The sequence below is a fragment of the Aquabacter sediminis genome (genome assembly GCF_028863665.1).
Classification (GTDB): Bacteria; Pseudomonadota; Alphaproteobacteria; order Rhizobiales; family Xanthobacteraceae; genus L1I39.
Window position 1 is genome coordinate 333,649 of the sequence record NZ_JARBFX010000005.1, and the last position, 55,785, is coordinate 389,433.

Sequence of the window (55,785 nt, forward strand, 5' to 3'; positions counted from 1 at the left end):
CCTTTCCGAGGCGCAGGCCCAGCCCCGCGGCCCCGCGCCCGGCGGCTTCTACCGCCAGGCCAACATGGCCGCCGTGATGTATCAATACGCCCCGGACCGCTACTGCCAGGTGCAGAACGAGGCGCAGATGGCCGCCTATGGCGGCTTCGGCCGGGTGCGCGTCGTGCCCTATCTGCAGATGTGGGGCCGTCCCACCGGCGCCTGCGGCTGGCCGAACGGCTTCTATCGCCGGGCCAACGAGACCGCCGTCTGGCAATTGGGCGGCGGGCCGGGCCAGGTGGGCAACATGATCTGCCATGTGCGAGACGAGCGGCAGATGATGCGCTTCGGCGGCTTCGGCCAGGTGTGGGTGGTGCCGCCCGGCTCCGATCTCATGCGCGGCCGCAGCATGATCGGCGGCTGCCCGGGCTGATCCGGGCAGCTCCATCCCGCGCCTGGGTTCACGCCGCGCCCACGGCGAGCGCTACGGCGGGTCGTGTTCAGGGCCGGGTGGCGGCGGGGTCCGGCCTCGCCGCGCCCTCGCGCGTGACCGGCGCCATCTGGGCCTCGGCCTCCGCCTGGAGCAGGGCCACAAGGTCCGGAAAGCGTTGGCGCAGATCCTCCCAGCGCAGACGGTTGGTGCGGGCATTGCCGCAATCCACCTGCCGGATGAGCCCGGATTCCCGCAGCACGCGGAAATGATGGGTGCGGGTGGCCTTGGTCACCGGCAGGTCAAAGGCACTGCAATGGCGCACCGTCTCTTCCGACGCCGCCAGCATCAGCACCACCTGCCGACGCAGCGGGTCGGCCAAGGCGGCGAAGATGGCCCCCAGCTCCATCTCGTCGAGATCCGGATGGCCCGTGGCGTCCGGCATGTCACTCCCGCCTTTCACGTCCGCGTGTCTGACTTTAGGGCGCGATCCCATGGGATGGAACCGCTTGCCGCTCCATCCCGTCGGCCAGTCGCCCTCTAACCTATTGAATAAAGGTCAGAGTCTCCTCGGATTGAACCGCCGCTGAGAGTCAATGCCGGGGGTCCGGATCTAAGGTACGACTTGCGTCGTACCTTACCCCATGCATGATGGCCTCACAACGCGGGAGGCAAGCGTCATGACTGAAAGCCGGATGGTCGAATTGGAGGCCTTCGGAGGGCCGGAGGTGCTCACCGTGGTCACGCGCGCGGTGCCCGCGCCCGGCCCCGGCGCGGCGCAGGTGCGCCACACCGCCATCGGCTTCAACTTCATCGACATCTATCAGCGCCAGGGCATCTATCCCCTGCCGCTGCCCACTGGCCTCGGCTTCGAGGCGGCGGGCGTGGTGGAGGCGGTGGGGCCGGGCGTGGACGGCATCGCCGTGGGCGACCGGGTCGCCTATATGAATGCGGGGGTCGGCGCCTACTCCGAACGGCGCAACGTGCCCGTCGACAAGCTGGTGAAGCTGCCGGACACGGTCTCCGACGAAGCCGCCGCCACCTTGCTGTTCAAGGGCATGACTGCCCAATACCTGGTGCGCCACACCCACAAGGTGATGCCGGGCGACGTGCTGCTGGTGCATTCGGCGGCGGGGGGCGTGGGGCAGATCCTCGCCCGCTGGGCGACCGCCCTCGGGGCGCGGGTCTATGGCACCACCAGCTCGCCGAAGAAGCGCGATGCGGCGCTGGCGGCCGGCTGCCTGGAGGTGGTGGACCTCAATGATCCCGACTGGCCGGACGCCTTCGTGGCGGCGGCCGGCACCAAGGCCCGCGTGGTCTATGACGCGGTGGGCAAGGACACGCTGCTGCGCTCGCTGGATTGCGCCGCCCCGTTCGGACTGGTGGTGAGCTATGGGGCCGCTTCTGGCAAGGCGCCCGCCATCGCGCCGGACCTGCTGGGGGCCAAGGGGGGGCTGTTCCTGACCCGTCCCTCGGTCTTCCCCCACAATGCAGACCCCAAGATGTTCCGGGCCAATGCCGCCGATCTGTTCGACGCCATCGCCAAGGGCCATGTGAAGGTGGATATCGGCGCCCGCTTCACGCTGGACGCCATCGCCGAGGTGCACCGGGCGGCCGAGGCGCGCGCGGTGACCGGGGCCATCCTCGTCACGCCGTGACGGGCGGGGCCTGACCGGGCAGGCCGCTCCGGGCTGCCACGCGGAGCCGGCATCCGGCTCCGCGCCGCGCCCGAGGACCGGCAGGGCGGTGCCGGCCTTCAGCTGATATTGCGGTCCTCGGCGAGGTAGCGGTGATAGGTCGCCCGGTCGAGCGGGCGCCGCACGGCCATGACGAGGATCACCAGCGAAAAGACGATGAGCAGGAGCGTATCCACGCCGCGCGGGATGACGCCGATGCCGCCATAGGTGCCCAGGTACGAGGCAAGCCCGAGCCCGAGGCAGTAAGGCACCAGCCACCAGGCCTGCGGCACGTCGAGGTCGGCAAAGCCGGTGCGCGCGGCCTTGACCACGAACAGGACGACGCCCAGCAGCAGGCACAGGCCCAGCTGCCACACGCTCTCCCACCCGCCCCAGAAGATCACCAGGGTGGCGATCACGAAGCCCGCCCCGGCCACGAAGCCCGCGAAGGGCACCCGGAAGGGGCGCTTCCGGTCGGGATCGAGCTTGCGCATGGTCAGCAGCACCACCGGCCCCACGGCGAAGGAGAGCGTGATGGCCGAGCCGCACAATTGCAGGATCTCCTCGAACGAGAAGAACACGAACATGATGATGGCAACGCCCAGATTGAGCAGCAGCGCCATGTCGGGCACGCCGCGATCGGAAATGGTGGCCACCTTGCTCGGGAAGAAGCCGTTCTCGCCCAGCGCGAAGGCCAGGCGCGCGGTGGAGCCCACCGACACCAGGGCGCTACCCATGGGCCCCACCAGCGCGCCGAAATTGAGCACCCGCGCCAGCCAGGCCAGGCCCACCGCCGAGGCCACCGCGCCGATGGGGCCATAGGCGCCGGTGATGTTCAGCTTGTCCCAGCCATTGGCGAGGTCGGAGGGCTGGAGGGCACCGATGAAGGCGATCTGCAGGCCGCTATAGATCAGGAAGCAGATGATGACCGAGCAGAGCAGCGCCGCCGGCACCGTGAAGCCCGGATTGCGCGTCTCGCCGGCGAGGTCGATCACATGGCGGAAGCCGATATAGGAAACGATGACGCCGCCCGCCGACACCGCGCTCAGCACGCCCTGCGCACCCATGGGGGCAAAGCCGCCCATGGCGGTGAAGTTGGAGAGGTTGAAGCTGGTGCCCAGCAGCACCAGGATGACCAGCACCGGAATGGTCAGCTTCACCCAGGTGATGGCGGTGTTGACGCGGGTGAAGAATTTCACGCCGTAGAAATTGATGGCCGTGAAGGCCACGATGAGCGCGCTCGCCAGCGTCAGGCCGATCCAAGACAGATTGGTGGTGCCCGGCTGGTGCAAGGCGGGAAAGTGTGGGCCGAGATAGCGCAGCGCCGCTTCCACCTCCACCGGCGCGGTGGCGCTGTAGCCCACCCAGGCGCTCCAGCCCATCACCATGGCCACCGTCTTGCCGTGGCTGAACTGGGGCAGGCGCCCGAGGCCGCCAGCCACCGGCAGCATGCCCGACACCTCCGCGAAGGACAGGGCGAGGAGGAACATCGCCACCGCGCCGATCACCCAGGAGATGACCGCCGCGGGTCCCGCGATCTGCGCCGATTGGAGGGGAGCGAACAGCCACCCCGAGCCGACGACGCCACTCACCCCGATGAAGGTCAGGCCGATGAGCCCGATCTCGCGCCGCATTTCTTGCATGGTTCACGCCCGCATTCTCGGGCACGGGGGTCCGTGACGGACCGCCCCGCTGCCCAACCCCCGCAACGGTCCCGTCCGTGCCGGAGGCTGGCCGGGCGGCGACCGATCTCGACGGCCGGCGCCGTCAGGCACCCGCCGTTTGGGGAAAGCTAATGCGTGACAGGGCGCTCGTCCCTGGCGTTTTTTGTTTTCTTCGCACTGCAGCGCAGGTGCGGCGGCGGAAAGAGGGCGTCAGGCACCCGCGAAGGGGAAGTCCTTCAGCTGGCGGGCGGCGGCCCCGGCGAGCAGGCCCACATCGGTGCCGATGGCGATGAAGGTGGCCCCCGCCGCATGGTAGCGCTGGGCCAAAGCGGGGTCGGAGGTCAGCACCCCCGCCGGCTTGCCATTGGCCCGAATGCGGGCGATGGCGCCTTCCACCGCCGCCACCACCTCCGGCGCGCCAGGACGCCCGAGGAAGCCGAGGTCGGCGGCCAGATCCGCCGGCCCCACGAACACGCCATCCACCCCGTCCACGGCGCAGATGTCATCGATGGCCGCCACTCCCGCCCGGCTCTCCACCTGGAGCAGCAGGCAGATTTCGGCATCGGCGGTGACGAGATAGTCGGTGACCCGGTTGAAGTCGGACGCCCGCGCCAGCGCCGCGCCGATGCCGCGCACGCCGTGCGGGGGATAGCGCACCGCCTTCACCAGCGTCTGCGCCTGCGCGCCACTCTCCACCATGGGGATGAGGAGCGTCTGGGCGCCGATATCCAACAATTGCTTGATCATCCAGGTCTCGCCCACCGGCGGGCGGACGATGGCGGCGGAGGGGCCGCCTTCAAGCACCTGGAGCTGGGCGACGAGGCTCTGGATGTGGTTGGGCGCGTGCTCGCCATCCACCAGCAGCCAGTCATAGCCGGCGCCGGCGCAGATCTCCGCCGTATAGGCATTGGCGAGGGCGAGCCACAGGCCGGTGAGGGTGCGGCCCTCCGCAAGGGCGGCCTTGAAGCGGTTGGTGGGGGCGGGCATAGGATTGCGGTCTCCGAACGCGCGGCGCTCAGGCAAAATGGCAGGACAGGGTGCCGGCGGCGCCGAAATCGGCGGTGATTGTGTCGCCGTGCCGGGCCTCGATGGGGCGGATGAAGGAGCCGGCCAGCACCACCTGCCCGGCCTCGATCCGCTGGCCATATTGGGCGAGGCGATTGGCGAGCCAGGCGATGCCGCGGGCGGGATGGTTCAGCACGCCCGCGCCGAGGCCGGTCTCCTCCACCTCCGCATTGCGCGAGACGATGGCGCCCATCCAGCGCATGTCGGTGGCATCAGGCGCAAGCGCCTTGCCGCCCAGCAGAATGCCCGCATTGGCCGCATTGTCCGACACGGTGTCCACAATCGTGCGGGCCTTCTTGGTCTGCGGGTCCACCCGCAGGATGCGGGTGTCGAGGATTTCCAGCGCCGGGGTGACGAACTCGGTCGCCCGCAGCACGTCGAACACGCCGATGCCCGGCCCCTCCAACGGCGCCTTCATGATGAACGCCACTTCCGCCTCGATGCGCGGCTGGATGAAGCGGTCGGGTGCGATGACGGCGCCGTCATCAAAGGCCATGTCGTCCAGCAGCACGCCGGAATCGGGCACGTTGATGTTCAGCGCCGCCTGCATGGCCTTGGAGGTGAGGCCGATCTTCCAGCCGATAATGTGCCGCCCGGCGGCCAGCTTGCGCTTCACCCAGGCGTCCTGGATGGCATAGGCCTCGTCCAGGGTGATGCCGGGATGCTTCAGGGAGATGAGCCCGGTCTGCACCCGCGTGCGCTCGGCGGCATCCAGCAGGTCCGCCTCGGCGGCGATCTGATCAGCGCTCAGCATGGACGTCCTCCCGCGTGACCTTATTCACCAGCGTGCCGATGCCCTCCGCTTCCACCTCGATCACGTCGCCCGGCTTCAGCCAGACGGGCGGGTCGAGCCGGGCGCCGGCGCCCGTGGGGGTGCCGGTGAGGATGATGTCGCCGGGCACGAGGGTGGTGAAGGTGGAGATGTAGGAGATGATCCGCCGGAACGGGAACATCATGCGCCCCGTCCGGTCGTGCTGGCGCACCTCGCCATTGACGCGGGTGGTCAGCGCGATGTCGGCGATCTGCGCTTCGTCCTCGAACGGGATGAGGGCCGGCCCGATGCTGCCCGTGCCGTCGAAATTCTTGCCCTGGGTCACGTTGAATTTGGCGTGCCGCACCCAGTCGCGGATGGTGCCCTCATTGGCAAGGGTAATCCCCGCCACATGCTTGAGGGCATCCGCCTCGCGGATGCGCCGCCCGGCCTTGCCGATGACGAGCACCACCTCGCCCTCATAGTCCAATTGCTCGGATTCGGGCGGCAGGATGAGGGGTTCGTTCTGCCCCACGAAGGAGCGCGGGAAGCGCACGAACAAGGACGGATAGGTGGGCAGGGCTTGCCCGTCCTTATATTCGGCATTGCGGTCGGGATAGTTCACGCCCACGCACAGGATCTTCTCCGGCGCCGGCACGGGGATTTCATAGCGCACGGACGCCGGATCGAGATCCGCCTTCAACCCCGCCGCCTCCGCCGCGAGGGACAGGAGGGCGCCGTCCGCGATCACTTCGCGCAGGCTGGGCCAGCGGGCGCCGGAGCGGGCGGAGAGGTCGATGATGCCCTCTGGGGTGAGCAGGCCATAGCCGGCGCGCCCCTGGTGCGTGAAGCTGACGAAATGCGGCCGCATGGCCCATCCTTCCGGAAACCGGCGCCGCCGCGCGGCGCCGCAAGATGAGGTCAGGGGGCGATGATGGGCTGGGCCTTCAGGATCGCCTCGGTGGTGGGCGTGCCGGCAAACAGGCTGCCATGCTCGAACCAGGACCGCGGCGCGGGCGCGCCCCAGAGCGTCTGGCGCTGCGGGTCCTTCAGGTCCCACTTGATGGGCTCGAGGTCGGGATCCACCGTGAGGTAGTCCGAGCAATAGATCTCGATGCGGTGGCCGTCGGGGTCGAGAATATAGAGGAAGAAGGCATTGGAAATGCCGTGCCGGCCGGGGCCGCGCTCGATATTGGCGAGATACCCCGTGGTCGACATGAGGTCCAAGAGGTCGATGATGTTGAGCGGGGTCGGCACCCAGAAGGCGGTGTGGTGCAGACGCGGGCCGCGGCCATTGGTGAAGGCGATGTCGTGCACGCCGCCCTTGCGGTGCATCCAGGCCGCCCACAGGCGCTTGCTCTCCTCGTCTTCCGTATATTCGGTGACGCGGAACCCCATCTCATTATAGAAGTCGACCGAGGCGTCCACGTCCTGCGTGAAGCAGTTGAAATGGTCGATGCGCAGCGGCTTCACGCCGCGATAGAGCGCGTATTTCTGGTGGATGGGCTCCAGGCGCTTCATCTCGAAATAGAATTCGAGCGGCGTGCCGAAGATGTCGCGGGTGGCGAGCGTGCGGCCCTGATAGGGGCGCTCCACGAAGTCCGCCGGCAGGCCCTTATTGGCAAACCAGGTCCGCGCCTTGTCGAGGTCCTCTTCCGCATAGACCTTCATGCTGAGAGCGGCGACTTCCGCCGCGGGGGCCTTGCGCAGCACCATGCAATGGTGGCCGCGCTCCTCCATGGCCCGCAGATAGATGGTCTCGTCATCCTCGTCGGTGACCTGGAGGCCCAGCGTATCCACATAGAAGGCACGGCTGCGGGCAAGGTCCGTGACGGCGAATTCAACATGGCTCAGGCGCACGATGTTGAAGGCCGGATAAAGGTTCGGCTTGGGAATGGGCACTTTGATCCTCCCCCGTATGCCCGCCCGCCTCCGGCGGCGCGGACAGATGGCGCGGGCGCCCTGGCGCCCGCTGGCGTTTTCGTTTGTTGAGGCCCGCGCTATTTGGCGAGTTTGGGCACCTTGTGGCCGGCGGTGGCGAAGGCGACGTTGCGGGTTTCCATATAGAAATCGAACGACCAGTCGCCGCCGTCTCGGCCGATGCCGGAATTCTTCACCCCGCCGAACGGGGTGGGCAGATGGCGCACATTTTCCGAATTCACCCAGGTCATGCCCGCTTCCAGGCCGTCCGTGAGGCGCAGCGCACGGTTGAGATCATTGGTCCACACATAGGCGGTGAGCCCATAGGGCACGTCATTGGCGAGCGCGAGCGCCTCGGTCTCGTCTGCGAAGGGAATGGCGGTGAGGACCGGTCCGAAGATCTCTTCCTGGGCGATGCGCATGCCATTGTGGGCGCCGGTAAACAGGGTGGGGGCCACATAGCAGCCGCCGCCCGGCCCCTCCACCTTCTCGCCGCCCGCCGCAACCGTCGCGCCTTCGGAGCGGCCGATCTCGAAATAGGACAGCACTTTCTTTTCGTGCACCGGGTGGATCAGCGGGCCGACCACCGTGTCGGGATCGAGCGGATGGCCAACCTTGATCGACTTGGCGCGCTCGGCCACCGCCGCGGTGAAGCGGTCATAGATGGAATGCTCCACCAGCAGGCGGGAGGAAGAGGTGCAGCGCTCGCCGTTCAGCGAATAGATCATGAAGGCGGCGGCGTCCGCCGCCTGGTCCAGGTCCGCATCGGCAAAGACAATGACCGGGTTCTTGCCGCCCAGCTCGAAATGCACGCGCTTCAGCGTGTCGGCGCCCTGGCGCATGATGTGGGAGCCGGTGCGGCTCTCGCCCACGAAGCCGATGGCCTTGATGTCGCGATGCTCGGTCAGCGCCTTGCCGGCATCCTCGCCGAAGCCGTTGACGAGGTTCCACACCCCCTTGGGCAAGCCGGCGCTTTCGGCGATCTCCACCAGGAGGCGGGCGGTGAGCGGCGAGAATTCCGCCGGCTTGTGCACCACCGTGCAGCCGGCGGCGAGCGCTGGCGCGATCTTCCAGGTGGAGAGCATGAAGGGGGTGTTCCAGGGCGTGATGATGCCCACCGGGCCGATGGGGACCCGGTTGGTGAGGTTCATCTGCCCCTCTGCCCGCATCACCCGGCCGTCTCGCGCCTCAGGCGCGCGATCGGCGAAGAAGCGGAAATTCTCTGCGCCCCGCAGGGCCGCCTTGGCCATGAATTTCAGCGACTGGCCGGTGTCCATGCACTCGATGAGGGCGATTTCCTCGGCGCGCGCCACAATGGCATCTGCGATCTTGTGCAGCAGCGCCTTGCGCTTCTCGCCCGAAAGTGCCGCCCAGGCCGGAAAGGCGGCTTTCGCGGCCTTGGCGGCGCGGTCAATGTCCGCGGCCTTGCCATGGGCGACCTTGGCCAGCGGCTGGAGGTCGATGGGGGAGATTGAGGCGAAGGTCTCCCCGTCCGCCGCTGGCACCGCCTGGCCATTGATGTGGTTCAGCACGCCTTCGCGCCGGAAGCGGGCGAGATAGGCCTCGGCCTTCGCGAGATTTTCTTCAAAGGTGGGCATCAGGCTCTCCCTGCCGGCCGTGCGCGCTCGCGCGCCGGCCGGTGGTGGCGGCGCGTGGGCGCCGTCGGCATTAGGATTGGGCGGCCGCCCGCAGGCGGGGATGGATGGCGTTGCGCTTCCAGCTCAAGGCGGAATGGATCTCCCGCACCTCCAGAGACAGCGCGAAATGGGGCTCCGCCAGAAGCGGGGCGAGGTGCCGGCTGGCAGCCGCGAAGATCAGCTCGCCCGCCCGCTGCCGCTCCTCTTCCGAGCGCCCCTCGCCGATGCGGAAGGACATGTCCAGAAAGGCGTTCTGGGGCAAAAGGTCGGCAATGGCATAGTGCCGCGCCGAGAAAGCGCGCACGCGCACGGCGCCCTCCTCGAACAGGCCGCTCGACAGGATCGCGGCGTGCAGATCCCGGCACAGGGTGCCCATGTCCGTCCGACCTTCGAGGTTGGCGGAATATTCCAAGGTCAAGTGCGGCATGCATCCTCCCGGCCGCGGCTTCTTATAATTAACACGTTAAGTATTTTGCGGCGGGTGTCAACTGCGGCATGTGGGACGGGGGCGTTTGGGCCGCCTTCCGTCCCGGCATTTGCGCCGGGTCAGGCTGTCCGCTGGCGCTGCAGACGAAGTCTCGCGCCCGGCCGGACCCCGTGGATGACCGGGACAAGTCCGGTCATGACGCATGGAGGCTGGTTCGCTCGGAGTTCCGAGGGCGTTCAGCCCCCGAAGCTGCCCACCGGCGAGGGCAGGTTGACGAAGGTGCGGTCGAAATAGAGGAGCGCCTCGCCATCCGCCCGCTGGCGCAGGCCCTCCACCCGGCCGATCAGCACATGATGGGTGCCCACCGTGTGCTGGGCGGTGAGCGTGCAGTCGAAGGCGACGATGGCCCCCTCCAGCATGGCATTGCCCGAGGGCTGCTCGTGCCAGCCCGCCGCCGCATAGCGGGCCGCCATGTCCGGCTCGCGGCCGGCGAAATGGTGGGCCAATTCCTGGTGCTCGCGCCCCAGCACGTTCACGCAGAACCGGCCATTCTCCAGGAAGGTGCCGCACTGGGCCGAGCCGGCATTCATGCACACCAAGAGGCTCGGCGGATCGTCCGTCACCGAGCACATGGCGGTGGCGGTGAAGCCACCGCGCCCCGCCGGCCCGTTGGTGGTGACGATGGTCACCGGCGCGCAGACCCGCGCCATGGCGTTGCGGAAGTCGGTCCGCGAGATGGGAGGCACGGGGGCTTCCGTGGCCGTGTCCATGGCCTCAGGCCTCATAAGGCGGGAACCAGGTGTCCCCGGTCCACCCCGCCTCGTCATAATCGTCCATGCAGGTGTCCACGAGGGCTTCCATCTGCTTCAGCAGCCCGCCGCGCTCGGCACCCTTGAGCACCTGGAGGCGCACTTCCTCGGGGGCGCCGGCATAATTGAGCTCATAGAGCGCATGGCGGCCGCCGAACTCGGTGCCGGTGGCATCCCACAGGAGTTTCAGGATCTTGATCCGCTCCTTGTGCCCCATGCCGTTGGAGCCGCGCACATATTGGCTGAGATACTTGTCGATCTCGGGATTGGCGAAGTCCTTGGCGGAGGAGGGCAAGTAGATGAGGCCCGAGGCCACCGTCCGCCGCACCAGGTCGATCACCTTCGGATAGGCCTCCGACATGAAGGTGCGATAGGAGAGCGCGGCCTCCATGTTGGGCAGCACCGCCCCGTTCGCCCATTGCACGGGATTGCGGGCCATGGCGTGAGAGAAGGACCAGAACATGTGGCGCAGCGCGATCACCTCGCCGAGCGCCGCCTGGTTTCCTCGGAAGGCATCGCCGCCGGTGCAGCGCAGGGCCTTCGCCAGGAGGCCCGCCAGGAAGTCGAGCTTCACCGCAAAGCGCGTGCAGCCTTGGAAGCAATAGCCGTGCATGAAGCCGGAGGCGGGGTGGAAGGACAGGATCTTCTGCGCATCCCGCAGCACGAGAACGTCTTCCCAGGGCACGAAGACATTGTCGAGAATGAGGATCGCGTCATTCTCGTCGAAGCGTGAGGAGAGTGGATAGTCGAAGGGCTGGGCCGTGCGGTTGGCGGTCTCCTCATAGGAGACGCGGCAGATCATCTTCAGGCCCGGCGCGTTCATGGGCACGATGAACATGACCGACATGGACGGGTCCTCGGTGATGGTCACCGAGCTCTGCGCCAGGAAATTATAGTGGGTGAGGGCAGAGGAGGTGGCCACCACCTTGGCGCCGGACACATAGATGCCGGCATCCGTCTCCTTGGTGATGTGCACGAACACGTCCTTCACCGCTTCCGCCGGCTTGTGCCGGTCGATGGGCGGGTTGACGATGGCGTGGTTCATGAACAGCACGGATTCCTGCGCCCGCTTGTGCCAGGCCAGCGCATTGTCGCGGAAAGGGCCATACCAGTCCGCATTGGCGCCCAGCGTGTTCATGAGCGCCGCCTTATAGTCGGCGGTGCGGCCCATCCAGCCATAGGACAGGCGCGCCCATTCGGCGATGGCGCCCTGCTGGGCGACGAGATCGTCGCTGGAGCGGGCGATGCGGAAATATTTGTGGGTGTAGCCGCCCGAGCCGGTATCGGTGGGGGAGGTGAGAAGGTCGTGCCGCTTGGGATCGTGGAGCGCATCATAGAGCCGCGCCAGGGAGCGGGCGGAATTGCGCATGGAGGGGTGCGCGGTAACGTCCGAAATCCGCTCGCCATTGATATAGACCTCCCGGCCATCCCGCAGCGAGGCGAGATATTCGGCGCCGGTGAAGGGGCGCTTGGCGTCTGCCCGCAGGGCCTCGGGGCGGGGCGTCTCGCTGGACGCGGGGCTTTTGGGCGCGGCGGTGGCGGCGCTGGGGCTCATGGTTTTCCTCCCGTGATCTTTGACGAAAGACTAAGCCTTGCCCCCGTGCCGCGCCATGGACAGAATGGCCATATGACTTGGACTTTTGCGAAAATCCTTGAGAGGGGAGCGCTGCGCCATGGCTGACCTCGTGCCGCGTTTCGCGCTCTATGGCGAGCCCGACCGGGGCGTTGCCGTGGGGTTTCTGCATGTGGAGCGGGTCATGACGCGGGGCCATCTTCACCAGGGGCAGGTGGAGGCCCACACCCACGACCAGATCGGCCAGATCACCTATTGGGTGAGCGGCGGCGGGCGCTATTTCATCGAGGATGAAAGCTTGGACTTTTGCGCGCCAGCCATCAGCTTCGTGCCAAGCCGGGTCGTGCACGGTTTCAAGGTGGCGCCGGGCTCCGACGCCATCGTCCTGTCCATCGCCGACGGCGCCCTCTCGGCGGTCGGGGCGCTCACGCCCTTCAGCCTCGCCGCGCCGGTCTTTCTCAACCAGCAGGCGGAGGATCCCGCCTGGGCGCGCCTCGCCCGCCTGATGGCGGCGGTGGAGGAGAGCCATGCCCTCTCCGCCGGTGGCGCGCAGGATGTGACCGCGGGCCTTGCGGTGGCGGTGCTGGGCGAGATGCGCCAGCTGGCCGCCGGCGCCGATGCCGCCCGCCCGGTGCCCCCGCTCGCCGCCGCCCTGCGGCAGATGGTGGAGCGGCAGTTCCGCTCCGACTGGGGCGTCCAGCACTATGCGCAGGCGCTGGCCACCACGCCCTATCGGTTGGGGGCCGCCAGCAAGGCCGCTTTCGGCCTCACCGTGAAGGACATGATCAGCGCCCGCCGGCTGCTGGAGGCCAAGCGCCTCCTCCTCTTCACCATCCGCCCCCTGGAGGACATCGCCGCCGAGGTGGGCCTGCCGGACCCGGCCTATTTCTCCCGTTTCTTCCGCGCCCGCACCGGCGAGTCGCCCACCACCTGGCGCCGCCGCCACAGAGCGGAGGAATGAGGCGCGGACGGCGCGCGAGAGGCGGCGGCCTCAAATGCCAGCCGAGGGAAAACCCACCCGCCCACCGCGTTGCCGCGTTAGACGTCGGGCGCCGTTTCTCTTCGACGAGGCACAGGGCGGCACACCGATCCGTTGAAACCGCGCCGCGGGCTCCCCCGCGCGCATTGCATGCTCAAAGTGTCATCGATCGAACCAAAATATTACGTAAAGTTCATCCTTAACAACAGCGTGATGATTTGTTTCCGAATACATGACGTCGCTCGACAGCAAAAGCAGGCGGGTGTAAACGAGCCACGCTCAAGGCTGAGCTGTTTTCCGAGCGCGGCTTTGGGTGTTCAGCACGTAGGGGGTGTTCAGATGTCCGATCAGATTCAGGCGGCTGGTGAACCCGGAACCGCCGCCAGCATTGCCCTGCTTCAGCGGATTGCGACCGACGCAGCCGAGATGAAACACTTCATTCCGGCGGCACAGAGCCCGGACGCACTGGCCGCCTACTTGGCGGGCAAAGGCATCGAAGTGTCCCTTCAGGATGCAGAAGCCCTGCGCGAGCTCCTCGCCGCCGAGCTGGTGCGCCAGGATGAAACGGGCGGCGCCACGCGGCTCGAGGATGCGGAATTGGATGCCGTTGCGGGCGGTATCGGCATGGGCGGCGGAGCGATTCAAAATTCGAGCGCCGAGAAGTGGGGCAAGGCGCTCCTCTCCTTGGCGGGCTTCCTGGTGAGCACCGTTCAGTCCGGCGGTCCTCTCGGAGCGATCCTCACTTCGGCCCTGTCGGATGACATCACGAGGATCGCCAAGTCCTGATTTTGGTCGGTCCGGGATAGTGCAGCGGCCTCGCGCATTTTCGAGCGAAGGGCGTTGTCTTCGCGGGAGAAGATGCGCGAGCCAAAATGTTGCGCCGGTGCGGTGAAGCCGTCTCGCCGACAGCGCTTGAGAGGCATAGGTGGCAAGTATGTCTAATGAGAGCCATGGATTCGAGGCCTCGCGCCTGGCGGATCTTCAGTCGCTTTTCACCAAGGTCGCCTCCGATCCCATGGAGGTCCAGCGTTTCGCTGGCTCGGTAAACGGAGCCCCGTCGCTGGCCGCCTTCACTGCGGAACGGGGCGTCGTCCTGACCGCGTCCGAGGCCGAGGCGGCTTATGAGGCGCTGGCGAATATCGCGGCGGCAAAGGCCGGTGCAGCGGGCGCCCCGGGCCTGATCGAGGACGCTGAACTGGCCGGGGTGGTCGGCGGGGTGAATTGGGGATCGGCGCTTCTGACCTTCGTGGAGATTGCCATCCCCGTCGCCGGCAGGGCCCGCATGCTCGGCGAATTCATCTACAACACGGTCAAGTCGTGACGTCTTTCCGTCATGGTCCCAACACCGGGGGCCATGACGGGGAAAATCAGGTGGGCGATCTCCAGGGCGCAGGCCTCGTCCGGCTCCGCAGGCGCCGGTTCGGTGCGAAAATCCCTGGATTGCTTCAGGGGTTCATGGAAACACCGAAGCACTCCAAGTGTTTGAAAGAGAATTCGTGTTCAGATCAGCCGGCAGTGCAGGCTGATCGGAGCCTGCTCTAGGCCCGCAGCCGCTGCGGCCCGCCGCCCAGCGCCGCGTCCTGCGGGGGTGCGTCCGTGTGGGGCGCCGCCGGCTTATGGCCGAGGCCGATATAGGTCTCCGTCACCTTGGGGTCGGCAGCCACCGCCTTCGCCGGCCCTTCCAGCGCCACGGCGCCCATTTCCAGCACATAGGCGTAGTCCGCGACATTGAGGGCCGCGCGGGCATTCTGCTCCACCAGCAGCACCGACATGCCCCGGTCCCGCAGGGCCGCCACCGCGTCCAGCACCTCGCGCACGATGCGGGGGGCAAGACCGAGGCTGGGCTCGTCCAGCATCAGCAGCTTGGGGCGGGCCATCAGCGCGCGGGCGAGCGCCAGCATCTGCCGCTCGCCGCCGGAAAGTGTGCCAGCCGCCTGGGCGCGCCGTTCTTTCAGGCGGGGGAAGAGGCCGTAGAGGGTTTCAAGATCCTGCGCGCGGCTATCGTCGCGCACATGGCGCCGGCTATAGCCGCCGAGCAGGAGATTGTCGGAAACGCTCATCTGGGCGAACAGCTCGCGCCGCTCCGGCACGAGGCAGAGCCCCGCGCACACCCGCGCCTCCACTCCTTCCGCGCTCACCTCTGTGCCGCCATAGCGGATGGTCCCCCGGCTCGGCAGAAGACCCATCAAGGCGTTGAGAAGGGTCGACTTTCCCGCGCCATTGGGGCCGATGACGGTGACGATCTGGCCGCGCGGCACCTTCAGGTCGATGCCGCACACCGCCTCCACCTTGCCATAGGCGACGGAGAGGCCCTTCACATCCAAGAGCAGGTCCGGGGCGCTCATGCGGTGCCTCCCAGATAGGCTTCCAGAACCGCCGGATCCGTCTGCACCTGCGCGGGGGCACCCGCCGCGATGGGGCGGCCGAAATCCATCACCACCAGCCGATCCACCAGGTTCATGACGAAGTCCATGTCGTGCTCGACGATGAGGATGCTCATGCCTTCCGCCCGCAGGCGGTCCAGCAAGTGCGCGAGCGCCTGCTTCTCGTGATAGCGCAGGCCCGCCGCCGGCTCATCCAGCAGCAGCACCAGGGGATCGGAGGCGAGCGCCCGCGCGATCTCCACGATGCGCTGCTGGCCGAGCGCCAGGGACCCCGCCGGCTGGTCGCGATATTCGGCGAGGCCGACGCGCTCCAGCTGCTTCAGGGCCTCGGCGCGCAAGGCGCCTTCCTCGCGCCGGTCCAAGCCGAAAATGGCGGAGAGCACGCCCTTGGAGCTGCGCCAATGGGCGCCGATGGCCACGTTCTCCAGCACGCTCATGTCGCCGCGCAATTGCACATGCTGGAAGGTGCGGGACAGGCCGAGCGCGGCGATGGCGCGGGCGGACAGGCCCGAGGCCGGCTTGCCCATCACCGTCAGCGCGCCGTCTGAGGGCGCGAGCACGCCCGACAGAAGGTTGAACAGCGTGCTCTTGCCCGCGCCATTGGGGCCGATGACGCCCAAAATCTCGCCCGCCTGGAGGCGGAAGGAGACGCCGTTCACCGCCACGAGGCCGCCGAACCGGCGCACCAGCTTTTCCGCCACCAGCACCGTCTCGCCGCGCGGCGGACGGGGACGGGCGGGAAGGGCGGGGGCATTGGCGGGGACGTTCAGGGGAGGCTTGGCCGGCAGGCGGCGGGTCACGAAGGGCACGAGGCCGGTGCGGGCATTCTGCAGCAGGAGAATGATCAGCAGGCCATAGGCCACCGTCTCCACCGCCCCGGACACCCCGAGGAAGCGGGAGGCCACGTCCTGGAGGCCGTCGCGCAGCACCACCATGACGCCGGCGCCCACCACCGCGCCCCACAGCTGGCCGATGCCACCCACCACCGCCATGAACAGATATTCGATGCCCACGTTCAGGCCGAAGGGGGTGGGGTTCACGAACCGCACCAGATGGGCATAGAGCCAGCCCGACACCGCCGCCAGCAGCGCCGCATGGATGAAGATGGCCACCTTCAGCCGCGTGGTGTCGACGCCGAAAGCTTCCGCCATGGTGGAGCGGCCACGCAGGCATCGGATGGCCCGGCCCGCCCGCGAGCCCAAGAGGTTGTGCACCGAGACCAGGCCCAGCAGCACGAAGGCCCAGATGAGATAGGAGAAGCGCCGGGCATCGTCGAACACGAAGCCGAACAGCGAGACCGCCGGCAGGCCGGAAATGCCGTCATGGGCGCCCAGCACCGCGATATTGCCCACCAGGAAATAGAGCGCCAGGCTCCAGGCGATGGTGCTCAGCGGCAGATAATGGCCGGACAGGCGCAGCGTCACCGCGCCGATGGCAAAGGCGCACAGGCCCGCCACCAGCAAGCCGAGCGGCAAGGTGAGCCAGGGGGAAAGGCCGAGCGCGGTGGTGGCATAGGCCGTCGTATAGGCGCCGATGCCCACGAAGGCCGCCTGCCCGAAGGAGGTGAGCCCGCCAATGCCGGTGAGCAGGATGAGGCCGAGGCTGGCAAGGCTGCCGAGGCCCACATAGTTCATCAGCGTCACATAATAGTCCGGCAGCAGCAGGGGGCCGGCGGCGCAGAACAGGAGGAAGGCGCCGAGCAGAGCGTGGCGGGCGGTCATTCCTCTTCCTCCTCCATATGGACGGCGGACAGGCTGCGCCACATCAGGATGGGGATGATGAGCGAGAAGACGAGCACATCCTTGAAGGCCGAGGCCCAGAAGGAGGACCCGGCTTCCAGCAGCCCCACCAGCACGGCGCCCAAAGCCGCCAGCGGATAGGAGACGAGCCCGCCCAGGATGGCGGCAACGAAGCCCTTCAGGCCGATGACGAAGCCAGTGTCGTAATAGATGGTCACCAGCGAGCCGATCAGGATGCCCGAGACCGCGCCGATGAGGGCGGCGAGCGTGAAGGCGAGCACGCCCGAGCCGGTGGCGGAGATGCCCACGAGCCGCGCGCCCACCCGGTTGAAGGCGGTGGCGCGCAGCGCCTTGCCCTGGAGCGTGTTGCCGAAGAAGGCGAACAGCGCGCAGATGAGCGCCAGGGTGATGGCGATGGCGAACAAAGACTGGGCCGAGAGCGGGAAAGCGCCCAGGAAGAAGGTGCCGTCCACCAGCGGCGTCACGCGCACCCCTTCCGCCCCGAAGGCGATGAGGCCAAGACCCGTGAGCACGAAATGCAGCGCCACGGCGACGATGAGCAGCACCAGCACCGAGCTGCCCGCCAGCGGCTGGAAGGCCGTGCGATAAAGGATGGGCCCGAGGGGGACCACGATGGCGAGCGTCAGCGCCACATTCACCAGCTGTCCGCCGCCAAGCGGCGCAGCCAGGGCGGCAAGGCCGCAGGCGAGAAGCGGCACGCCGGCATAAAGGGCGGCAGAGAGAAGCTGACCGCGATGGCGCGGGCCGCGCGCATAGGCCCATAGATCCATGCCGGCCGCGATGAGCCCGCCGGCCACCGCGATGAAGGCGGTGCCGGGCAGATGGCCGGCCTGGAGGCTCGCCAAGGTGAGCGCGCCATAGCTGACGATCTCGCCCTGGGCCACGAACATGACGCGGGTGACGGAGAAGACCATGACCAGAACGAGAGCCAGCAGCGCATAGATGGCGCCAGTGGTCAGCCCGTCCTGCAGAAGAAGCACGGCGATGACGGAATTCATGAAGGCTCCCGGCGCGAAGGGGAGGAGCTGCCGGCGGCGGATGCCGCCGGCTTGATCTTTCGGGATCAGTCGAGGGGCACGTAGACCCACTTGCCGCCGGCGATCTTCACGATCACTTCCGAACGGATGTCGGTGCCGTTGTGGTTGGTGGGGGTGAGGTTGAACACCGCCTCGGCGCCCACCACGTCCTTGGCATTCTCCATGGCATCGCGCACGGCGGTGCGGAAGGCCTCGTTGCCGGGCTTGCCGCCGGCCTTCAAGGCCGTCTCGATGCCATGGCGGGCGATCAGATAGGCATCCCAGGCGGTGGCGCCGAAGAGCGAGCGGCTGTTGGCGCCGTAAGCCTTTTCGTAGGTGGCGAGATAGTCCACGGCCACCTTCTTGATGGGATTGTCGTCGGGCAGCTGCTCGGCCACCAGCACCGGCGGGGTGGCGAGGAAGACGCCGTCCAGCGCCGCGCCGCCCACCCGCAGCACGTCCGCATTGGCCATGCCCTGGTTGATATAGATGACGCCCTTATAGCCGAGCTTGCGCAGCTCCAGGATGGGGGTCACGCCCGGCGTGCCGGCCGCGCCGATGATGACCGCGCCGGGATTGGCGGCGAGGATCTTGAGCGCCTGCGCCGTCACGGAGGTGTCGGTCTTGCTGTAGCGCTCATCGCCCAGCACCGGCACGTTGTGGGCGGCGGCGACCTTCTTGTAGGCGCCGATGAAGCTGTCGCCGAAGCTGTCATTGAAGCCGATGAAGGCCACCGACTTGATGCCGGTCTTGGCCAGATGCTGGAACACCCGCTCGCCCTGCATGCTCTCCTCGGGGGCGAGCTTGAAGGACCAGCGCTTGTTGCCCTCCACGGGGCTGGCGATGACGGAGGAGCCGGCAAGGCTGATCCCCGGCGTCTTGGAGCCGCCCAGCACTTCCAGGATGGCCAGCGACGTGGGGGTGATGGAGGGGCCGATGATGACGTCCACATTGTGCTCGTCCACCAGCTTGCGGGCGGCGCGGACCGCCGCGCTCGGGTCGCTGGCATCGTCGAGCACCACATAGCGCACGGTCTCCCCGCCGATCTGCTTCGGCATCAGGTCCACCGTGTTCTTCTCGGGGATGCCGAGCGAGGCCGCCGGCCCGGTGAGCGAGAGCACCGCGCCCACCACCACATCCGCCTGCGCCTGCGAGGCGGCGGCGAGGAACAGGGCGCAACTGGCAATCCGTGCGATGGCTTTCACGTGTCGTCCTCCCATATCGTGGCGCGCTGGCTTCTCGCGGCCGGGCCCTCATTTTTCGAGGTGCAGGAAGACCATTAACAAGTTAATTATCTCGACGCAATGGCGTTGTGGAGCACCATGGCACAACCGCGGACACAAGCAATTGTTGCCGGCGCATAATATGTTTAATACCAGATGTGCGGCCCTCTCCAGGCCGGTCTCACCCGCAGTTTGGCGCCCGCCGTTTCGAGAGGGCGCCCGTTTTCACGGGCCTTGCGACAAGGCCGTTCACATGGGTTTCACGGAGCCGCCATGACCAGCCGCGCCCGCCCCGAATTGTTGGACCCGGAAGGGGCCGTCCCGGCGACGCGGGTGCGCCTGCGCGACTTTTCCAAGTCGCTGCCCATGTCGCTGCTGCGCGCCCGGGAAGGGGTGATGCGGCACTTCCGCTCAAGCCTGCGCCATTTCGGCATCACCGAGCAGCAATGGCGCATCCTGCGTGCGCTGACCACGGTGGAAAGCCTGGAAATCACCGCGCTGGCGGAGGTCACCTTCCTCCTGCCGCCCAGCCTCTCGCGCATCCTGAAGGACCTGGACGAGCGCGACCTTATCATCCGCCGCAGCTCCGACACCGACATGCGGCGCGGCCTCGTCTCCATCTCGCCCAAGGGCCTCGCCTTGATCGAACAGGCGGGCATGTATTCGGAAATCATCTACCGGGAGATCACCGGCCGCTTCGGGGCCGAGCGCCTCGCGCTGCTGCAATCGCTGCTGCGGGAGCTGGAGGAGTGCCTGGACGGGCCGGCCATCGGCGATGCCATAGACATTGCCGACAGCGTGAACCTGCCGGCTCCCCGCCGCCGGGGCCGCCCGCCCAAGGTACGCGCGGCGGAGGGCGAGGAGGAATAAGGCGGGCCCGCCTCAGACCTGCGTTTCCGGAATGCGCACCCGCAGGCCATCCATGTCCGAGGATACGATCACCTGGCAACCCAGCCGGCTGCCGGCCTCGCGGGGGCTGGCGGCGAAGTCCAGCATGTCGCTTTCCCCCGGCTCCATGGCGGGCGCCAAGGAGAGGTCCGCCGGGTCCAGATAGACATGGCAGGTGGCGCAGGAGCACGAGCCGCCGCATTCCCCGATGATGCCCGGCACGCCGGCCGCGGTGGCCACCTGCATGAGCGACTGGCCGGTGGGGGCGGTGACCGCATGTTCGGCGCCGTCGGCTTCGATGAAAATGATCTGGGGCATGAGGTCCATCCGGCGCGTCACGCGCCACTTGGGTGGGGAGATCAGGCGCGTCACGCGCCCCTTGGGAGGGGGGGAAGGATCAGGCGGCGGGCGCCACGGCAGCCTTGGACAGGGCTTCCTTGGCATAGGCCTTCAGGTCGAAGCCTTCGCCCACATCCTGCGGGCTGAGGGGAATGCCGCGCGCCAGCATCTGCCGGGCCGCCATATGGTCCGAGGGGCGGTTGGCGCTCTCGACACCCAGGAAACGCCCGTCGCGGAAGCACAGCACGGAGCCGGTGCCCGGCGCCTCGCCCCGCTGCACGATGGCGGTGTCATGGCCCTGGGTGAGGCCGGCCATCTGCAGCTTGAGCGGGCCCTGGTCGCTCCAGAACCACGGCACGGCGTCATAGGCCGACACCGTTTCGCCCATGATGCGCTTGGCCACCAGGCGCGCCTGGTCGGTGGCGTTCTGCACCGATTCCACCCGGATCGGCCGGCTGGCAAAGGGGGTGGGATGCACGGCGCAGTCGCCGATGGCGAAGATGGCGGGGTCCGATGTGCCGAGCCGGTCATCCACCAGGATGCCGCCCTCCACCGCAAGGCCCGCCGCCTGCGCCAGTTCGCTATTGGGCTCGACGCCGATGCCGATGAGGACGAGGTCCGCCGGCAGGAGGGTGCCGTCCTGGAGGAGGACGCCGCTCACCTTTTCCTCGCCCACGATCTCCCCCACACCGGCGCCGAACCGAAGCTCAGTCCCGAGGCCGCGCTGCACCTCTTCAACGAGAGCGGACATGGCCGGCGACAAGGCGCGGGAGAGCACCCGGTCCTCGCGCTCCAGAACCGTCACCTCCAGCCCTCGGGCGCGCGCGACGGCGGCCACTTCCAGGCCGATGAAGCCGGCGCCCACCACCACGAGGCGCTGCGCGGCGGGCATCAGGGCCTGGAGCTTCAGCGCCTCTTCCGCCGTGCGCAGATAGAGCACGCCGGATTTCTCCGCGCCCGGCACGGCCAGGCGGCGGTTGCGCGCGCCGGTGGCGAGCACGAGGGCGTCATAGGGCAGGCGTTCGCCGCCCTGAAGCTCCACCTGCCGGTGCGCGCGGTCGATGGCCTCCACCCGTGCGCCCATGCGCAGGGTGATGCCTTCCTTTTCGTAATACTCCGCTGGCCGGTGCCACAGAGCTGACGCCTGCGCGCCCGCTGCCAGCGCGGCCTTGGAGAGTGGCGGGCGCTGATAAGGCAGGTCCGGCTCGTCGCCCACCAAGGTGATGGCCCCGGCATAGCGGGCCTGGCGCAAGGCGAGCGCCAGGTTGAAGCCGCCATGGCCGGCGCCGACGATCACCACCGAGGCGGGGAGGGGAGGCGTACCGTCCGTCATGCCATCGCGTTCCCAGTCTTGGCATCCCAGGCGCAGGGCAAATTGAGCGGACCCCGGAACACCCAGCCGCCGAAGCGCGTCGGCTCGGTGGCGCTGAGGCGCAGGCCCTTCAAGGAGGCGAAGAGCTTCGGCAGCGCCACTTCCCCCACCAGCGCCCGCGCCGCCCAGGCGCCCAGGCAAAAGTGCGGGCCGCCGCCAAAGGCGATGTGCGGCTTCTTGGGCCGGTTGATGTCGAAGGCGTCCGCCCGCTTGAACACGCTCTCGTCCCGGTTGCCGGAGGCCAGCACCACGCCAATGCGCGCGCCCTTGGGGATGAGCGCCCCGCCCAGCTCCGTCTCGCAAGTGGTCTGGCGCGGATACATGCCGATGGGCGAGATCCAGCGCACGGTCTCCTCGAACACGGCCTTCCACAGGGCCGGGTCCGCCTCCACCTGCGCCCGCTGGTCGGGATGGGCGAGCAGGGCATAAGCGGCCGTGCCGATGGCGTCGCGCGGCTCGTTGAGGCCGCCGCCGATGATGACCTTCACATTGGCCCCGATCTCGTCCCGGTTCAGCGGGTCGGCCGCGTGCAGCATGCAGGAGATGAGGGAGGAATCGGGCGTCGCGGTCAAGCGGCGGATGGCCGCGTCCACGGCCTCGTCGACGCCGGCCGCCGCTGCTTCCGCCCGCCGCCAGATGGCGGGATCGTCGCCGTAATTGCCGGTGCCGTCCATCATGGCCTGCGACCATTCCCGCAGATCCTCCTGCGGGGTCTCGGTGAGGCCCAGCAGGAGGCCGAGTGCGCGGGCGGCGCAGGGGGCGGCGAAACGGTCGAACAGGTCCGCCTCCCCGCTCTCCGGCAAGGCGGCGATGAGGTCGTCCACGATGGCGTGGAAGGCGGGCATCCAGTGGGTCTTGATGAGGGCCGGCTTCAGCGCCGGCTCGCAGGCCACCCGCTCGCGCTTGTGGGTGGCGCCGTCCTTGCGCAGCATGGTGTGGCCCATGACGCGGATCATCAGCGAATTCTGCTCGGAGGCGGAGAACACCTCCGGATTGCGCTCCAGCGCCACGATGTCCGCATAGCGCGTCACCAGATAGCGGTTGGCGGCGGGCACGAAGCAGGGCGGCTCGGCGCGCAGGCGCGCATAGATGGGATAGGGGTCGTCCCACAATTGGTCGAGGCGCACATGCGCGCCCGCGGACACGGTCCGGTCGTCCATTGGCGTCTCCTCCCGCCGCTTTGCGCGGCTCCGGCCCTTCGGGGCTCCATGGTGGCAGGGTGCCGGACTTTGCCTTGTTTTGCAAAATGGATAATTTGTTTATCAAATCCCGGTTTTTCCGGACAAGCCAGATAAGGCCCCAGAGGCGAGCCCATGCAGATCCCCCGCTTCTCGCTCCGCCAGCTGGCCTATTTCGTCGCCGTGGCGGAGGCGGGCTCCATCCGCGCGGCCTGTACGCGGCTCAACATTTCCCACGCGGCGCTGAGCGCGGCGGTGGAGGAATTGGAGGCGGTGCTGGGCACCTGCCTCCTCATCCGCCGGAGGGCGCGGGGCATCAGCCTGACGCCGGCGGGCACGGACCTGCTGCGCGAGGCCCGTGCGCTCCTGGAGGTGGCCGAGCAATTGCCCGGACAGGTGATGGCGGGGGAGGCGCGGCTCGCCGGGCGGCTGGGCGTGGGCTGCTACACCACGCTCGCGCCCTTCCTCATTCCCCGCTTGTTCAGTGCCTTCGGCGATCTCCACCCCGGCATCCAGCTGGACCTGACCGAGGGCTCCATCCACGACATCACCGCTCTCTTGCGCACCGGGCGGTGCGAGGTGGCCATCGTCTATGATTTCGGGCTGGGGGAGGAATTCCGGCTCGACCGGCTCTATGCGGTGGCGCCCCATGTGGTGCTCTCCGCCGGCCACCGCCTCGCGGATCGGGAGAGCGTGGACCTGCGGGACCTCATAGACGAGCCGCTCATTGTCTTCGACGTGCCCCAGTCGGGGGCGAACACGCAGGATGTCTTCGCCCAGCTCGGCCTCGTGCCCCGCATCGCCTATCGCTCGACCTCCTTTGAACTGGTGCGAGGCCTCGCGGCGCGGGGGCTCGGCTATGCGCTCATGCTGCAACGGCCCGCGGCGGCGGTGAGCTATGACGGCGCGCCCCTCGTCACCTTGCCGGTGGAGGGCTATGGCCGGCGGGTGCATGTGGCGGTGGCCACCTCCCATGCGGTGCGCCCGACGCTGCGCGCCGAAGCCTTCCGCCGCCACTGCCTTGAGGCGTTCGCGCAGGCCTGATTGATGTCAGGGCGCGGCCGGCGCCGCCGTGGACCCGCGCAGGATGGCGGCGGGCGGCAGCACCACCCGGCGCGGCGGGCAGGCGGGGGTCTGGATGGCGGCCAGAAGCTGGTCGGCGGCCTCATAGCCCATGCGGTAATGGGGAATCCGGACGGTGGTCAAAGGCGGGCGCATGCGGTCCACGAAGGGCATGTCGTTGAAGCCGGTAACCGAGACATCGGCCGGGCAAATGAGGCCCACCTCCTCCAGCGCGCGGATGGCGCCCACCGCCAGCCAGTCATTGGCGGCGAGGATGGCGGTGGGCGCCTCTCCCGTCTCCAACAGATGGCGCGTGCAGCGATAGCCTTCCGGCTCGGTGAAGGATTCGGCGATGACATCAAGGCGCGGGTCTGCGGGCAAGCCTGCCTCGGCGGCGAGAGCCAGGAAGGCGGCGCGGCGCGCCCGGCCGGTGGAGGTGTCCTGCGGCCCGCCAATATGGGCGATGCGGCGGTGGCCGAGGCCGATGAGGTGGCCGAACATCTGGCGCACGCCCTCGCCATCGTCGCTGATGACGGCGGTGACGGGGGCCTCGCTCTCCCGGTTCATGAGCACCAGCGGCACCTTGCGCCGCAGCGCGGTGAGCCGGGCCTCGTCCTCCAGATGCGCGGAGGCGAGGATGATGCCGTCCATGCGCCGGTCCAGATAGGTGTCGATGATGGCCTGTTCCTTGGCCGCGCGGAAATCGGAATTGGCCAGCATGGCGTGATAGCCCTCCAGGCCCAGCCGGTCCTCGATGCCGCGGAACATGGGGGGGAACATGGTGTTGGTGAGGTCTGGCACGATCACGCCCACCATGCGGCTCGTCTGCATGCGCAGGCTGGCGGCGATGGCGTTGCGGCTATAGCCCAGCTCGTCCGCCACCTTGCGCACCCGCTCCACCACGGAGGGGGAGAGGCGGCCGGCCAGATCCGGGTTGAGCGCGCGGGAGGCGGTGGACGGGTGCACATTGGCGGCCGCGGCCACATCGCTCAGTTTCGGCCCCCTCATCGCCTTTCCATCCGCTCCCGTCTCAGGTCCGCGCATCCTTGCCACAGATCGGGGCCACGCGAACCGCAGGATGATCCCGCAGGCCGCGCCGGCCACGGTTAGGGAAGGAGAATGCAACCGATTGCACAAACTGTCCAGACTGCCTAGGCTAGGGCAGATTGCGATCCACGCCGAGGGGGCGCCGCGCCTTCCCGCCGCCGGATCGTCCGCCGGAGCTTCGTGCCCATGGGTGCCTCTTCCCCCGCTGCTGCCATTCTGGATGACGGCGCGTCGCGCTACCGGCGGCTTTTTCTGCCCCTTTGGGTGGCCATGGTGGCGTTCCAGAGCGGGCTCCTGGTGCATGATGTCGCCGCCGGCTGGCTGCTGGCCTCGGGCGGGGCCAGCCGCAGCCTCGTCGCCTTGGCGCAGACGGCCTCCTCGCTGCCCTTCTTCCTGTGCGCCCTGCCGGCCGGTGCCCTGGCGGATCTGGTGGAGCGGCGCCGCGTGCTCCAGGCCACGGCCTTCCTCCTGTCGGTCGCCTCGCTTCTGGTGGCCCTGGCAGTGGGGCTCGATGCGGCGCCCCCCGCTCTGCTGCTGGCCGCGTCCTTCCTGAACGGCTGCGCCAATGCCGCCTTCGCGCCCACCTGGCAGGCCATCACGCCCGAACTGGTGGACCTGCCGCGCCTGCCCGGTGCGTTGGCGCTGAACAGCCTCGGCATCAATGTGGCGCGCTCCATCGGTCCGCTCCTGTCGGGGGTGATCCTGGCGGTGGCGGGTGCGCCGGCGGCCTTTCTGTTCAATGCGATGCTGTTCGCGGCGGTGGGCTGCACCTTCGTCTTCCTGGCGCCCCGCCATCCCGTGACGCCGAAGGAGAGCCTTGGCTCCGCCGTGCGGGCGGGCCTAGCCTATGCGACCCATGACGGCGGCCTGCAGCGCGTGGCACTGCGGGGCGTCGCCTTCTTCCTGTTCGCCAGCACCTTCTGGGCGCTGGCGCCGGTGGTGGTGCATGAATGGTTCGCCGGCACCGGCCTGCTTCTGGGCGTCCTGGTGGGCGCGGCGGGCTTGGGCGCCGTGCTGGCGGCGCTGCTCTTGAAGCGCCTGCGCGCCCGCTTCGATCTCGACGGCCTGATGCTGGGCGCCGGGCTGGCGGCGGCGGTGGCCCTGGCGCTGGTGCCTCTGGTGCCGGTCTTCACCGTGCTGGTGCTGCTCTATGGCGTGCTGGGCTTCTGCTGGCTGATTTCCTTTTCCTCCATCCATCTGGCGGCCCAGCTGCGTCTTGCGCCCTGGATCCGGGCGCGGGGGAGCGCGGTCTATCTGATCGCGGTGTTCGGCTCCATTGCGGTGGGCAGCTTCCTGGCGGGGCTGTGGGCCGACCGGCTGGGGGTTGGCGGAGCTTATGGGGTGGCGGCCGGCTGCCTGTGCGTGGCGACCTTGGCCGCCTATGGCCTGCGCATCACCGCCAAGGTGCCGGTGGCCCAGGAGCGCTCGCGGGTGCTGCCGGACGGTGCCGATGCGGCGGGGCCGATCGAAGTGCGGCTCCTCTATCCCCTTCCGGCGGGCGTCGACCCGGCGGCCGCGCGCGCCGCTTTGAAGGCCCTGCGGCCGGTGCGTCTGCGCTCTGGCGCGCGGAGCTGGTCGTGCGAGGCGTTGGACGGCAGCCTGGAAGAGCGCATCCGATATGCGGATGGGCCGGCCTTGGCGCGCGCCGCCGCCCGGCAGACGTCGGCGGACGGGCTCTTGGAGCAGCGCCTGCTCGATCTGGCGGCGCCGCCCTCCGTTGTCGTGGCTGCTGCCTAAGAAGGCAGGTCGGATGCCCAAGAGGGAGGCATTCGTCGTTCCCGGCCGGTGACAAGTCCAGCGGAAGCAAGTGTTCAGTTCTGGCACGGAATTTGATTGGAGGAATGGGATTGTGCAATCGATTGCAATTTCCCAGCGCCTCGATTGCGAACTGACCGGAGGTCCCATGTCACCTCGCTTTCCGCTCAACCGGCGCCGTTTTCTCCTGTCAACCGCCACTGCGGGTGCGGCTCTTGCCATGCCGTCGGTGCTGCGCGCGCAAGGCCTGACCAAGATGCGGGTGGGCGTGGTGCCCCTCATCTCCTCCGGCCCGGTCTTCATCGCCGCCGCCATGGGCTTCTTCCAGAAGGTCGGCCTGGAGGTGGAATTCCGCACCTTTGCGGACGGCGCCCTCGCCATCCCCGCATTGGTCGCCGGCGAACTGGACGTGACGGTCGCCACCATCAATGCCGGCCTCATCAATGCGGTGGCCAAGGGCGCCAATTACAAGCTCATGCTGGATCGGGGCGGCGAGAAGCCGGGCTTCGGCTCCACCACCATCCTGGTCTCCAACAAGATGTACGAGGCCGGCGTCACTGGCGTCGACAAGTTCGCGCTGCTGAAGGGCGCGCGCTTCTCCATGCAGGCGCCGGGGGGCATCGACAATTACCTGCTGGCGCGGGGGCTCCAGAAAGCGGGCCTCGATCCGCGCACGGGGGCGACCTATTCCAGCGGCCTGACCTATCCCGACATCATCAAGAGCCTCGGCACCGGCGTCACCGACGCCGCCCAATGCCCGGTGCCGCTCGCCTTCCTCGCCGAGACCAACAAGGTCGGCCACATCATCGGCACCGGTGCCGACATCGAGCCGGGCGCGCAGCTCGCCTGCTGGGCCATGCCCACCAAGTTCCTGGAGGCCAATCGCAAGGCGGCGGTCGCCTTCTCCATGGCCCATATCCATGCCGCCCGCATCTTCACCGCCGCCGAGACCAGCAAAGACCCGGAGATCATCAAGATCCTTGCCGCCGCCACCAACATTCCCGCCCCCCTCATCGAGAAGGCCGCGCCCCGCTGGACCGGCTACGACCCGGACGGCATGCCGGACGTGGCCTCCGTGATGCGCCAGGCCAGCTTCTGGGTGGACACCATGAAGCTCATCGGCGGCCCGGTGCCCAAGCAGGATGTGCTGATGGATCTCAGCGCGGCGGAAGAAGCCGCCAAGATGCTCAAGACCGGGAACCCCTTCACATGACCCTTGCCGCGCGCGCCGCCTCGGCGGTGGCCATCGCCTTCCGCCAGGTGCGGCTCGCCTGGGGCGCCAAGGGCCGCGACCCGGTGGTGGCGCTCGACAATCTGAACGGCGTCTTCGAGGCCGGGAAGGTCACCGCCATCATCGGCCCCTCCGGCTGCGGCAAGAGCACCATGCTCCAGATCGCGCGGGGCTTCGTCGCCCCCACCGAGGGCGAGGTGCGCTATGTGGACCGGCGCACCGGCCATTCCGTGCCGGCCCCGGTGATGGCCACCGTCTGGCAGAGCTTCAACCTCTTCCCCTGGCTGTCGGTGCTGGACAACGTGGCCTTCGGCCTGTCGGTGGCCGGCGTGAAACGGGCGGAGCGCCATGCCGCCGCCCGCGAGGCGCTGGCGGCGGTGGATTTGCGGGGCTTCGAGGACAAGTATCCCCGCCAACTCTCCGGCGGCATGCGCCAGCGCGTGGGCATCGCCCGCGCACTGGTGATGAAGCCGGACATCCTGCTCCTCGACGAGCCCTTCGGCGCCCTCGATGCCCAGACCCGCCTGGTGCTCCAGGAGCAGGTGGCCGGCATCGTCGCCGCCACCGGCTGCACGGTTGTGCTCGTCACCCATTCCATCGAGGAGGCGATCATGCTCGGCGACACCGTGTTCGTCATGTCGTCCCGCCCCGGCCGCATCGTGCGCGCCCTCGACGTGCCCCTCGCCAAGCCCCGGACCCTGGCCGACATGAAGGCGCCGGCTGCCGTCGCCCTGTTCGAGGACATCTACGAATTGCTGAAGGACGAAGTGGTGCGCGCCATGGCGGAATCGGGGGGCGGCCAGTGAGCGAGACCACTGCCGCCCGACCGGCCCCCGCCGTGCCCGCCCGCCCCACCTTCTCAAGCCGCCTGCGCGGCCTCTTGGACGACCAAAGGGTGGTGGGCTGGAGCTTCCTCATCGCCCTGCTGCTGGTGTGGGAAGGGGTGGTCTACAAGGCCGGCATTTCCCCGCTCTATCTGCCGCGCCCGAGCGGCATTCTCGCGGTGTTGTGGGACCAATTGGTCCATCAGGGCCTGACGGTGGATCTTGGCCTCACCCTCTACCGCATCTTCGCCGGCTTCTTCATCGCCCTCGTCACCGGCGTGCTGCTGGGCGTGTGGATGGCCATTTCCCGGCCCATTCAGGCCATGGCGGACATGCTGATCGCCGCGCTCTATCCGCTGCCCAAGGTGACGCTGATCCCGCTCCTCGTGATCTGGCTCGGCACCGGCGGTCCCTTCATGCTCACCATCAGCTTCATGGGCGCCTTCTTTCCCATCGTCATCAACACGGTGGTGGGCGTGACCCAGTGCGACCAGGGCCTGGTCCTCGCGGCGCGGGACCTGGGCGCCAGCACGCGGCAGATCGTGCTGCGGGTGCTGATCCCCAGCGCCATTCCCTCCATCTTCGCCGGCATCCGCATCGGGCTCGGCATTTCCATCATCCTGGTGGTGGCGGCGGAAATGGTGATCGCCAAGGACGGGCTGGGCGCCCGCCTCTTCATCGCCGGCCAGCTGCTGGACACCGAGCTGGTCTTCGCGGTGCTGGTGGTGCTCGCGCTGCTCGGCATCGTCATGTCCAAGGGCCAGGACGCCATCGACGCCCGCCTCGGCCTGTGGCGCGCTCAATAGGCCGACCAAGACCCCCATTCCTTCGGAGGATCGTTTCATGTCCGACACCAAGCCGCAGCTTCATGCCGTCCATCCCGAGCCGGAGAAGGCCTATATGATGCCTTATGCCCCGGCGGTGCAGATCGTGGGCGCGTGCAACCTCATGTTCATCTCCGGCGCCACCGCGTCCGACCTCTACCACCAGCATCCCCATGTGGAAGGGGAGCACGACCATTCCAACGACATTGGCGAACAGACCCGCCGCGCCATGGAATGCATCAAGTCCATCCTGGACACCGTGGGGGCAGGCTTTTCCGACGTGGTGAAGGTGACGAAATATCTCACCGATATCCGCGACGCCGACGGCATGCATGCGGTGATGCGCCCCTATTTCAATGGCTGGCGTCCGGCTTCCACGATGATCTGCATCAACCAGCTTTCCTCCCCCGGCGCGCGGGTGGAATTGGACATGATCGTCGCCCTGCCCGAAGGCAAGGTCGTGGGGACGCCCGCGTGAGCCTCCTCGTCCGCAACGGCCATGTGGTCACCGTGGACGGCGCCCGTGCCGTCCATCCCCACGGCTATGTCTGGTGCGAGGGCACCCGCATCCTGAGCGTCGGGGACATGTCCGACCTGCCCGAGGCGGCGCTGGGCGCGCGGGAGGTGATCGAGGCGGAGGGCTGCCTGGTGCTTCCCGGCCTCATCAACATGCACCAGCACCACTGGTACACACTCTTCAAGGGCCTGGCCGATGGCTATCTGCTGGAAGACTGGATCACCGATTTCGTCTTCCCTTTGGTCCGGCACCTGGATGATGAAGCCATGGGCCTTGCCGCCCGGCTCGATGCCATGGAGATGCTGGCCACCGGCACCACCACCTTCCTCAACCATTCCGTCACCACCACCAGCCCCTCCATGGTGGAGGCCATTCTGGGCGGCCCGAGCGAACTGGGCCTGCGGCAGGTGTTCGCCAAGGAATTGCGCTGCCGCACGCCGGGCAATCCCAACCATCCGTTGAGCCTCGACCAGTCGCTTGCCGCCTTTCGCGACCTGCTCTCCACCTGGCATGGGGCGCAGGACGGGCTGATCCGCATGGCCATGGTGGTGGAGGCCGCCGCCCATTGGATCTCCGCCGGCATGAGCACGGATGCCCTCGTGCGCGCAGGCCATGAGCTGGCGCGCGAGCAGGACCTGCGCATCTCCACCCACATCGCCGGTGGCACGCTCTCTTTGGACAAAGGCTTCCTGAAGCATCTGCGCGCCACGGGGCGCACGGACGTGCAATATCTGATGGAACTGGGCGTCCTCGATCATCACTGGCTGCTCATCCACGGCATCCATGTGACCGACACGGACATCGCCCAGATGGCGCATGTGGGCGCACATTTCGTCTATACGCCCAGTTCCGAGGCCATGCGCGGCGGCGGCATCGCGCCCTTCGCCAAGGCGCGGGCGGCGGGGGTGAACACGGCGCTGGGCACGGACGGGCCCATGGTGGACTATTCCGTCGACATGATCGAGCAGATGAAGGTGTGCACGCTCATGCAGCATGTGCGGCACCTGGACCCCACCCTCATGCCGGTGGAACGCACGCTGGAAATGGCCACCATCAACGGCGCCCGCGCGCTCGGCCTGGAGGCGGAACTGGGTTCGCTGGAGGCGGGCAAGCGCGCGGACATCGCCATCTTCGACATGCGCCGGCCCCATGTGGGCACGCTGAACCGTCCCCTGTCCACCTTCGTCTCCGCTGGCCATGGCTCGGATGCCAAGGCGGTAGTGGTGAACGGGCAGGTGGCGTACCGGGACGGCGCGTTCCGCGCCGGTCCCGGCTATGGCGCCGTGGTGGAGGAGGCGGAGCGCACCGCCGCCCGCATCGCCACCGCCGCCGGCCATGACACCCGCTTCACGCCGCTCTGGCGGTGAGGCTCATTCCCCCTTGAGGAAGGGCACCAGGGCGGCCAGCAATTCGGCCGGCCGCTCCTCGGGCACATAATGCCCGCATTGGGGGATGACCACGGAGGCGAGGGTCGTGGTCGCCGGTTCGAGGGCCTTCACCATGGCGCCGCCGATTCCGTAATCCCCGCCAATGGCCAGCACCGGCATGGGCAAGGGCGTGCGGCCGCTTTCCTCGTTCTGCGCCGCGCTCTCGAAGATGGCGCGGTAATAGTCGAGCCCCGCGATCCAGCGGCCGGGGGCGGAATAAGCGGCCACATAGGCCTCGATCACCTCCGGCTCGAACGTGGCCTTGAAGTTGACCGGCTTTGTCTCGAACAGCCAGGTCAGCAGATCGCGCTCGCGGCCCACCACCAGGCGTTCGGCGAGCCCCGGCACGAAGTTGAACGGAAAGTGCCAGACCTTGTGCGCGGTCACGGGATTGAACCCATAGGCCTCGTGCGGGGTGAGGCCGGGAATGGCCGCGTCCATCAAGGCGAGGCGTGTCACGCGCTGAGGATAGCGGGCGGCATAGGCATAGCCGATCCAGGCGCCGATATCGTGCCCCACCAGCAGCACCTTGTCCGCGCCGATGGCATCGAGCAGGGCATCCACATAGCCCGCCATGGCGGCGGTGTCGCCGCCCTTCCGGGAGGCCTCGCTGGTGCCGAGATTGGGCGGGTCGAAAGCCAGCACGCGGAAGTCCCGCGCCAGCGTTGGCAGCACCTTGCGCCAGGCCAGGAGGCTTTGCGGCCACCCGGCCATCAGCACCACCAGCGGCCCGGCGCCGCCTTCCACCGCGTCGAGCGTGATGCCGTCGGCGATGATCTTGCGGGCGGAAAATCCTGGCCCGAAGCCGGGGGCGGGGAGGGGAGCGGGATGAGTGGTCATGGCGTCACCGCTGGGGAAGAAGGTGGCGCCCGCGAGATGGGCGCGGCCTTGGCGATGGGACGAGAGCCGCGCACGGCGGCCCTGCGGAGGAGGGACGCCCTTTCTATCATCATCGCCGCGCCGCGCTCTTCACGCCTGCGTTCCCCAACGAAAGAAGCCCGCGGCCGGGGAAGGCCGCGGGCATCGACTCGTGCGCAGGAGTCAGGCGAACCCGACTTAAAGCCTCACTTCTTGGCGGCGACCATGGGGCAGTTGCCCTCGGCCAGCGGACGGAAGGCCTCCTTGGCGGGGATGGTCTCGATGAGATTGTAATAGTCCCACGGGCCCTTGGATTCGGCGGGGGTCTTCACCTGGAAGAGGTACATGTTGTGGATGTGCCGGCCATCGGCACGCACCTCGCCCTTGCCGAACAGCGGATCGTCGGAGGGCATCTCCTTCATCTTGGCCACCACCGTCTGGCCGTCGGTGGAATTGGCGGCGGCGGCGGCGCGCAAATAGTGGAGCGCGCCGGAATAGACGCCCGCCTGGTTGGCGGTGGGGCGGCGGCCGTTCATCTGCGCCGCGAAGCGGTCGGCGAAGGCGCGGGTGCCGTCATTCATGTTCCAGTAGAAGCCTTCGGTCAGGAACAGGCCCTTGGCCGTGGCAAGGCCAACCGAATGCACGTCGGTGAGCTGCATCAGCAAGGCGGCAAGGCTCTGCCCGCCGGAGGTGAGGCCGAACTCGGAGGCCTGCTTCACCGAATTGATGGTGTCGCCCACCGCATTGGCCAGCGCCACCACCTTGGCGCCGCTCGCCTGCGCCTGCACCAGGAAGGAGGAGAAGTCCGAGGTATTGGTGGGGTGGCGGACCTGCCCCAGCACCTTGCCGCCTTCCGCCTTCACCACCGCCATGGCGTCGGCCTCCAGCGCATGGCCGAAGGCATAGTCGGCGGTGATGAAGAACCAGGTGTCCTTCTTCTGCTTCAGCAGCGCCAAAGCGGTGCCATGGGCCAGCGCCCAGGTGTCATAGGTCCAGTGGACGGTGTTGGGCGAGCACTTCTCGCCGGTCAGCAGCGCCGTGCCGGGGCCTGAGGCGATGAACGCCACCTTCGAGCCGCGCACCGCTTCCTGCACCGCCAGCGCGACGGAGGAAAAGGGCACGTCCAGGATGGCATCCACCTGGCCCTCGGAGACCCATTTGCGGGCGGTGGCCGAGCCGATGTCCGGCTTGTTCTGGTGATCCTGCGAGATCACCTCCACGTCGAGGCCGGGCTTTTCCTTCTTGAAGTCCTCGGCGGCGAGGCGCGCCGCCACCACCGAGCCCATGCCCGTGGAATCGGAGGCAAAGCCCGACAGGTCGGTGAGCACGCCGAGGCGGATCTTGTTGTTGGGGATCTCCGCTCCCGCCGGCGCGGCGGCAGCGGCGAGGAGGGCGGCGCCCGCGGCGAGCGCGAGCGTGGTCTTCCTGAGCATGGTCTTCTCCCTTACGTGTTCTTGTTGACGGTTTCGCGCGGCTCAGGCGCCGCGCACTTCCTTGAGCACTTTCTCGGCCACGTCCATGCGCACGCTCGCGCGCTCCACCAGTATGCGGGCGACGGTGTCGATCTCCTCGCCCACGGCCCCCGCCATCATGGCGATGTTCTGGGCGTGGAGCGCCATGTGGCCCTTCTGGATGCCGGTAGTGGCCAGCGCTTTGAGCGCCGAGAAATTCTGCGCGAGACCCACTGCCGCGATGATGCGGGCAAGGCGCTCGGCGGTGGTGACGCCGAGAATGGCAAGGCTGGCGCGGGCCGTGGGGTGCACCTTGGTGGCCCCGCCGATGAGGCCCACCGCCAGCGGCAGCTCGATGGCGGCGGAGAGGTCGCCGTCCGCATTCACCTCATAGGTGGTCAGCGAGGTGTAGCGGCCGGAACGGGCGGCATAGGCATGGGCGCCGGCTTCCACCGCGCGGGTGTCGTTGCCGGTGGCCAGCACCACGGCGGAAATGCCGTTCATGATGCCCTTGTTATGAGTGGCGGCGCGATAGGGATCGGCGGCGGCGAACTGGTAGGCGCTGATGATGCCGTCGCGCACCTCTTCCCCGCCAATGTCGGCGGTCCGCCACACCGCATGGGCGCGGGCAAGGCGCCGGTCGGCGAGGTTGGAGAGGATGCGCAGATAGACCTTGCCGCGCGCCCAACTCGCAATGGCGGGGGCGAGTTTTTCGGCCATGGTGTTCACCGCATTGGCGCCCATGGCGTCGCGGGTGTCCACGATGAGGTGCGTCACCACCATGGTGCCCGTGGGGGTGTCGAGCAGGCGCACCTCCAGGTCGCGGAAGCCGCCGCCCAGATTGACCAGGACGGGGTCGCAGGCATCGCACGCGGCCTTGATCTCCTCGCGCTTCTCCAGGATGCGCAGCCGCGCCGCATGGGGGTCCTTCACGTCCACCGCCTGGACCTGGGCGATCATGAGATTGCCGGAGACGGAGGTGGCAAAGCCGGTCTCGTAATTCTGCCGGGCGGCATTGCACACAGCGGCCACCACGGAGGATTCCTCGGTGGCCATGGGGATGAGCACGTCCTCCCCGTCCACCTTCATGTTGGTGGCGACCCCCACCGGCACGTTCATGGTGCCGATCACATTCTCGATCAGCTTGTCGGCCAGCACCGGGTCCAGATTGCCCATATTGTCCAGGTGCGCCACCTGGGCGTCGGAAAGGCCGGCGAAGGCGGCCACCAGATCGAGCCGCTCGCGGGGGGACTTCTTGTGGAAACCGGCGATGCGGGAGGAGCGGTTGGAGCCGGTGGCGGACGTCATTCTGGGCCTTCCTTGTGATCCGTGCGGGCGCAGGGCGGCGGACATGAGGGCGCGCGACAACACGGTGCGCGCCGGAGGCGGCGCGTCGCGAGCGTTTCATCCCTGATCCTTGTCCGGCCGCTCCAGGGCGACCCGTTGCCGCGACTTTCCGCTGACCCCGCCGGTACGGCAAGGAACACTTTGCGTCGGAAACGCCGACGCCGTACCCTTCAGATCATGGGTACGGTTGCCGAGACAGACGCACAGACTGCAGAGGCGCCCTCGCGGGTGGGTGCCATCGTGCGCGCGCTCACCGAGCGCATCGACCGGGGCCAGATGCGCCCCGGGGAGCGCCTGCCCTCCATCCGCTCCGCCTTCTCGGCCTTTGGCGTGTCGCGCAACACGCTTGTTGAGGCCTATGAAAGGCTTGCCGCATCAGGCCGCATCGAGGCCCGCCCCGGCTCCGGCTTCTATGTGCTGGGCACCCCGCGCCCGGCCCCCGCCGTGCCCACCCGCCCCGCGGTGGTGGAGGCGGTGGACAGCGTCTGGCTGCTGCGCGAGCAGCTGGAGCAGCACTATGATGTGCGCGTGGGCGATGGCCGCCCGCCGCCCTCCTGGATGGAGGGCTCGGAGGTCGGGCGGTATCTAAAACCCATCAACCGTCCCGGCAGCCGTCCCTTTCCGGCAAGCTATGGCAGCCCGTTCGGCTTTCCTTTGCTGCGCGAGGCCATTGCCGCGCTGCTGGCGGAGCGGGCGATCGCGGGCGATCCCGCCCAGGTGCTGATCACCCAGGGCGCCAACCACGCCCTCGACCTCATCATCCGCACACTGGTGGAGCCCGACGACGCCGTGCTCGTGGACAGCCCCGGCTATTATCCGCTCTTCGGCAAGCTGCGCCTCGCCAAGGCCCGCATGATCGGCGTGCCCCGCACACCCGAAGGCCCGGATGTGGGGGCGCTGGAGCAGGCCATCGTGGAAAGCGGGGCGAAACTCTTCTTTACGCAGTCCCTGGCCCACAATCCCACCGGCTGCTCGCTCACCCCCGCCAGTGCCTTCCGGGTGCTCCAGGTGGCGGCGCGCCATGATGTGGTGATCGTGGAGAGCGATCCTTTCGCCGACATCCTGCCCGCCGCCCGCCCGCGCCTGGCCGCCCTCGACCAGCTGGAGCGGGTGATCTATGTGGGCACGCTGGCGAAAACCCTCTCGGCCAGCCTGCGCTGCGGCTATGTGGTGGCCGCGCCCCGGCTCATCGAGCGGCTCGGCGCGCTCAAGATGGTCACCTCGGTGAACAGCTCCGGCTATGTGGAGCGCATCGTCCACGACCTCATCACGTCCGGCCAGTATCGCCGCCATCTCAAGCGCCTGCGCTGGCGGGTGGATGCCGCCACCGCCGCCGCCCAGGCGACCTTGGGCCGGCTGGGCCTGCCCATGTTCGGCCCGCCGGGCGGGGGCTTCTATCTGTGGTGCGAACTGCCGGATGGGCTCGATGACGCCGCGCTGTCCCGCGCGGCGGCCAAGCGCGGCATTCTTCTGGCGCCCGGCGCGGTGTTTCATCCCCAAGGAGGCGCTCATCAAGTGGGTGCCCATCAAGGCGGCGCCCACCGGCCGGCCATGCGCATCAATGTGGCCTATGCGGACGATCCCCGCTTCGAGCGCTTCATGGCCGAGCATCTGCCGGTGGAGCACGGCGGATGACACCCGCTCCGGGCTGGCCCGGGATGCGCGGGACACGCTATGGATGGCAGGGTGACGACATCTGGTGACGGACCATTGTCCAGAGGGCAGAACAAGGAAGCCGCCACGGCGCGGCCCGCCGGCCGGGAAGCCCGGCTCTCCCGGCGCATCCCCTTCGCGCGCCAGGTGGCGGACCGGCTGCGGGACCGCATCATCCGCGGCGAACTGCCTCCCGGCGGGCGCATCGTGGAACGCAGCCTGTGCGAGGCCATGGCGGTGTCGCGGACGCCTTTGCGGGAAGCCCTGAAGCTCTTGGAAGCGGAAGGGCTGGTGGAGATTTCCCAGAACAAGGGCGCGCGGATCATGTCGTTTACGCCGGCCGAGGCCTCGAACCTGTTCGAGGTCATTGCCGGGTTGGAGAGCCTCGCGGCCGAGCTGGCGGTGACGCGCATGGCGCCCGCCGATCTCGCCGAGCTGGACGACCTGCACGCGCGCATGCTCGACCATTACCAGCGGCAGGAAAAAGACCCCTATTTCGCCCTCAACAGCGCCATCCATGACGCGGTGGTGCGCCTGTCGGCCAATCCCATCCTCATCTCCACCCATGCGAGCTTGATGCTGCGCGCCCGGCGGGGGCGCTACATGGCCATCATCGATCCCGAACGGTGGGCAGAGTCCGTGGGTGAGCACGAGGCGCTCATGTCGGCCCTTCACGCCCGCGATGGCCTCACCGCCGGCCGCGTGTGGCGGCGCCACCTGATGCGCACGGGCGAGACGGTGTGCGCGGTGCTCGCCGCCGTGGTGCAGGACGAGGCAGCGGATCAGGCGGAAGCCGAGGTATCCGACGCTGAGTGACAGCGCATCTGCACAAATAACAGGCGTCTTTGAGCTCTTTCAGGCGCGCTCGATGATCGGCGCGTGGCGAAGCTGGCTTGTGCGACGTCTGACTTAAGCCGTGGCGCAGGGGCGGAATTTTCGCGCGAATGGAAGTTTTGAGGGCGCGCGGTGTGCGGCACCGGCGCGTGCATTGGCGCGCCCTTGGGCGTGTTGCTGCCTAATCAATTGGCAGGTGCGACCTGGCCAATAAGGACTAACTTGCTGTATATATTGAATTAAATCAGATGGCATGCAATCTGATCAGAGGTTTAGCCGCCCTTCGGGGTCTTCAGGAAAGTGAGAGCCGCATGTTCTTCCCCCGTTCCGGGACCCCCGTTTCCCGCCGCCGTCTTTTCCAGCTGTCCGGCCTTCTCCTGGCCGCCGCCACATTCCTGCCGGGCGCGCTGACGCCCGCCAAGGCGGGGCCGCTGACCCTTGAGGACATCAAGAAGGCGGGCGTCGTCCGCGTGGGTGTGGAGGCCGCCTACCGGCCCTTCACCTTCCGCGACAAAGGCGAGATCGTCGGCTACGACGTGGACTTGGCGAAGCAGATCTTCGCCCCGCTGGGCGTGAAGGTGGAGTTCATCGACACCGCCTGGGCCGGCGTCATCCCCGCCCTCTATGCCGGCAATTTCGATGTGATCATGACCTCGCTCACCTACACCAAGGAGCGCGTGGCCAAGGTCGGCTATTCCATCCCCTATACTGAGGCGACGCAGGAAATGCTTATCCGCGCCTCGGACGCCAGCACCATCAAGAACCTGGACGGCATGGCCGGCAAGATCCTGGGCGTGAAGCTTGGCTCGGCCGGCGATACGATGAAGACCAAGCTGGAAGAGAAGCTGAAAGCCGACACCGGCAAGGGCTTCTCCGAAGTGAAGACCTATGACGACCACCCCGCCGCCTATCTGGCGCTGGCCCAGGGCTCCGTGGACGGCGTCATCAACTCGCTGGCCACCCTCACCCAGGTGGTTAAGGACGCCCCCGGCAAGTACGTCATCGTGCGCGACATTGGTCCGCGCAACTGGGCGGGCATCGGCACCCGCAAGGAAGACACCCAGCTCATCGACTTCCTGAACGAACGGATCACCGCACTCAAGGCCAATGGCGAGATCTACAAGCTGCAGGAAAAGTGGTTCGGGACGCAGATGAAGCTCTCCGACAAGATCCCCGACTTCTCCTGACCCTTGCTGATCGGGACGGGCACCGCGCCCGTCCCCGCCGCCCCCGTGACGCGGATGGATGCCTATGACCATTGACTGGGCCGTCGTCGAGATGGCCATTCCCCTGCTCGCCGTCGGCACGGTGATGACGCTGAAGATCGCCTCTCTGGCGGCGATCTTCGGCCTCGCCGGCGGCATCGCGCTCGGGCTCATCGCGCTCGGCGGCTGGACCTGGGCACGCTTCCTGGTGCGGGCCTATGTGGACTTCATCCGTGGCACGCCGCTCCTGATCCAGATCTTCATCTTCTTCTTCGGCCTCCCGCTCATGGGGCTGCGGCTCGGCGAGTTCTGGGCGGGCGTCATCGCCTTGTCCTTCAATTGCGCGGCCTATGTGTCGGAGATCGTGCGCGGCACGGTGGGCGCGGTGGAGAAGGGGCAGACCGAGGCGGCCAAGTCCATCGGCATGACGCAGGACAAGATCCTCCTCTACATCCTCTTGCCCCAGTCCATCCGCCCCATGGTGCCGGCGCTGACCAATGACGTGATCACGTTGTTGAAGAATACGTCGCTGCTCTCGGTTATCTCGGTCTATGAACTGACACGCTCCGGGCAGGCCATCATCGCCTCCCATTTCGCGCCGCTCGAAATCTTCGCGCTGCTTGCCCTCTATTATTACGCCATCATCTCCGTGCTCTCCTACATGTCGCGGGTGATCGAGCGGCGCCTGCCGGCCTGGTGAGGGTCATGATCGAAATCCAAGACGTCGCCCCCACGGTTACCGTGCACGAGAAGCCGCTTCTGTCCGTGCGCGGCCTGCGCAAGACCTTCGGCGAGCGGGAGATCCTCAAGGGCATCTCGTTCGACGTGATGGCGGGCCAGACTTTGGTGCTGATCGGTCCCTCTGGCTCGGGCAAGACCACGGTTCTGCGCTGCCTGAACTATTTGGAGACGCCGAGCGCCGGGCAGATCGAGCTTCAAGGCGAGCCCATTGGCGGGGCCTATGTGGGCGAGGCGGCCCGCTGGCAGCCCTTGCCCGAGGCGCGCCTGGCGCTTCAGCGCAGCCGTTTCGGCTTCGTGTTCCAGCGCTTCAACCTGTTTCCCCATCTCACCGCGCTGGAGAACGTGGCCATCGGCCCGCGCAAGGTGCTGGGCGTCTCCGCCGCGGTCGCCAGGGCCCGCGCCGCCGAGCAGCTGGCGCGCGTGAGCCTCTCCGACCATCTCCACAAGCGACCCTCCCAGCTTTCCGGCGGCCAGCAGCAGCGCGTGGCCATTGCCCGGGCGCTGGCCATGGAGCCGCGCCTCATTCTGTTCGACGAGCCCACCTCGGCGCTTGATCCCGAACTGGTGCATGAGGTGCTGGACGTGATGGGCACGCTCGCCAAGGAGGGCATGACCATGGTGGTGGTCACCCACGAAATGGGCTTTGCCCGCCGCGTCGCCGACCGCCTCATCTTCATGGCCGATGGCCATATCGTGGAGGAGGGCACGCCGGAGGCGGTCTTCACCGCCCCGCGCGAGGAGAAGACGCAGCGCTTCCTCGCCCATGTGTTGAACCGTTAAAGCCCATCGGGGTCCCCATGTCCGAAATGCTCTCCGGCGCCGAGCCGCTCTACGACCTGGTCGTCACCGGCGCCACGGTCCTCACCGGTGCTCCGGCGGACCATTCGATCGAAAATGCCGTCATCGGCATCACCGGCGGCCGCTTCGCGCTGCTGGAGGCGGCCAGACCCGGCGCGCCGCCGCCGGCGGCCCGGCGCATCCTGGACCTGCCGGGGCGGGTGATCACGCCGGGCCTCGTGAACGTGCACACCCACGCCAACCTTTCCATGGTGCGGGGCGTGGCCGAGGATCTGGGCTTTGCGCCGGCCTATACGCCGGGCATCCCGCAGGGCCACATGGTGAGCGAGGAAGAGGCCTATGCCATCGCCCGCCTCGGCGCGCTGGAGGCGCTGCTGTTCGGCTCCACCCTCATCAACGACACCTTCGTGCACGCCCATGTGGTGACCCCCGCCATGGCCGAGATCGGCCTGCGGGTCTGGTCTTGCGGGCGCATCCATGACGTGGATTTCTCGGGCGTCTCTGTGGGTCGCTGGGAGCATGTGGACGCCATCGGCGATCGGACCTTGCAAGACGCGCTGGATCTTGCCGCCCGCTACGAGGGCAAGAGCGCCGGCCGGATCGGCGTGCAACTGGCGGCGCACGCCCCCGATACCTGCTCCACACCCTTCCTGCGGCGCATCGGCGAAGCCGCGCGCGCCAATGGCCTGCGTGTCACCACCCATCTGTCCCAAAGCAAGGTGGAGGTCGCCCGCATCCGTGAGCGCGACGGCATCAGCCCGCCGGAATTGCTGGAGGAGGTGGGCCTCCTAAACGACCGCCTCACCGCCGCCCATTGCATCCATGTGAGCGAGAGCGACATTGCCCGCATCGGGCGGGCCGGCATCCATGTGGCCCACATCGCCAAGGGCAATGCCACCGGCGCCACCATTGCCCCCACCCACAAGCTGCGAGCCGCCGGCGCCAAGCTCACGCTGGGCACCGACAACATGCATGCGGACATGGTGGAAGTGATGCGCTGGGCGCTGGCCGTCGGCCGCATCCAGATCGGGTCTGTCACCGAGGACTGGCAGCCTTCCACCGTGTTCGAGATGGCCACGATGGCGGGGGCCCGCGCCATGGGGCTGGAGGATGAGATCGGCTCCATCGAAGTGGGCAAGAAGGCGGATTTCGTCGCCTTCGACTTCCGCCGGCCCCATCTGACCCCACGCACCAATGCGCTCGGCAATCTCGTTCATGTGGCCCACGGGCGGGACGTTGAACTGGTGGCGGTGGATGGCGACGTCGTGGTGGAGGATGGCCGACCCACGCGGGTGGATGCGGACGCCATCCGGCGGGAAGCCGCCATCGCCATCGAAAATCTGTGGCAGCGGGCAAAGGCGGGCTGACCCATGCGCATCCTGATGATCAACCCCAACACCTCCGCCGGCATGACCGAGAAGATGGCGGCCAGCGCCCGCCGCGCCTTGGCGCCGGACGTGGAACTGGTGCCCCTCACGGCGGAGGAGGGCGTGCCCTATATCGCGAGCCGCGGCGAGGCGCAGGTGGCCGGCACCACCACGCTCGACCTCATCGCTCGCCACAAGGCGGGCATGGATGCCATCGTGATCGGCGCCTATGGCGATCCCGGCCTCATCCCGGCGCGGGAATTGTTCGATGTGCCCATCACCGCCATGGCGGAAGCGGCCATGCTGACCGCCTGCATGCTCGGCCCGCGCTTTGCCATCGTTACCTTCTCCCATGCGCTGACCGCCTGGTACGAGGATTCCGTCGCCCTCTCGCGCCTGGACTCCCGCTGCGCCGGCATATTGGTGCCCGATGTCGCCTTCCGCTCGGTGGAAAATGTGCAGCACGAGCTGGAGGACGAGCTGGTGGCGCTTGCCTGCCGGGCGGTGCATGAGAATAAGGCGGACACGGTGATCCTGGCCGGTGCTCCGCTCACGGGCCTGGCCTCTCGCGTGGCGGACCGGGTGCCCGTGCCGCTGGTGGACCCGCTCGACGCGGCCGTGGGGCAGGCGACCTTGCTGGCCCGGCTCAATCCGCGACCTGCTTCCGCCGGCCGCTTCGCCCGGCCCGGTGCCAAGCCTGCGCGCGGCGTGCCGCCCGCCCTTGCCGCCTGGATCGAGCATCGGCCACAGGTGCAAAGCGCGCATTCTTGAACCGGACGCCGCGCGGAAACGCCTGCCCCCGCTCCGGCGTTGGTGCATCATGCGTGCGCGCGATCCGGGGAGAGGCAGATGTTTGGCATGGCGAAACGGACGGGCGGAGCGGCGTGGCGCCTCCTGCTTCTGGCGGGCCTTCTCCTGAGCGGGCCGGCCCTGGCGCAGGATTTTAACGCCGCCCCGCCCAACGTGCCCAGCCAGAAGCCCGCCTTTCCCGGCCAGACCCGGGCGCCGGTGATCGCGGACAAGATCGAGCTTCGCACCTCTGTGGTGGCTGAAGGACTTGAGCGGCCCTGGGGCATGGCCCAGCTGCCGGATGGCTCCTGGCTTGTGACCGAGCGCGTCGGCCGTATGCGGCTGGTGCGGCCGGATGGCACGGTTTCCCCGCCCATTTCCGGCCTGCCGCCCGTGGATTCCCGCGGCCAAGGCGGCCTGCTGGACGTGGCCGTGCGCGCGGATTTTGACCGCACCCGGCGCGTCTGGTGGAGCTTCGCCGAGCCGCGCGGGGAGGGGGCCAATGCCACGGCGGTGGCGACCGGAACCCTTTCGTCGGACGGCACGGCCCTGTCAGATGTGCGGGTGATCTTCCAGCAGCAGCCGGCCTGGCGCTCCACGATGCATTTCGGCTCAAGGTTGGTGTTCGACCGGGAGGGCGCGCTCTTCGTCACCGTGGGCGAGCGTTCTTTGCCGCAGCCGCGCCAGCTGGCGCAGGATGTCACCACTGATCTCGGCAAGGTGCTGCGCATCAATCCCGATGGCGGACCGGCGCCGGGCAATCCGAAGATCCCCGATGGCCGGCCGGAAATCTGGTCCTATGGCCACCGCAACGTGCAGTCGGCGACCCTCGGCCCGGATGGCGCGCTCTGGCTGGTGGAGCATGGCCCGCGCGGCGGCGACGAACTGAACCGGCCGGAGGCGGGGCGCAATTATGGCTGGCCGGTCATCACCTATGGCGAGGATTATAGCGGCCAGCCCATCGGGCAGGGGCTCACCGCCAAGGCCGGCATGGAGCAGCCCCTTTATTACTGGGACCCGGTGATCGCCCCGAGCGGCATGGCCTTCTATGAGGGCGACGTCTTCCCCACCTGGCGCGGCAGCATCCTCGTCGGGGCGCTGGCCGGCAAGGCGCTGGTGCGCCTCACGCTCGATGGGCAGAAGGTGACGGGTGAGGCCCGCTACCTGCAGGGCCGCTGGCGCATCCGTGACGTGGCGGTGGGCCAGGACGGGGCGGTCTATGTGCTCACCGATGCCGCCGATGGCGCCCTGGTGCGCCTGACTCCGGAGAAGTAGGCTTCAGCGCGCATCCTCAAGGATCAGCCGCGCGCCCTGCTCTGCGATCATGGCGGTGGGGGTGTTGGTGTTGCCCGAAGTGATGGTGGGCATGATGGAGGCATCTACCACCCGCAGCCCCTCGACGCCGAACACCTTCAGCCGCGCATCCACCACCGCCATCGGATCGGAGGCGAGCCCCATCTTCGCCGTGCCCACGGGATGAAAGATGGTGGTGCCGATGTCGCCGGCCGCCTTGGCGAGCGCGGCATCGTCATCGCCCACGGCAGGACCGGGCAGGTATTCCTCGGGCCGATAGGGGGCGAGCGCGCTCTGGCGCATGAGGCGGCGGGTGACGCGGATGGCATCGGCCGCCACCTGCCGGTCCTCGTCCGTGGAGAGATAATTGGGCGCGATGACCGGCGCCGCGTCGACTTCCGCCGAGGGGATGCGCACGGTGCCGCGCGAGGTGGGCCGCAGGTTGCAGGCGGCCACCGTGATGGCGGGGAAGCGGTGCAGCGGTTCGCCGAACTTGTCCAGGGAGAGCGGCTGCACGTGGAACTGGATGTTCGCCCGCTCCTGGTGGGGATCGGAGCGGGTGAAGATGCCGAGCTGGGACGGCGCCATGGTCAAGGGCCCGCGCCGGCGCAGGGCATAATCGAGGCCCATGAGGGCACGGCGGGGCAGGGAATAATAGGTCTCGTTCAGGGTGCGGATGCCCTGGACCTTGTAGATGGCCCGCTGCTGGAGATGGTCCTGCAGATTGCGCCCCACCCCCGGCCGATCAGCCTTCACCTCGATGCCCAAGGGGGCCAGCCACTCGCCCGGGCCGATGCCGGAGCGCTGGAGCACTTGGGGCGAGCCGATGGCGCCCGCGCACAGGATCACCTCGCCCTTGGTCCGCGCCTCCATCACCGCGCCATTGGCCCGGTAGCGCACGCCCACGGCGCGGCCATTCTCGAGGATGAGCCGTTTCACCGTCACGCCGGTCTCAAGGCGCAGGTTCGGGCGCGACAATGCGGGTTTCAGGAAGCCGCGCGCCGAGGACCAGCGCCGGCCGCGCTTCTGGTTGACGTGGAAATAGCCGACGCCTTCATTGTCGCCGGTGTTGAAGTCCGGCACGGACCGGATGCCCAGTTCGCCCGCCGCCCGCGCCACCGCGTCCAGCACCGCCCAGCTGATGCGCGGCGCCTCGATACGCCAGCCGCCGCCCGCGCCGTGAATGTCGCTCGCGCCGAGGAAATGGTCCTCCAGGCGCTTGAAGGCGGCAAGCGCGTCGTCCCAGCCCCAGCCGGGCAGACCCAGCTGGCGCCAATGGTCATAATCCGCCGCCTGGCCACGCATGGAGATCATGGCATTGATGGCCGAGCAGCCGCCGATCACCTTGCCGCGCGGATAGGCGAGCGCGCGCCCGTTAAGCCCTGGCTCGGCCACGGTGCGGAACATCCAGTCGGCACGGGGATTGCCGATGGCGAAGAGATAGCCCACCGGGATGTGGAACCAGATCCAATTGTCATCGCCGCCGGCTTCCAGCAGCAGCACGCGGTGGCGGCCATCGGCGGAGAGGCGGTTGGCCATGATGCAGCCGGCGGTGCCGGCGCCCACCACGATATAGTCGAAATCCCCATCTGCCTGCATGCCGCATTCCTCCCGCGCGCCGTTGCCCCGGTTGCGCTTGAGGGTGAGGTGCCAGCCTGGAGTTCTGCATTCAAGAACGATAATCTCCGCACCGATCTGCAAATTTGCAGGAATGAGGCTGGAGGGCGGGGCGCGCATGGATTGGGATGATTTGCGCATCTTCCTTCATCTGGCGCGTGCCGGGCGCATGTCCGGCGCCGGGCGGGCCTTGGGCATTGACGACACCACGGTGGGCCGGCGGGTGGCGCGGCTGGAGCAGGAGGTGGGCGCCCCCCTTGTGGCCCGCGCCGGCCGGCGCACCGTCATCACCGAGCAGGGCCAGCGCCTCGCCCAGGCGGCGGAAGAGATGGAGGCGGTGGTCCTGCGCAAGATTTCCGGCCTCGGCGAGGACGAGATGCAGGTGGCCGGGCGGGTGCGCATCGGCGCGCCGGAAGGGCTCGGCGTCGGCTATCTCGCCGCGCGCCTGGCGCGGCTGACCGCCGCCAATCCGCGCCTGGAGACCGAACTCGTGGCCCTGCCGCGTGCCTATTCGCTGGCCAGCCGCGAGGTGGACATCGCCCTCACCCTCGACCGCCCGCGCGCGGGGCAGGTGAGCGTGCGCAAGTTCACCGATTATGGGCTGGGGCTCTATGGCACGGACGCCTATTTCGCGATCCGCCCTTACCCCACCTGCGCGGCGGATCTGAAGGCCCATGTGCTGGCGGGCTACATTCCCGACCTGCTCTTCACCAGCGCGCTCGATTTCTCGCTGCTGGCCGACCATGTGGAGGTCACGCCGGCCGTGCGGTCCACCAGCGTGATGGCGCAAGTCAATGCGGTGCGGAGCGGCGCCGCGCTGGGCGTGCTGCCCCATTTCCTCGCCGCCGCCCATGGGGAGCTGGTCCGCCTTCTGCCGCAGGATCTCACCTACACCCGCAGCTACTGGATCTCGGTGCATGACGACATGCGCCGGCTGAACCGCGTGCGGGAGGTCCTCGACGCCCTCCATGTGGCTGCGCGGGAGGACCGGGGGCTTTTTGCCGGCCGGCGGCCGGAGGGCTAAAGGTTGTTCAGCCTGAGCTGACGCAGCAGCGGCACCAGTTCGTCGCGCGCGTGCCGGCGGTGCGCGCGCGCCGCGTCAGCTGCCGCCTCGGGATTGCCGGCCCGGATGGCCTGCGTGATTGCGCCATGGTCCTGAGCCGAGCGGGTGGGCAGGGGCCGCAAATGGAGGGTGAACAGGCGCGCCCGGTGGAGCTGGTCGGTCACCGTGCCCACCATACGGCCGAGCCGCTCATTGCCGCTGGCTTGCGCCAGGGCATCGTGGAAGGCCTTGTCCGCCTGCGCCCAGGCGGGCCGGTCCGCGGCGGCCAGAGCGGCATCCATGTCCGCCGTGTGGCGCTCCAGGAGCCCGGCATTGGCGCACCGCTCCGCCTCCGGCAGGCGGGCCAAGCGCTCGGCGGCGGCGCCTTCCAGCGCGATGATGACGTCGTAAATGTCCGCGATGTCGTCGGGCGACAGACCCAGGACCAGGATGCCGCGCTTGGGCAGGATGCGCACCAGCCCCTCTTCCTGGAGGCGGGCCATGGCCTCGTGGACGGGCGTGCGGCTCATGTCCAGCTGGCGGGCGATCTCCACCTCGCCGGCCTGATAGCCGGGCGGATAGACGTTTTCCAACACGGCGCGCTTGATGGCTTCATAGGCTTGGTCGGCCAGATTGGGCCTTGCCACCGCAGCCGGCGCGCGCAGGCGCAAGGGCGGGCCGTCGGCCCCTTGGCCCCCATCCTTCACCTGCGCCTCTGCTTCTGCGTCCGCCATGGCCGTTCCGTGTCGCCGCACCCGCCTTCCTTCTAGTGCGCCCCCCGCAAGAGCGAAAGCGTTCGCTGCCGGCCGGCCCGGGTGCCACCCGGCGCGGCCACGCCCGATCCTTGACTCTCCCATTCATCAATGCAAACTTGCATGCAACAAAAAATTCATGGGAGGGATCCATGCAGTCAAAGCTTCTCGCACTGGTGGCGGCCGCCGCCCTGTTCGGTGCGTCCGCCACTGCCGTCTCGGCTCAGTCCCGCTATCCGGAGCGGCCCATCACGATCGTGGTCCCCGCCGCCGCGGGCGGGCCGAGCGACACCGTGGCGCGCCTCGTCGCGCAGGCCATGACGCCCACGCTGGGCCAGCAGATCGTGATCGAGAACAAGGGCGGCGCCGGCGGCTCGCTGGGCGCGGGCGACGTGGCGAAAGCGGCGCCCGATGGCTACACGCTGCTGCTCTACCATATCGGGGTGGCCACCTTCGCCCCGCTCTATCCCAAGCTGCCCTACAAGCCGGAGGAATTTTCCTCCGTCGGCCTCGTCACCGAGGTGCCCATGGTGCTGGTGGGGCGATCGGACCTGAAAGCCAACACCATGCCGGAGCTGCTGGCGCTGCTGAAGGACAAGGACACCTCGCTCACCATCGGCACGGCCGGGGTGGGCTCGGTCTCCCATCTGTGCGCGCTGGTGCTGGCCAAGGAGACGGGCGCCAAGTTCGTGGACGTGCCCTATAAGGGCTCGGGACCGGCCATGCTGGACCTGGTGGGCAAGCGCATCGACCTCATGTGCGACCAGACCACCAATACGGTGAACCAGATCAAGGCCGGCGACATCAAGGCCTTCGGCGTCACCACCCGCGCGCCCATCGCAGCGCTGCCGAATGTGCCCACCCTCGAACAGAGCGGCCTCAAGGGCTTCGAGATCACCGCCTGGCATGCGCTCTGGGCGCCCAAGGGGACGCCGGAGGCGATCCGGCTGAAGCTGTCGGACGCCCTCAAGACGGCGCTGAAGGACCCCACCGTCATCGACCGCATGGCCTCGCTCGGCACCGTCCCCGTGCCGGATGCCCTCGCCACCCCGGCCGCCCTCGACCGGCAGTTCCGTGCGGAGATCGAGCGGCTCGGCAAGCTGCTGGCGTCCGTCGCCCCCAATTGAGCCTCACCCCCATTGAAACCTGAGACCCGGATCGTTTCGGAGACCCTGATGAAGACCTATAAGATTGCTGCCATTCCCGGCGACGGCATTGGCGGCGAGGTGATCTCGGCAGGCGTGGAGGTGCTCCACGCCTTGGCGGCGCGCGCCGGCACCTTCTCCTTCGCGGTGGACGAGTTCGATTGGGGCGGGGAATACTACAAGCGCCACGGCCGCATGATGCCGGAGAATGGCCGCGACCAGATCCGCGCCCACGACGCCATCCTGTTCGGCTCCGCCGGCCACCCCGACATTCCCGACCACATCACCTTGTGGGGCCTGCGCCTCGCCATCTGCCAGCCTTTCGACCAGTACGCCAATGTGCGCCCCACCCGCATCCTGCCCGGCATCACCTCGCCGCTGCGGGGCGTGGAGGCGGGGACGCTCGACTGGGTGATCGTGCGGGAAAATTCGGAAGGCGAATATGCGGGCGTCGGCGGCCGCGTGCACCAGGGTTCGCCGCTGGAGGCGGCGACCGACGTGTCCATGTTCACCCGCGCGGGGGTCGAGCGCATCCTGCGCTTTGCCTTCCGCCTCGCCCAGTCCCGGCCGCGCAAGCTGCTGACCGTGGTGACGAAATCCAACGCCCAGCGCCATGCCATGGTCATGTGGGACGAAATCGCCAACCAGGTGGCTGGCGAATTCCCGGATGTGACCTGGGACAAGATGCTGGTGGATGCCATGACCGTGCGCATGGTGATGAAGCCCGAAAGCCTCGACACCATCGTCGCCACCAATCTGCACGCCGACATTCTCTCGGATCTTGCGGCCGCGCTGGCCGGCTCGCTGGGCATCGCGCCCACCGCCAACCTCAATCCCGAGCGCGCCTTCCCCTCCATGTTCGAGCCGATCCATGGCTCGGCGTTCGACATTACCGGCAAGGGCATCGCCAATCCGGTGGGCACTTTCTGGTCGGCGGTCATGATGCTGGAGCATCTGGGGGAGGCGGATGCTGCGACCCGGCTGATGGCGGCCATCGAGCGCGTCACCGGCGATGCCCGTTTCCACACGCCCGATCTCGGCGGCACCGCCCGCACGGCGGATGTGACCGCCGCCGTCATCGACGCCATCGCAGGCGCCAACGCCTGACACACCGGCGGGGGCCCCGCGATCTGCCTCCGGCGGGTCGCGGGGCTTTTTGTGTGCCGGCGACATTCATTCGAATGTCATCCAACTGACGTCTCACCTTCAATGACCATCCCTAGGGTGCGCGCCATGTTCAAATGAACGTGGCGATGGATGGGTATGAACATAACGCCCCGGCAGCATGACATCGTGGACCGGGCGCGGCGCGGCGGCTTCCTCAATATCGAGGAACTGGCCGTCCTCTTCGGTGTCACCCCCCAGACCATCCGCCGGGACATCAACCTCCTGTGCGACGCCAATCTGCTGCGCCGCCGGCGCGGCGGGGCGGAGTATCTGGAGGCGCCGCGCGTCAACCTGCCCTATGAATCCCGCCGCATCATCCATCCCGCCGCCAAGGAGGCCATCGGCGCCCATGTGGCCGGCCTCATTCCCAGCGGCGCGTCGGTCTCCTTCGGCATCGGCACCACGCCGGAATTCGTCGCCCTGGCCATGCGCGGCCATGAGGACCTGACCGTCATCACCAACAACCTCAACGTGGCCATGGCGCTGAGCGGACAGCCCTCCAACCGCATCGTGCTGCCGGGCGGGGCGGTGCGCCTGCCGGACCGGGATGTCCTGGGCCCCCAGGTAGAGGCCATGTATCGCGACTACCGGGTGGATTTCGGCGTCTTCGGCGTCGCCGGCATCGAGCCCGATGGCACGTTGCTGGATTTCGACCGGGCCGAGGTGCTCGCCCGCCAGGCCATGCGCGAGAGCTGTCGGCGTTCCATCCTGGTGGCGGATGTCAGCAAGCTCGGCCGCCCGGCGCCCGCCCGCGGGGGGCGGCTGGAGGAGGCGGACCTCCTGGTGCTGGACGCACCCCCGCCGCCGGCCTTCGCGGACCTGTTCGCGCAGGAGGGCATCCGCTCGCGCCTGCACATCGCCCAGACGGGCGCGGACGGCACGGGAGGAGCCGCATGATCCCGCTCGCCTCGCCCGACGACTTCGTTCGCCTTGATCATGTCACCCGCACCTTTCCCGGCGGCGGCGGGGTGGAGGATCTCTCCCTCAGCGTCCCGCGCGGCAGCTTCACCGTGCTGCTCGGCCCCTCCGGCTGCGGCAAGTCCACCACCTTGCGCCTCATCGCCGGCCTTGAGACGCCCGATCGCGGCCGGGTGGAGATTGGCGGTCGGGACGTGACAGCCTTGCCCCCGGCTGCGCGCGGGCTTTCGGTGGTGTTCCAGTCCTATGCCCTGTTCCCCCATCTGACCGTGGCCGAGAATATCGTCTTCGGGCTGAAGGTGCGGCGGGTGCCGCGCGCGGAGCGGGACCGCAAGCTGAAGGAGGCGCTTCATCTGACGGGCCTCGAAACCTACGAGGACCGTCGCCCCGCCGCCTTGTCCGGCGGCCAGAGGCAGCGCGTCGCGCTCGCCCGCGCCATCGTGGCCGATCATCCGCTGTGCCTGATGGACGAGCCGCTCTCCAATCTCGACGCCAAGCTCCGCCATGCCGTGCGCCAGGACATCCGCGCCCTGCAGCGGCGGCTTGGCATGACCGTGATCTATGTCACCCACGACCAGACCGAGGCCATGGGCATGGCCGACCAGGTGATCTTGTTGCGCAACGGGCGCATCGAGCAGCAGGGCACGCCGGCCGACCTCTACATGACGCCCGCGACCGCCTTTGCGGCCGGCTTCGTGGGCACCCCGCCCATGGCGCTCATTCCAGCTCCCCGCCTGCTGCCGGACGTTGCCGCCGAACGGCATTTGATGGCGGGCGTGCGGGCGGAAGACCTGCGGGTGCGTCCTGCGGGCGAGGGACGCCTCGGCGCCCGCGTGACGGCGGCGGAATTCCTCGGCGCGGAGACCTTCCTCTATCTCACCCTGGAGGGCGGGGAGGAGATGGTCGCCCGCGTGCCCGGCCGCTTCGAGCCCGCAGCCGGGACAACGCTCTCCCTCGATTGGGCGCCTGGTGCGGTCCACGTCTTCGAGTGGGACAGCGGGCGCCGCGTCCCCACGCCCGCCAGTGCGGCCTGAGCCTTTCCCTTCACCCCCTGTACGCGTTCCTCCAACCCCCCGAAGGACACGAACATGAGACGCTTTCTCACCGCCGCCGCCACCGCGGCCGGCCTGCTTGCCGCGACGGTCTCGGCTTTCGCCAAGACCGAACTGACCATGTACTACCCCATCGCCGTCGGCGGCCCGCTCACCAAGGTGATCGACGGCATGATCGAGGGCTTCCAGAAGGACAATCCGGACGTTGCCGTCACCGCCGTCTATGCCGGCAATTATGACGACACCCGCGTCCGGGCGCTCGCCGCCATCAAGAGCGGCAAGCCGGCCCAGCTCTCGGTCCTCTTCTCCATCGATGCCTATGACCTCGTGGAGCAGGGCCTCGTGGTGCCGTTCGAGGACGTGGTGAAGACCGATGACGAGAAGGCCTGGCTGAACGGCTTCTATCCGGCGCTGATGGCCAATAGCCGTGTCGAGGGCAAGACCTGGGGCATTCCGTTCCAGCGCTCCACCATCGTCATGTACTACAACAAGGACATGTTCAAGGAAGCCGGCCTCGACCCCAACGCGCCGCCCAAGACCTGGGACGAGATGGTGGCCATGGGCAAGAAGCTCACCAAGGAGGGGCGCTACGGCCTGATGGTCCCCTCCACCGGCTATCCCTATTGGATGTTCCAGTGCTTCGCGATCCAGAACGGCAAGGAGCTCATGAGCAAGGACGGCGCGGCCGTTCATTTCGATGATCCGGCCGTGATCGAGGCGCTCCAGTTCTGGAAGTCGCTCTCCACCGAGCACAAGATCTCGCCCGCCGGCCTTGTGGAATGGGGCACGCTTCGCCAGGCCTTCGTGCAGGGCCAGACCGCCATGATGTGGCACACCACCGGCAACCTGACCGCGGTGAAGAACGAGGCGAAGTTCGATTTCGGCGTCGCCGAGCTGCCCGCCCACAAGCAGCCGGGCTCGCCCACCGGCGGCGGCAATTTCTACCTGTTCAAGAGCGCCAGCGAGGCTGAGCGCGCTGCCGCCCTCAAGCTCATCCGCTACATGACCGCGCCCGAGCGGGCCGCCGAATGGTCCATCGCCACCGGCTATGTGGGGGTGAGCCCCGCCGCGTATGAGACGCCCCAGCTGAAGGCCTATGGCGAAAAGTTCCCGCAGGCGCTGGTCGCCCGCGACCAGCTCAAGGTGGCCATCGCCGAATTCTCCACCTGGGACACGGCCCGTGTCCGCGAGGCGCTGAACAACGCCATCCAGGCGGCGCTCACCGGGTCCAAGAGCCCCGCCGAGGCGCTCAAGGCCGCGCAGACCACCGCCACCCAGCTGCTGAAGCCCTACAGCCACTGAGGATGAGAGCAGGCGCGGAGCCGAAAAACCCGCGCTTCGGTTTCAAGCGAAACCGTCATGCTCGGGCTTGACCCGAGCATCCACGGCCAACCGCTTGAATGGCCATTGGAGGCTTCGTCCAGGCCCATCCCGGTGGATGGCCGGGACGAGCCCGGCCATGACGGAGGCGGGACCGCAAGGTCCGCAAAATGGCTCCGTCGGTCTCAGTCGAACCCTCGCCGGGGGAGGGCGTCTCGCGCTCCCCCGGCTTTCCGGACGCTCCCATGCCCTTCCTCCGCGCCTCAGACCCCGCCCCCGACGCGCTCGCCCGGCGCCAGCGCCAGCTCCTCGCCCTTTATGGCTGGATGCTGGTGACGCCGGCCTTGGTGCTGCTGTCCCTCTTCGCGGTGTGGCCGACGCTCGCCACCTTTTGGGGCAGCCTGTTCTCGCGCGGCACGGCACGACGGCCGGCGGTGTTCAACGGCATCGAGAATTATGCCGATCTCATCGCTGACCCGACCTTCTGGACGGTGCTGGGCAACACCCTGATCTATGCGGGCGTGACCATCCCCGCTTCCATCATCCTGGCGCTGGCCATGGCGCTGTGGGCCGATGCGAAGATCCCTCTGCGCAGCTTTGTGCGCGGTGCCTATTTCACCCCCACCATCCTGCCCATGGTGGCGGCCGCCAATCTCTGGCTGTTCTTCTACACGCCCGGCCTCGGCGTCATCGACACGCTCACCGGCCTTTTTGGCCTGCCGCCCGTCAACTGGCTCGGCCAGCCGCAGACGGCGCTGGGCGCGGTGATCGTCGTGACCGTCTGGAAGGAGGCGGGCTTCTTCATGATCTTCTATCTCGCCGCCCTGCAGACCATCCCACCGGACCTGAAGGAAGCGGCGCGCGTGGAGGGGGCGGGGCGCCTGACCCTTTTGCGGCGCGTGCTTCTGCCGCTGCTGATGCCCACCACCGCCTTCATCTTCATCAATGCGCTCATCAATTCGGTGAAGCTCATCGATCACCTGTTCATCCTCACCAAGGGCGGGCCGAACAACGCCACCAAGCTGGTGCTCTACTGGATCTGGGAAATGGCCTTTTCCTATTTCGACCGGCCCCATGCGGCGGCGTTGACCGTGATGGTGCTGGCGGTGCTGGGGGCGGTCGCGGTGTTCCAGTTCGCCGTGCTCGACAAACGGATCCACTATCGATGAGCACCGCCTTCCTCCCCCGCTTGCGCCTCGTTCCGACGCTGGATGCCGCCGGCGCGCTGCTGCTCGCGCTCGTCTGGATCGCGCCGCTCCTGTTCGCGGCCTGGGCCTCGGTTCATCCTGCCGGCCAGGCGCTGGATTTCTCCGGCCGCGCGCCCTTCACGCTCGACAATTACCGCGCCGCCTGGGCCGCCGCGCCCTGGTTCACCTATGCGCTGAACACGCTGGCCTTGGTGAGCTTCACGCTCGCCGGCCAGCTCATCTTGTGCACGCTGGCTGGCTTTGCCTTTGCCCGCTTCCACTTTCCCGGACGCGAGGCGCTGTTCGTGCTGGTGCTGCTGCAGCTTTTCATCCTGCCGGAAGTGCTGATCGTGGAGAATTACGCCATGGTCTCGCGCCTAGCCCTCATCGATACCATCGCTGGCATGGGCCTGCCCTATGTGGCGAGCGCCTTTGGCATCTTCCTGCTCCGCCAGGCCTTCAAGTCCGTGCCGTTGGAGCTGGAGGAGGCGGCGCGGGTGGAGGGCTGCACATGGCTCGGCGTGCTCTGGCGCGTCTATGTGCCCGCCGCGCAGCCGGTCTATCTCGCCTACGCCCTGGTCTCGGTGGCCACCCACTGGAACAACTTCCTCTGGCCCCTGGTGGTCACCAATACGCCGGACACCCGCCCTCTGACGGTCGGCCTGTCCCTCTTCGGCGCGCCCGAGAGCGGGGTGAACATCTCTATCATCTCCGCCGCGACCCTCATGGTGGTGGCTCCCCTGATGGTGGCTTTCCTCATTTTCCAGCGCCAGTTCATCCAGGCCTTCCTGCGCGCGGGGATCCGCTAGACCAACGATGAAGTCGAGGGCGGTTCGCCGATCAGATGGCATGATGCGATCGCGCTCCGGGGCGGGGTCGGCGACGCCGGGTTCAACGCCGAGCTCACGTCTGTAATGGCAAAGCTTTCCGGTATGCCTCTTCTGCATCATTCATAGTGATCAATGTAAAGCTGGCGCCGTTCCGAGCCTTCGCGGGGGTTTTTGCCCGAGGGCGGAACCGTCCCGCCGCCCGGCCGTTTCCCTGAGGTCCGCGCACGGCGGCGCCGGCACAACGCCGTGCGCCACGGGCGGATGGACCGGACAATTCAAGGGAATGCCCCGATGGCTCAGCAGAAGTCTATGAAAGAGGATAATGGTCAGGACAATTCTCTGAACGAATTGTTCTTGGATACCCTCAAGGACATCTATTACGCCGAGAAGCAGATCCTGCGGGCGCTGCCGAAGATGGCCAAGGCGGCCCGCTCCGAGGAACTCAGGGCTGCCTTCAAGCAGCACCAGGAGCAGACCGAAGGCCAGATCGACCGCCTGGAACAGGTGTTCGAGATGCTCGGCAAGGCCGCCCGCGGCAAGCATTGCCCGGCCATCGTCGGCATCATCGACGAAGGCAAGGAAATCATGGAGGATTTCTCCGGCAAGGAAGCGCTGGATGCGGGCCTCCTCGCGGGCGCGCAGGCGGTGGAACACTACGAGAT

At 68.0% G+C, this 55,785-nt stretch carries 53 protein-coding genes (2 of these 53 cut by a window edge); 30 read left to right on the forward strand and 23 right to left on the reverse strand.

All coding sequences use genetic code 11. The features are described from left to right. On the forward strand, positions 1–412 hold the 3' portion of the coding sequence (locus PV781_RS12550; protein ID WP_274775963.1) for a hypothetical protein. The gene continues 62 nt to the left of window position 1, outside the view; only the last 412 of its 474 coding nucleotides appear in the window; its start codon lies beyond the left edge, outside the window; it ends in the stop codon at positions 410–412. 67 nt (positions 413–479) lie between these two features. Here PV781_RS12550 and PV781_RS12555 read toward each other — a convergent pair whose 3' ends face one another. Next, positions 480–854, reverse strand: coding sequence for an ArsR/SmtB family transcription factor (locus PV781_RS12555; RefSeq protein ID WP_274775964.1), 375 nt, complete (start codon positions 852–854; stop codon positions 480–482). Between the two features lie 235 nt (positions 855–1,089). On the opposite strand from PV781_RS12555, the gene PV781_RS12560 reads away from it, so the two are divergent. After that, a complete protein-coding gene (locus PV781_RS12560; protein ID WP_274775965.1) occupies positions 1,090–2,067 on the forward strand; it encodes a quinone oxidoreductase family protein in 978 nt (325 codons plus the stop codon). A gap of 98 nt (positions 2,068–2,165) precedes the next feature. Here PV781_RS12560 and PV781_RS12565 read toward each other — a convergent pair whose 3' ends face one another. From PV781_RS12565 to PV781_RS12605, 9 genes are all read right to left on the reverse strand, one after another. After that, positions 2,166–3,728, reverse strand: coding sequence for an APC family permease (locus PV781_RS12565; RefSeq protein WP_274775966.1), 1,563 nt, complete (start codon positions 3,726–3,728; stop codon positions 2,166–2,168). A gap of 231 nt (positions 3,729–3,959) precedes the next feature. After that, positions 3,960–4,736: a 4-hydroxy-2-oxoheptanedioate aldolase gene (hpaI, locus tag PV781_RS12570; protein WP_274775967.1), complete on the reverse strand. Its 777-nt coding sequence runs from the start codon at positions 4,734–4,736 to the stop codon at positions 3,960–3,962. A 28-nt stretch (positions 4,737–4,764) separates the two neighbouring features. Continuing rightward, positions 4,765–5,568, reverse strand: a complete 804-nt coding sequence (gene hpaH, locus PV781_RS12575; protein WP_274775968.1) for a 2-oxo-hept-4-ene-1,7-dioate hydratase — start codon at positions 5,566–5,568, stop codon at positions 4,765–4,767. Next, positions 5,555–6,436, reverse strand: a complete 882-nt coding sequence (locus PV781_RS12580) for a fumarylacetoacetate hydrolase family protein (protein ID WP_274775969.1) — start codon at positions 6,434–6,436, stop codon at positions 5,555–5,557. Before PV781_RS12580 ends, hpaH begins: the two co-directional genes overlap by 14 nt. A gap of 50 nt (positions 6,437–6,486) precedes the next feature. After that, entirely contained in the window at positions 6,487–7,467 is a 981-nt protein-coding gene (gene hpaD / locus PV781_RS12585; protein ID WP_274775970.1) for a 3,4-dihydroxyphenylacetate 2,3-dioxygenase, read from the reverse strand. Positions 7,468–7,565: 98 nt separating this feature from the next. Beyond that, positions 7,566–9,083, reverse strand: coding sequence for a 5-carboxymethyl-2-hydroxymuconate semialdehyde dehydrogenase (gene hpaE, locus PV781_RS12590; protein WP_274775971.1), 1,518 nt, complete (start codon positions 9,081–9,083; stop codon positions 7,566–7,568). Positions 9,084–9,153: 70 nt separating this feature from the next. Further along, a complete protein-coding gene (locus tag PV781_RS12595; RefSeq protein ID WP_274775972.1) occupies positions 9,154–9,549 on the reverse strand; it encodes a 5-carboxymethyl-2-hydroxymuconate Delta-isomerase in 396 nt (131 codons plus the stop codon). Positions 9,550–9,785: 236 nt separating this feature from the next. Then, positions 9,786–10,319 carry a flavin reductase gene (locus PV781_RS12600; protein WP_274775973.1) on the reverse strand — a complete coding sequence of 178 codons (534 nt, stop codon included), beginning with the start codon at positions 10,317–10,319 and terminating at the stop codon, positions 9,786–9,788. A gap of 4 nt (positions 10,320–10,323) precedes the next feature. Continuing rightward, entirely contained in the window at positions 10,324–11,913 is a 1,590-nt protein-coding gene (locus PV781_RS12605; protein ID WP_274775974.1) for a 4-hydroxyphenylacetate 3-hydroxylase N-terminal domain-containing protein, read from the reverse strand. A gap of 118 nt (positions 11,914–12,031) precedes the next feature. Here PV781_RS12605 and PV781_RS12610 point away from each other — a divergent pair, with 118 nt between their 5' ends. The 3 genes from PV781_RS12610 to PV781_RS12620 all read left to right on the forward strand — a co-directional run bounded on the left by PV781_RS12610 (position 12,032) and on the right by PV781_RS12620 (position 14,231). After that, positions 12,032–12,892: a helix-turn-helix domain-containing protein gene (locus PV781_RS12610; RefSeq protein WP_274775975.1), complete on the forward strand. Its 861-nt coding sequence runs from the start codon at positions 12,032–12,034 to the stop codon at positions 12,890–12,892. A gap of 357 nt (positions 12,893–13,249) precedes the next feature. Beyond that, on the forward strand, positions 13,250–13,696 hold the full coding sequence (locus PV781_RS12615) for a hypothetical protein (protein ID WP_274775976.1): 447 nt from the start codon (positions 13,250–13,252) through the stop codon (positions 13,694–13,696). Between the two features lie 148 nt (positions 13,697–13,844). Continuing rightward, on the forward strand, positions 13,845–14,231 hold the full coding sequence (locus PV781_RS12620) for a hypothetical protein (RefSeq protein ID WP_274775977.1): 387 nt from the start codon (positions 13,845–13,847) through the stop codon (positions 14,229–14,231). A 217-nt stretch (positions 14,232–14,448) separates the two neighbouring features. Here PV781_RS12620 and PV781_RS12625 read toward each other — a convergent pair whose 3' ends face one another. The 4 genes from PV781_RS12625 to PV781_RS12640 form a co-directional block, all read right to left on the reverse strand. After that, entirely contained in the window at positions 14,449–15,255 is an 807-nt protein-coding gene (locus tag PV781_RS12625) for an ABC transporter ATP-binding protein (protein WP_274775978.1), read from the reverse strand. Beyond that, positions 15,252–17,015 (reverse strand): branched-chain amino acid ABC transporter ATP-binding protein/permease, encoded by a 1,764-nt coding sequence (locus PV781_RS12630; RefSeq protein WP_274775979.1) that lies wholly within the window; start codon positions 17,013–17,015, stop codon positions 15,252–15,254. Before PV781_RS12630 ends, PV781_RS12625 begins: the two co-directional genes overlap by 4 nt. Then, complete coding sequence (locus PV781_RS12635) at positions 17,012–18,052, reverse strand: branched-chain amino acid ABC transporter permease (RefSeq protein WP_274775980.1); 1,041 nt, start codon at positions 18,050–18,052, stop codon at positions 17,012–17,014. The genes PV781_RS12630 and PV781_RS12635 overlap by 4 nt, the downstream gene beginning before the upstream one ends. Positions 18,053–18,117: 65 nt before the next feature. Beyond that, positions 18,118–19,275 carry an ABC transporter substrate-binding protein gene (locus PV781_RS12640; RefSeq protein WP_274775981.1) on the reverse strand — a complete coding sequence of 386 codons (1,158 nt, stop codon included), beginning with the start codon at positions 19,273–19,275 and terminating at the stop codon, positions 18,118–18,120. 291 nt (positions 19,276–19,566) lie between these two features. On the opposite strand from PV781_RS12640, the gene hpaR reads away from it, so the two are divergent. Further along, a complete protein-coding gene (gene hpaR / locus PV781_RS12645; RefSeq protein WP_274775982.1) occupies positions 19,567–20,163 on the forward strand; it encodes a homoprotocatechuate degradation operon regulator HpaR in 597 nt (198 codons plus the stop codon). A 12-nt stretch (positions 20,164–20,175) separates the two neighbouring features. Here hpaR and PV781_RS12650 read toward each other — a convergent pair whose 3' ends face one another. The 3 genes from PV781_RS12650 to PV781_RS12660 all read right to left on the reverse strand — a co-directional run bounded on the left by PV781_RS12650 (position 20,176) and on the right by PV781_RS12660 (position 23,052). Next, positions 20,176–20,499 (reverse strand): 2Fe-2S iron-sulfur cluster-binding protein, encoded by a 324-nt coding sequence (locus tag PV781_RS12650; RefSeq protein ID WP_274775983.1) that lies wholly within the window; start codon positions 20,497–20,499, stop codon positions 20,176–20,178. A 79-nt stretch (positions 20,500–20,578) separates the two neighbouring features. Further along, positions 20,579–21,853 (reverse strand): NAD(P)/FAD-dependent oxidoreductase, encoded by a 1,275-nt coding sequence (locus PV781_RS12655; RefSeq protein ID WP_274775984.1) that lies wholly within the window; start codon positions 21,851–21,853, stop codon positions 20,579–20,581. Next, on the reverse strand, positions 21,850–23,052 hold the full coding sequence (locus PV781_RS12660) for a cytochrome P450 (RefSeq protein WP_274775985.1): 1,203 nt from the start codon (positions 23,050–23,052) through the stop codon (positions 21,850–21,852). Before PV781_RS12660 ends, PV781_RS12655 begins: the two co-directional genes overlap by 4 nt. A 153-nt stretch (positions 23,053–23,205) precedes the next feature. Between PV781_RS12660 and PV781_RS12665 the strand changes: the two genes are divergently transcribed. Beyond that, the gene (locus PV781_RS12665; protein WP_274775986.1) at positions 23,206–24,114 is read left to right on the forward strand and encodes a LysR family transcriptional regulator; all 909 of its coding nucleotides are present in this window, start codon (positions 23,206–23,208) and stop codon (positions 24,112–24,114) included. Positions 24,115–24,120: 6 nt separating this feature from the next. Here the strand turns inward: PV781_RS12665 and PV781_RS12670 are convergent, their stop codons facing one another. Further along, the gene (locus PV781_RS12670) at positions 24,121–25,140 is read right to left on the reverse strand and encodes a LacI family DNA-binding transcriptional regulator (protein WP_274775987.1); all 1,020 of its coding nucleotides are present in this window, start codon (positions 25,138–25,140) and stop codon (positions 24,121–24,123) included. A gap of 225 nt (positions 25,141–25,365) precedes the next feature. Here PV781_RS12670 and PV781_RS12675 point away from each other — a divergent pair, with 225 nt between their 5' ends. The 6 genes from PV781_RS12675 to PV781_RS12700 all read left to right on the forward strand — a co-directional run bounded on the left by PV781_RS12675 (position 25,366) and on the right by PV781_RS12700 (position 31,697). Then, entirely contained in the window at positions 25,366–26,916 is a 1,551-nt protein-coding gene (locus PV781_RS12675) for an MFS transporter (protein ID WP_274775988.1), read from the forward strand. Between the two features lie 166 nt (positions 26,917–27,082). Further along, positions 27,083–28,147 (forward strand): ABC transporter substrate-binding protein, encoded by a 1,065-nt coding sequence (locus PV781_RS12680; RefSeq protein WP_274775989.1) that lies wholly within the window; start codon positions 27,083–27,085, stop codon positions 28,145–28,147. Then, complete coding sequence (locus tag PV781_RS12685) at positions 28,144–28,971, forward strand: ABC transporter ATP-binding protein (protein ID WP_274775990.1); 828 nt, start codon at positions 28,144–28,146, stop codon at positions 28,969–28,971. Before PV781_RS12680 ends, PV781_RS12685 begins: the two co-directional genes overlap by 4 nt. Further along, positions 28,968–29,795, forward strand: a complete 828-nt coding sequence (locus PV781_RS12690) for an ABC transporter permease (RefSeq protein WP_274775991.1) — start codon at positions 28,968–28,970, stop codon at positions 29,793–29,795. Before PV781_RS12685 ends, PV781_RS12690 begins: the two co-directional genes overlap by 4 nt. 37 nt (positions 29,796–29,832) lie before the next feature. Beyond that, a complete protein-coding gene (locus PV781_RS12695) occupies positions 29,833–30,291 on the forward strand; it encodes a RidA family protein (protein WP_274775992.1) in 459 nt (152 codons plus the stop codon). Continuing rightward, on the forward strand, positions 30,288–31,697 hold the full coding sequence (locus PV781_RS12700; RefSeq protein WP_274775993.1) for an amidohydrolase family protein: 1,410 nt from the start codon (positions 30,288–30,290) through the stop codon (positions 31,695–31,697). Before PV781_RS12695 ends, PV781_RS12700 begins: the two co-directional genes overlap by 4 nt. Before the next feature lie 3 nt (positions 31,698–31,700). Here PV781_RS12700 and PV781_RS12705 read toward each other — a convergent pair whose 3' ends face one another. From PV781_RS12705 to PV781_RS12715, 3 genes are all read right to left on the reverse strand, one after another. Beyond that, entirely contained in the window at positions 31,701–32,597 is an 897-nt protein-coding gene (locus PV781_RS12705; RefSeq protein WP_274775994.1) for an alpha/beta fold hydrolase, read from the reverse strand. A gap of 224 nt (positions 32,598–32,821) precedes the next feature. Next, positions 32,822–34,048: an ABC transporter substrate-binding protein gene (locus PV781_RS12710; protein ID WP_209099348.1), complete on the reverse strand. Its 1,227-nt coding sequence runs from the start codon at positions 34,046–34,048 to the stop codon at positions 32,822–32,824. A gap of 42 nt (positions 34,049–34,090) precedes the next feature. Next, positions 34,091–35,374, reverse strand: a complete 1,284-nt coding sequence (locus PV781_RS12715; protein WP_274775995.1) for a hydroxymethylglutaryl-CoA reductase, degradative — start codon at positions 35,372–35,374, stop codon at positions 34,091–34,093. 216 nt (positions 35,375–35,590) lie between these two features. Here PV781_RS12715 and PV781_RS12720 point away from each other — a divergent pair, with 216 nt between their 5' ends. The 8 genes from PV781_RS12720 to PV781_RS12755 all read left to right on the forward strand — a co-directional run bounded on the left by PV781_RS12720 (position 35,591) and on the right by PV781_RS12755 (position 44,075). Next, a complete protein-coding gene (locus PV781_RS12720) occupies positions 35,591–37,048 on the forward strand; it encodes an aminotransferase-like domain-containing protein (RefSeq protein ID WP_274775996.1) in 1,458 nt (485 codons plus the stop codon). Positions 37,049–37,099: 51 nt separating this feature from the next. Continuing rightward, positions 37,100–37,882 carry a GntR family transcriptional regulator gene (locus PV781_RS12725; RefSeq protein ID WP_274775997.1) on the forward strand — a complete coding sequence of 261 codons (783 nt, stop codon included), beginning with the start codon at positions 37,100–37,102 and terminating at the stop codon, positions 37,880–37,882. Positions 37,883–38,211: 329 nt separating this feature from the next. Further along, positions 38,212–39,087 (forward strand): transporter substrate-binding domain-containing protein, encoded by an 876-nt coding sequence (locus tag PV781_RS12730; protein WP_274775998.1) that lies wholly within the window; start codon positions 38,212–38,214, stop codon positions 39,085–39,087. Between the two features lie 64 nt (positions 39,088–39,151). Beyond that, positions 39,152–39,805 carry an amino acid ABC transporter permease gene (locus PV781_RS12735; protein WP_274775999.1) on the forward strand — a complete coding sequence of 218 codons (654 nt, stop codon included), beginning with the start codon at positions 39,152–39,154 and terminating at the stop codon, positions 39,803–39,805. A gap of 5 nt (positions 39,806–39,810) precedes the next feature. Then, positions 39,811–40,626 carry an amino acid ABC transporter ATP-binding protein gene (locus PV781_RS12740; RefSeq protein ID WP_274776000.1) on the forward strand — a complete coding sequence of 272 codons (816 nt, stop codon included), beginning with the start codon at positions 39,811–39,813 and terminating at the stop codon, positions 40,624–40,626. A gap of 17 nt (positions 40,627–40,643) precedes the next feature. Continuing rightward, positions 40,644–42,011, forward strand: a complete 1,368-nt coding sequence (locus PV781_RS12745; RefSeq protein WP_274776001.1) for an amidohydrolase family protein — start codon at positions 40,644–40,646, stop codon at positions 42,009–42,011. A gap of 3 nt (positions 42,012–42,014) precedes the next feature. Next, positions 42,015–42,782, forward strand: coding sequence for an aspartate/glutamate racemase family protein (locus PV781_RS12750; RefSeq protein ID WP_274776002.1), 768 nt, complete (start codon positions 42,015–42,017; stop codon positions 42,780–42,782). An 87-nt stretch (positions 42,783–42,869) separates the two neighbouring features. Further along, positions 42,870–44,075, forward strand: a complete 1,206-nt coding sequence (locus PV781_RS12755) for a PQQ-dependent sugar dehydrogenase (RefSeq protein WP_274776003.1) — start codon at positions 42,870–42,872, stop codon at positions 44,073–44,075. Between the two features lie 3 nt (positions 44,076–44,078). On the opposite strand, the gene PV781_RS12760 is transcribed toward PV781_RS12755, so the two are convergent. Beyond that, positions 44,079–45,692, reverse strand: a complete 1,614-nt coding sequence (locus PV781_RS12760) for a GMC family oxidoreductase (RefSeq protein WP_274776004.1) — start codon at positions 45,690–45,692, stop codon at positions 44,079–44,081. 136 nt (positions 45,693–45,828) lie between these two features. On the opposite strand from PV781_RS12760, the gene PV781_RS12765 reads away from it, so the two are divergent. Further along, entirely contained in the window at positions 45,829–46,734 is a 906-nt protein-coding gene (locus PV781_RS12765) for a LysR family transcriptional regulator (protein WP_274776005.1), read from the forward strand. On the opposite strand, the gene PV781_RS12770 is transcribed toward PV781_RS12765, so the two are convergent. Next, the gene (locus tag PV781_RS12770) at positions 46,731–47,486 is read right to left on the reverse strand and encodes a GntR family transcriptional regulator (RefSeq protein ID WP_274776006.1); all 756 of its coding nucleotides are present in this window, start codon (positions 47,484–47,486) and stop codon (positions 46,731–46,733) included. The two genes, PV781_RS12765 and PV781_RS12770, sit on opposite strands and share 4 nt — an antisense overlap. Before the next feature lie 170 nt (positions 47,487–47,656). Here PV781_RS12770 and PV781_RS12775 point away from each other — a divergent pair, with 170 nt between their 5' ends. The 8 genes from PV781_RS12775 to PV781_RS12810 all read left to right on the forward strand — a co-directional run. Beyond that, complete coding sequence (locus PV781_RS12775) at positions 47,657–48,631, forward strand: tripartite tricarboxylate transporter substrate-binding protein (protein WP_274776007.1); 975 nt, start codon at positions 47,657–47,659, stop codon at positions 48,629–48,631. A 48-nt stretch (positions 48,632–48,679) separates the two neighbouring features. Then, a complete protein-coding gene (locus tag PV781_RS12780; protein ID WP_274776008.1) occupies positions 48,680–49,756 on the forward strand; it encodes a tartrate dehydrogenase in 1,077 nt (358 codons plus the stop codon). 156 nt (positions 49,757–49,912) lie between these two features. Beyond that, positions 49,913–50,713, forward strand: coding sequence for a DeoR/GlpR family DNA-binding transcription regulator (locus tag PV781_RS12785; protein WP_274776009.1), 801 nt, complete (start codon positions 49,913–49,915; stop codon positions 50,711–50,713). Beyond that, positions 50,710–51,768, forward strand: a complete 1,059-nt coding sequence (locus tag PV781_RS12790; RefSeq protein WP_274776010.1) for an ABC transporter ATP-binding protein — start codon at positions 50,710–50,712, stop codon at positions 51,766–51,768. The genes PV781_RS12785 and PV781_RS12790 overlap by 4 nt, the downstream gene beginning before the upstream one ends. A gap of 54 nt (positions 51,769–51,822) precedes the next feature. After that, entirely contained in the window at positions 51,823–53,088 is a 1,266-nt protein-coding gene (locus PV781_RS12795; protein WP_274776011.1) for an ABC transporter substrate-binding protein, read from the forward strand. Positions 53,089–53,351: 263 nt separating this feature from the next. Next, positions 53,352–54,275 (forward strand): carbohydrate ABC transporter permease, encoded by a 924-nt coding sequence (locus PV781_RS12800; protein WP_274776012.1) that lies wholly within the window; start codon positions 53,352–53,354, stop codon positions 54,273–54,275. Continuing rightward, positions 54,272–55,102 (forward strand): carbohydrate ABC transporter permease, encoded by an 831-nt coding sequence (locus tag PV781_RS12805; RefSeq protein WP_274776013.1) that lies wholly within the window; start codon positions 54,272–54,274, stop codon positions 55,100–55,102. The genes PV781_RS12800 and PV781_RS12805 overlap by 4 nt, the downstream gene beginning before the upstream one ends. Positions 55,103–55,432: 330 nt before the next feature. Next, positions 55,433–55,785 carry the 5' portion of a YciE/YciF ferroxidase family protein gene (locus tag PV781_RS12810; RefSeq protein ID WP_274776014.1) on the forward strand. The gene runs 151 nt beyond the window's last position, so the window shows 353 of its 504 coding nt (coding positions 1–353); the start codon lies at positions 55,433–55,435; the stop codon falls past the right edge of the window.

Coding starts and splice junctions, on each gene's coding strand:
- PV781_RS12650 (WP_274775983.1), bottom strand. CDS start 20,499: ATGCCCCAGATCATTTTCATCGAAGCCGACGGCGCCGAACATGCGGTC.
- PV781_RS12730 (WP_274775998.1), top strand. CDS start 38,212: ATGTTCTTCCCCCGTTCCGGGACCCCCGTTTCCCGCCGCCGTCTTTTC.
- PV781_RS12710 (WP_209099348.1), bottom strand. CDS start 34,048: ATGCTCAGGAAGACCACGCTCGCGCTCGCCGCGGGCGCCGCCCTCCTC.
- PV781_RS12800 (WP_274776012.1), top strand. CDS start 53,352: ATGCCCTTCCTCCGCGCCTCAGACCCCGCCCCCGACGCGCTCGCCCGG.
- PV781_RS12665 (WP_274775986.1), top strand. CDS start 23,206: ATGCAGATCCCCCGCTTCTCGCTCCGCCAGCTGGCCTATTTCGTCGCC.
- PV781_RS12625 (WP_274775978.1), bottom strand. CDS start 15,255: ATGAGCGCCCCGGACCTGCTCTTGGATGTGAAGGGCCTCTCCGTCGCC.
- PV781_RS12555 (WP_274775964.1), bottom strand. CDS start 854: ATGCCGGACGCCACGGGCCATCCGGATCTCGACGAGATGGAGCTGGGG.
- PV781_RS12775 (WP_274776007.1), top strand. CDS start 47,657: ATGCAGTCAAAGCTTCTCGCACTGGTGGCGGCCGCCGCCCTGTTCGGT.
- hpaI (WP_274775967.1), bottom strand. CDS start 4,736: ATGCCCGCCCCCACCAACCGCTTCAAGGCCGCCCTTGCGGAGGGCCGC.
- PV781_RS12735 (WP_274775999.1), top strand. CDS start 39,152: ATGACCATTGACTGGGCCGTCGTCGAGATGGCCATTCCCCTGCTCGCC.
- PV781_RS12560 (WP_274775965.1), top strand. CDS start 1,090: ATGACTGAAAGCCGGATGGTCGAATTGGAGGCCTTCGGAGGGCCGGAG.
- PV781_RS12685 (WP_274775990.1), top strand. CDS start 28,144: ATGACCCTTGCCGCGCGCGCCGCCTCGGCGGTGGCCATCGCCTTCCGC.
- PV781_RS12620 (WP_274775977.1), top strand. CDS start 13,845: ATGTCTAATGAGAGCCATGGATTCGAGGCCTCGCGCCTGGCGGATCTT.
- PV781_RS12750 (WP_274776002.1), top strand. CDS start 42,015: ATGCGCATCCTGATGATCAACCCCAACACCTCCGCCGGCATGACCGAG.
- PV781_RS12655 (WP_274775984.1), bottom strand. CDS start 21,853: ATGACGGACGGTACGCCTCCCCTCCCCGCCTCGGTGGTGATCGTCGGC.
- PV781_RS12610 (WP_274775975.1), top strand. CDS start 12,032: ATGGCTGACCTCGTGCCGCGTTTCGCGCTCTATGGCGAGCCCGACCGG.
- hpaR (WP_274775982.1), top strand. CDS start 19,567: ATGACCAGCCGCGCCCGCCCCGAATTGTTGGACCCGGAAGGGGCCGTC.
- PV781_RS12595 (WP_274775972.1), bottom strand. CDS start 9,549: ATGCCGCACTTGACCTTGGAATATTCCGCCAACCTCGAAGGTCGGACG.
- PV781_RS12785 (WP_274776009.1), top strand. CDS start 49,913: ATGAACATAACGCCCCGGCAGCATGACATCGTGGACCGGGCGCGGCGC.
- PV781_RS12680 (WP_274775989.1), top strand. CDS start 27,083: ATGTCACCTCGCTTTCCGCTCAACCGGCGCCGTTTTCTCCTGTCAACC.
- PV781_RS12760 (WP_274776004.1), bottom strand. CDS start 45,692: ATGCAGGCAGATGGGGATTTCGACTATATCGTGGTGGGCGCCGGCACC.
- PV781_RS12720 (WP_274775996.1), top strand. CDS start 35,591: ATGGGTACGGTTGCCGAGACAGACGCACAGACTGCAGAGGCGCCCTCG.
- PV781_RS12635 (WP_274775980.1), bottom strand. CDS start 18,052: ATGAATTCCGTCATCGCCGTGCTTCTTCTGCAGGACGGGCTGACCACT.
- PV781_RS12670 (WP_274775987.1), bottom strand. CDS start 25,140: ATGAGGGGGCCGAAACTGAGCGATGTGGCCGCGGCCGCCAATGTGCAC.
- PV781_RS12630 (WP_274775979.1), bottom strand. CDS start 17,015: ATGACCGCCCGCCACGCTCTGCTCGGCGCCTTCCTCCTGTTCTGCGCC.
- PV781_RS12600 (WP_274775973.1), bottom strand. CDS start 10,319: ATGGACACGGCCACGGAAGCCCCCGTGCCTCCCATCTCGCGGACCGAC.
- PV781_RS12580 (WP_274775969.1), bottom strand. CDS start 6,436: ATGCGGCCGCATTTCGTCAGCTTCACGCACCAGGGGCGCGCCGGCTAT.
- PV781_RS12675 (WP_274775988.1), top strand. CDS start 25,366: ATGGGTGCCTCTTCCCCCGCTGCTGCCATTCTGGATGACGGCGCGTCG.
- PV781_RS12795 (WP_274776011.1), top strand. CDS start 51,823: ATGAGACGCTTTCTCACCGCCGCCGCCACCGCGGCCGGCCTGCTTGCC.
- PV781_RS12755 (WP_274776003.1), top strand. CDS start 42,870: ATGGCGAAACGGACGGGCGGAGCGGCGTGGCGCCTCCTGCTTCTGGCG.
- PV781_RS12695 (WP_274775992.1), top strand. CDS start 29,833: ATGTCCGACACCAAGCCGCAGCTTCATGCCGTCCATCCCGAGCCGGAG.
- hpaE (WP_274775971.1), bottom strand. CDS start 9,083: ATGCCCACCTTTGAAGAAAATCTCGCGAAGGCCGAGGCCTATCTCGCC.
- PV781_RS12765 (WP_274776005.1), top strand. CDS start 45,829: ATGGATTGGGATGATTTGCGCATCTTCCTTCATCTGGCGCGTGCCGGG.
- PV781_RS12805 (WP_274776013.1), top strand. CDS start 54,272: ATGAGCACCGCCTTCCTCCCCCGCTTGCGCCTCGTTCCGACGCTGGAT.
- hpaH (WP_274775968.1), bottom strand. CDS start 5,568: ATGCTGAGCGCTGATCAGATCGCCGCCGAGGCGGACCTGCTGGATGCC.
- PV781_RS12705 (WP_274775994.1), bottom strand. CDS start 32,597: ATGACCACTCATCCCGCTCCCCTCCCCGCCCCCGGCTTCGGGCCAGGA.
- PV781_RS12565 (WP_274775966.1), bottom strand. CDS start 3,728: ATGCAAGAAATGCGGCGCGAGATCGGGCTCATCGGCCTGACCTTCATC.
- PV781_RS12715 (WP_274775995.1), bottom strand. CDS start 35,374: ATGACGTCCGCCACCGGCTCCAACCGCTCCTCCCGCATCGCCGGTTTC.
- PV781_RS12770 (WP_274776006.1), bottom strand. CDS start 47,486: ATGGCGGACGCAGAAGCAGAGGCGCAGGTGAAGGATGGGGGCCAAGGG.
- PV781_RS12660 (WP_274775985.1), bottom strand. CDS start 23,052: ATGGACGACCGGACCGTGTCCGCGGGCGCGCATGTGCGCCTCGACCAA.
- PV781_RS12780 (WP_274776008.1), top strand. CDS start 48,680: ATGAAGACCTATAAGATTGCTGCCATTCCCGGCGACGGCATTGGCGGC.
- PV781_RS12790 (WP_274776010.1), top strand. CDS start 50,710: ATGATCCCGCTCGCCTCGCCCGACGACTTCGTTCGCCTTGATCATGTC.
- PV781_RS12740 (WP_274776000.1), top strand. CDS start 39,811: ATGATCGAAATCCAAGACGTCGCCCCCACGGTTACCGTGCACGAGAAG.
- PV781_RS12605 (WP_274775974.1), bottom strand. CDS start 11,913: ATGAGCCCCAGCGCCGCCACCGCCGCGCCCAAAAGCCCCGCGTCCAGC.
- PV781_RS12615 (WP_274775976.1), top strand. CDS start 13,250: ATGTCCGATCAGATTCAGGCGGCTGGTGAACCCGGAACCGCCGCCAGC.
- PV781_RS12745 (WP_274776001.1), top strand. CDS start 40,644: ATGTCCGAAATGCTCTCCGGCGCCGAGCCGCTCTACGACCTGGTCGTC.